Below are 55684 nucleotides of genomic sequence, written 5' to 3' on the forward strand. Positions count from 1 at the left end.
CGGACCACAACGGCAAGCAGGTGGATTTCCGCAACGTCATCCTGATCATGACGACAAACGCCGGCGCTGCCGACATGGTCAAGCCGGCTTACGGGTTCACGCGTACCAAGCGCGAGGGCGACGACCAGGAGGCGATCTCCAAGCTGTTCTCGCCGGAGTTCCGCAACCGTCTCGATGCCACGATCTCCTTCGGCCATCTGCCGAAGGAGGTGGTCTCCAAGGTGGTGGACAAGTTCGTGTTGCAGCTTGAGGCGCAGCTGGCCGACCGCAATGTCACGATCGAGTTGTCTGACGAGGCGCGCGAGTGGCTGGTCGAGCACGGCTATGACGAGACCATGGGCGCCCGGCCAATGGCCCGCCTCATCCAGACCATGATCAAGACCCCGCTGGCGGATGCTGTTCTTTTCGGGCAGCTGCGCGGTGGTGGCGCGGTGAGGGTCGTCGTTCAGACGGACGAGGCCGGACACAAGACGCTTGGGTTCGAGTTTCCCGCCGGCCCGGTGACGCCGAAGCCCGAACCTGATGTGGCCGAGGCCGTGAAAAAACACGTGAAACGTCGGCCGCCAGCGGCTAAGAAGCAGCCGTCATCGCGTCCGCGCCGCAGTAAGGGCGGGGCGGATGGTGATGACGACAGTGGGGGGCCGCTTGCGGTGCGCACGGTTCCCAAGGTGCCGTTGATCAGGAGTTGACGTGGTGTCGACGTATTTTCAGCGCCGTCGGGAGCGGCAGCGCAAGCGTCGGCGCTTCGAGGAGATCGTGGCCTGGATCGTCGTGCCCATCTTTGTCCTGGTGACATGGTGGGTCGGCGCTCAGCTCTATAAGACCTTCGAAGAGCCTGCCTCGCGGGTGATCCGCGAATTGACATCGCGCGGCGAACGCGTGCCTTAGGGCACGCCGGCCGACGACATCCATGGATGAATAGTTGGGCCGCTCCTGCTTTAGGGGTGGCCTCTTTCTTTTGCACCGTATCGGATGAGTGAAGCCATAGTCGGCTTGAATGGCTTCAGCTTGCGCGACGTCAGCCGGTCCAGCCGCTGAAGCCGATCGTCTTGCGGATCTTCTCGGCCTGCGACTTCAGCAGTTCGGGGTCGGCCATGGCGCCGGTGTGGCCGCGCAGGGGCACCCCCTCCCAGCGCGGGATGACATGCATGTGGATGTGGAAGACCGTCTGGCCCGAGGCGCTTTCGTTGAACTGCATCACCGCGACGCCATCGGCGTCGAAGGCGGCCTTCACGCCCTTCGCGAGCTTCTGGACGCTCGTCATCAGCGGGCCGAGCGCGGCTGGATCGACGTCGAGCATGTTGCGCGCGGCCGACTTCGGCACGACCAGCACGTGGCCGTCGCCCTGGGGCATGATGTCCATGAAGGCGAGCGTATGCTGGTCCTCGTAGACGCGCTCGCACGGCAGAACGCCGCGAATGATCTTGGCGAAGATATTGTTGGGATCATAAGCCGTCACGGTCGCAGTTCCTTACTTGACGCAAGTTCCTCACTTGACGCTTGCGCGATGGTCAGCCGATTCCGGCATGGTATCAAGCTTCCATATCACGTCAGGCAGGCGAGAGCAGGCGGGCATGGTCAGCAGGGCAGGGTCAGGAGGGCGCTGCCCGGGAGGCCCGATCGAAGGCTTGACGGGAAAACCCACGGTGGGGCGCTCAGTCCACGTCCTGGTGGCGGAAGGGTGTGAACTGGTCCAGCTCGCGCGCTTCCTCGGCTACGGCGGGTCGCTCCTGTTCGAGATAGGCGGCGACGGCCCGACGCAGAGCGCGATCGGCGATATCATGCGCTGAATAGGTGAGCACGGGACGGTAGCCGCGCGCCAGCTTGTGCTCGCCCTGGGCGCCGGCTTCCACGCGCCGGAGGCCGCGCGCGATGGCGAAATCGATGGCCTGATAGTAGCAAACCTCGAAATGCAGGAAGGGGTGATCCTCGATCGCGCCCCAGTTACGGCCGTAAAGGGCATCGTCGCCGATGAAATTGATGGCGCCCGCAATGAAGCGCCCGGCTCGCCTTGCCATCACAAGGAGGATGCGATCGGCCATCGCCTCGCCGATCAGGGAGAAGAAGCGGCGGTTGAGATAGGGCCTGCCCCATTTCCGCGAGCCCGTATCCTGGTAGAAGGCGAAAAACGCATCCCAATGGGCCTCGGTGATGTCGGAGCCCGTCAGCCAGTGGAGGGTGATGCCGTCGGCGCCGGCGTCGCGCCGCTCGCGGCGGATGGTCTTGCGCTTGCGCGACGAGAGGCCGTCGAGAAATTGCGCGAAGGTTCCGTAGCCATCGTTCGTCCAGTGGAACTGCCGGTCGATGCGCTGCAGGAAGCCGGCATCGCCGAGGGTCTGCCATTCGTCGTGCGGCAGGAACGTGGCGTGGATCGACGAGGCGCCGACGCGGTCGCGCATTGCGCGGAGACCCGTAATGAGCGCCGCGCTTGCCGCGGCGGGATCCTGCCCGTCCCGAATGAGGAGCCGACGGCCCGTCGCCGGGGTGAAGGGAACGCTCACCTGGATTTTCGGGTAATAGTCGCCTCCCGCGCGCTCATAGGCATCCGCCCAGGCATGATCGAACACGTATTCGCCCTGGCTATGGGACTTCGCATAGGCGGGGGTGGCCGCGACCATGAGGCCCGCGGCGTCGTGGACGAGGATATGGGCGGGCGCCCAGCCAGTGCGTGACGAAACGCAGCCCGATGTCTCGAGTGCGTTCAAAAAAGCGTGGCTTATGAATGGATTGAATCGCTCTTGTTGAGAGTTTGATTCAGGCGTGCCGGCGCCTGCCGCCGGATGTGAGCCTTCAATGACGGACGTCCCTGCCTGCCCGTCATCCCGGACGGCTTGAGGGGCGTCGGTGTGGCAATTCTTCGAGTCTTTCGCGTTGCTTATCGAGGGCGGTTGAGACGATGATTCAGGCCGGCGCGGGTTCGCGCAGGCGTCCCAGTCCGCGGCCGGGACGTTTGCAATTGCGTTGGTGACGCTGATGGTCGTCTTGCTGCCCGTCTCGGCGCGCGTTCTGGCGGTCATGGGGAGATCCTAGAGCGCTTTCCGCGTCCGGGGAATCACCTCCTCGTTACGGAACGAAGTCCTCGAATATCATCTGATCGGCGTGGGCCGAGGCCTGTTCGCGATCCCCGGGTGTCCGCACGGTCCAGGTCAGCACCGGCATGCCGAAATGGCGCGCCATGACGGTGGCCGTCGCCGGGAGGTCGCCGACACGCCAGGCGACGAAATCAGGCCGCGAGCGGTCGATATGGAGGAATTGCTCGAGCTCCCGCCGCTTTTCCGGACTCAAATGGCCCCAGTCCTTATCGTCGTAACGGCTCTCCGCCACGATCCCGCGCGGCACGCCTGGCGCGAGGTCCTTGAACGCCGCGATGAGATCGGGGTCGAAGGACATGACCGCGAGCGGCTCGGAGCGATTGTCGACCACTGCGGCCGTGCGGCGGATGAGCGCGAGATCGCCGTCGAAGCGGCTCTTCACCTCGATGACGAGCGGCACGCGGCCGGCGATCCTGTCGAGGAACGCCGACAGCGGTTCAATGCGGTTCTCCGTCGCCTTGAAGGGGACGGCCGCGAGCGCGGCGGCCGTAAGGGCGTCAAGGCGCCCTTGACCCTGCGTCAGCCTGTCGAGCACGAAGTCGTGGTAGACGACCGCTTCCCCATCGGCTGTCAGTTGCACATCGCATTCGATGGGGAAGCCGCCGACGATGGCCGCCTCGGCGGCATCGGCGGTATTTTCGATCACGTCGACCCGATTGTGCAGCCCGCGATGGGCAATAGGTCGCGTGCAAAGCCAATCGGGCGCGGTCATGATCAGGCAACCTCGAAGAGAGCTTCCACCTCGACGGCGGCGTCGAGCGGCAGCTGCGCGACACCGACGGTGCTGCGGGCGTGGCGGCCGAGGTCGCCGAAGACCTCAACCATCAGATCCGACGCGCCGTTCATTACGCCGGGTACGGAGCCATAGGTCGGTGTCGAATTGATGAAGCCGCCGAGCCGCACGACACGGGTGATCCGGTCGAGGCCACCGAGAGCTGCGTTCGCCTGGGCGAGAAGATTGATGGCGCAGAGACGGGCGGCCTGCTGGCCTGTCTCCAGCGAGATTTCGCCGCCGAGCTTGCCCTTGTGGGCGTCCGCGAGCTTGCCATCGGCACCGAGGCAGAGCTGCCCGGAGATCGTCAGCAACTGGCCGCTCAGCACGAAGGGCACGTAATTGGCAATCGGTGCTGCCGGGGTCGGAAGGACGATACCGAGTTCTGCCAGCCTGGAGGCGATGCGGCTCATGGAAGGGGTTCCTTGTCTTGCAAGCATGGACAATGCGGCCGCCCTCGCTGCCGAAGGCGGACTGAGAGCGTTGTCGCCCACTGCTGTCCGGATCGCAACGGCGGATATCATGGGGCTTGGTCATTGATCCCGCGAGATACTTGGCTGATGCTGTGCTAGGTGGACCGGTCAAGCGCCCTTGGATTCCGATGGAGGTCATCATGGTGAGAAAGCCCGTCGTCGTTACAGCGATGGCCCTCACGTCGCTCTGGACCTCGGGCGCCATGGCCGAGGTGGCGCCTGGCATTTCGCTCGCGCCGCACAGGGCCGTCTATGACCTGTCACTCGCCGACAGCAGCAATTCCATTCAGTCGGCGATGGGGCGCGTGGTCTACGAGATCACCGGCACCGCTTGTGACGGCTATGCGTCGCGCTCGCGGCAGGTCGTCGTTCTCGAGGGTGAGAGCAGCGCATCGACCACCGATATGCGCATGACGACCTTCGAGGACGCAAGCGGTGGCTCGTTCCGTTTCAAGGCGGAGACGCGCAATGCGAACGCGCCGCCGAAGCTGGTCGATGGCGAGGCGGTGCGACGTGACGGCGCGGTCGCCGTGAATTTCGTCAAGCCCGGCCGCGAGACGTTAAAGTTGGGCGACGCGATGTTCCCGGCGGCACATCTCAGGACGCTGATCACTGGCGCAAAGGCAGGCAAGCCTATCGTCGAGGCGCGTGTTTTCGACGGCTCGGAAGATGGGCGCAGCTTTTATGATACGCTGGCGGTGATCGGAAGGGCTGACGCGGTGAGCCCGGATCCTGGCAAGGCAACCACGGACAAGGACGAACTGACCAAGCGGGACGCCGGAGCGAGCGACGAAGAGGCAGCCGCGGAGCGCCAGCGCCGGTTCGACGGCCTGTTCGGCACCGCCGCGCATTGGCCGATCGCGATCAGCTATTTCAAGCAAGCGACGGCGCGGAGCGAGGCCTTGCCCGTCTATGTCCTGAGCTTCGACCTCTATGAGAACGGCATAGCCCGCTCCCTGACCCTCAAATACGACAACTTCACACTGAAGGGCGAGCTGAAGGAGCTGGAGCTGCTCAAGGCGGCCGTCTGCGAATAGGTCGCCGGCTCAAGCCTTGCGACCGTTGCCGAAGACGATGCCCTTGACCACGGCGCCAGCGCCGAACTTGGCGCGCAGATCATCCACTGCCCGCTCCATGCGGGCATCGCGTTTGGCGGTCTGATCGGCGAGGTCTCCCTGATCGGCTTCGACGGCGGGGTGAAGATCGGCCGTGCCGATCCCGATGAGCCGGAATTGCGTGCCATCGCATTCGGGCAGGAGCAGGTCTTTTCCCGTCTCGAACAGGCGACTGGCGAGCTGCGTGGCGGGGACGCCGCGTGAGCGGCTGCGCAGCTTGAAGTCTGCCGTCTTCAGTTTCAGCGTGACGGAGCCGGCCGCCAGCTCCGCGGCCTTCAGCCGCGCCGACAGCTTTTCACAGAGTCGCCAGAGGATGGGCAAGAGGTCGGCCGGTGCGCCGATGTCCTCGTTGAACGTCGTCTCGGCGGAGACGACCTTGGCCTCCCGGTTCGGGCTGACGGCTCGGTCATCGATGCCATGGGCGAGCCGCTGCAATCGCCCGGCCTCCTTGCCGAGGAGCGTCATCAATTTGTTCGGGGATGCCGCGCGCAGATCCCGGATCGTCCGGACGCCGGCGCGCTCGAGTTTTTCCATTGTCACCGCGCCGACGCCGAAAATGATCGAGACCGGCTTGTCGGCCAGAAAGCCATCGACCTCCTGTTTGCCGATGATCGCGAAGCCTCGGGGCTTGTCGAGGTCCGAGGCAATCTTCGCCATGAATTTGTTGGTCGAGAGGCCAATGGAGACGGTGATGCCGACTTCGCTTTCCACACGCCGCGCGAATCGCGCGAGGATGACCGCCGGGCTAGCGTGGTGCAAACGCTCGGTGCCGCCGAGATCGAGGAAGGCCTCATCGATTGAAAGAGGCTCCACCATCGGCGTCAGGTCCAGCATCATCTGCCTGATCTGACGGCCGACGCGCACATATTTGGCCATGTCCGGCTTGATGACGACGGCATCGGGGCACAGCTTCAGCGCCTTGAACATGGGCATGGCCGAGCGCACGCCGTAAGTTCGCGCCACGTAGCAGGCGGTTGAGACAACACCGCGCTTGCCGCCGCCGATGATTATCGGTTTTATTGCGAGCTCGGGGGAATCTCGTTTTTCAATCGCCGCATAGAACGCATCGCAATCGACATGGGCGATGTGGAGCGCGTCGCGTTCGGGATGGGTGAGGAGGCGGGGACTGCCGCATGCGGGACAGCGGGTGGGCTGGCGGGCCGTCTCGGTATCGGTCAGGCAATCGCGGCACAGGGAGCGCGATTGACCAGGCGTGTTCATAGGGGGACTCCAGGACCAGCAAGCTTTTGCCGTGCGATGGATATGGCCTCTGGATCGAGCCTGTGATTGGCCGCGAAGGTCAAAAGCAGGGCTTCGTCCGCAGCGAGATGGTCGAGCACGGCAGCCAGAAAGCCAGGCTGGCTGGCGCTTTCGCGTATCGTGTCCGGGCCAAGCCCGGTTGTGCCGAGGAAACGTTCCAGTCTTTCCTCGTCGGACGCAAGAAAACCAAGCGCCTGAAGAGCGATTTCCTCAGGGTCTGGAAGCGGTGAGGGGCGTTGCGGGGCCATAGCGTCGTCCAAAGGTGGCAGGGGATGAAATTGGATTTGCGTTTCGTCAACTGGTCAATGGTAATGATGCCGGCCTACGGCTTTGCGCGCGTGGACTCCCCACATGTGGGATTTACTCTAGATGATGGGAACAGCTGATGCGCAAGACGGTGCTGATCGTCGAGGATAATGAGCTCAATATGAAGCTCTTCAGCGACCTTCTGGAAGCGCATGGTTATGCAACGCTCAAGACCTCGAACGGGATCGAGGCGATGGAGCTTGCCCGGAGCGACCACCCTGATCTCATCATCATGGATATCCAGTTGCCCGAGGTTTCCGGGCTGGAAGTGACACGCTGGCTGAAGGCGGACGACGACCTGAAATCGATTCCCGTCATCGCGGTGACAGCCTTCGCCATGAAGGGTGACGAGGAGCGGATCAGGGAGGGAGGGTGCGAGGCGTATCTCTCGAAGCCCATTTCGATCTCACATTTTCTAGAGACGGTACGCACTTATCTCGAATCCGCATGAGTGGGGGACTCATTCCATGTCCGCGCGCGTTCTCGTCGTCGACGATACGCCCATCAATGTGAAATTGCTCGAGGCCCGGTTGTCGGCCGAGTATTTCGACGTGATCAGCGCCTCGAACGGGCGCGAGGCGCTGGAGATCTGTGAGCAGAATCGCTGCGACATCGTGCTGCTCGATGCGATGATGCCGGGCATGGATGGCTTCGAGGTCTGCCGCAAGCTCAAGTCGCAGCCGAGCACCGTTCACATACCCGTCGTGATGGTGACGGCGCTCGACCAGCCGAGCGATCGTCTGCGCGGTCTTGATGCGGGCGCTGACGACTTCCTGACCAAGCCGGTCGACGACATGGCACTGATCGCCCGGGTGCGCAGTCTCGTGCGGCTGAAGGCCGTGACCGATGAGCTGAGAACGCGCGTGATCGCCTCGCGCGAGTTCGGGCTTGAGGACGCGCTCGTTTCGGCGACCGCAGAGACGGGGCAGAACGCGCGCGTCTTCATTATCGAGGATCGCCCGGCGACGGCTGAGCGGCTGGCTGCCGCGCTGTCCATCTATCATCACGTCGATTGGGAGGCCGATCCCCAGCAGGCACTGGCGCGCGCCGCCACGGAAAGCTACGACGTCATCCTCGTCAATCTCGACATCGGCGGCTTCGACGGGCTGCGGCTATGCGGCCAGCTCCGCGCCTTCGAATCGACGCGGAACGCCGTTGTCCTCATGATGGCCCGGGCCGAGGACAAGGAGCGCATCCTGCGTGGGCTCGACATCGGCATGAACGACTATCTGCTGCGCCCGGTGGATCGCAACGAGCTGGTCGCGCGGGTGCGTACACAGATGCGGCGCAAGCGCTTCGCGGACCGGCTGCGCGACAGCGTCCAGGCATCGCTGGAACTCGCGGTCATCGATCCGCTCACAGGGCTGTATAACCGGCGCTTCCTCGATGCGCGACTGAGCGCCGCCTTTGAGGCGCCGACACTCGGCACGCGACCGCTCGTGCTGCTCGTGCTCGACATCGATCACTTCAAGGCCGTGAATGACCGTTTCGGACATGATGCCGGTGATGAGGTGCTGAAGGAATGTGCCAACCGCATCCGCGCCCAGACGCGTGGTATCGACGTGGTGGCGCGTTTCGGCGGCGAGGAAGTCGTGATCATGGTGCCCGATGCCACGCTGGAGGCCGCCGAGGCGATGGCAGAGCGCATTCGCGAGGCGATCGAACACAAGCCCTTTTCCGTGAACGGCGAGAACGAGACCGTCGACGTCACGGTATCGATTGGTGTCGCCGCGCGGCTGATGGACGATCAGGCGCCTGGCGACCTTCTGCGCCGCGCCGATCAGGCGCTTTACCAAGCCAAGCAGGCCGGGCGGAATCGCGTCGTCGCGGCTGCTGCCTAGGCTTTGCCCTTGCTCGACTGATCCTGTGATCGGACGATTCAGGGTAGCGGGTTCCGCTTCGTCAAGAGAGCATCACGGGGGGCTTAACCCTCATCTGGACTTATGCACCGCGAATGCGCGCAAAGCATTGCTTTCGCCAACGGCTTCGCTACTGTTCAGTCGTGGTGGGCCTTGATGGTGACTGCCCCGTTATTCCCCTACGGAATGCTCAGGTCCGCCGCATCTCCTGGGTCCCGTGGGGTTCGGCCGGTCTGGAAGCGGTGTTCTGTGGCCTCCTCGAACGCCGCCTCCGACCGGCCACCATTCCCTGTCTGGCCATCGAGATTGGTGCGAAGGCAACAAAAAAGGGCGCCGCTGGCGCCCTTTTTTGTGACCGCGTCCGCCGAGGCGACGCTATCGAAGCTCCATCAACCAGCGGGGGGTATCCACCCGCCGGGCATGGATCACTTGATCTTCGATTCCTTGTACTCGACGTGCTTGCGGGCAACCGGATCGTACTTCTTGATCGTCAGCTTGTCCGTCATCGTGCGAGCGTTCTTCTTCGTTACGTAGAAGTGGCCGGTATCGGCCGTCGACACGAGACGGATCTTGATGGTCGTGGCCTTGGCCATAGCGGAAACCTCTTGGCAATCTGTCGCGCTGGGCTGATAGCACGCGCAATAGGAGAGGGGCCGAGCAGGGCCCGGCTCCAACGTGACTTGGAGATGCTGCATTCGCGCGCGGAAGTCAAGCCTGCTGGGGATGCCGCGACACGCACAGGTGACAGGAAGGCGACATGGCGCGATAAGGCCTTACACCGAACAATCTTGTTGCCGGCATCGGAACCCCCTATAGCGATGACTTCAAGATGACAGCTTCACGCGCCGATCGCCCCCGCGAGTTTCCCCATCGCCATCTCCTCGGCATCGAGGGGCTGACACCCGCCGATATCATCGGTCTGCTCGACCGGGCGGAAGCCGCCGTCGAGGTCAGCCGGCAGGTCGAGAAGAAGCGCGCGACCCTGCGCGGACGCACGCAGATCAACCTGTTCTTCGAGCCCTCCACGCGGACGCAATCGTCCTTCGAGCTCGCCGGGAAGCGGCTCGGCGCCGATGTCATGAACATGTCGGTTGCCTCCTCCTCGGTGAAGAAGGGCGAAACGCTGATCGACACGGCGGCGACGCTGAATGCCATGCGCCCCGACATCATCGTCGTGCGCCATCAGGCGGCGGGCGCGGTGCATCTGCTCGCCCGGAAGGTCGACTGCTCGGTGGTGAATGCTGGCGACGGGGTCCACGAGCATCCAACCCAGGCGCTCCTCGACGCCCTCACAATCCGCCGCAACAAGGGGCGGATCGAGGGGCTGGTGATCGCCATATGCGGCGATATCCTGCATTCGCGGGTGGCGCGCTCCAACATCCTTCTCCTACAGGCCCTCGGGGCCCGCGTGCGCTGCATCGGTCCCTCGACGCTCCTGCCTGTCGGGCTCGATCGTTTCGGGGTCGAGATCTTCACCGATATGCGCAAGGGGCTCGATGGGGTGGACATCGTCATGATGCTGCGGCTCCAGCGCGAGCGCATGAATGGTTCCTTCGTGCCGTCCGTGAAGGAATATTTCCATTTCTACGGCCTTGACCGCGAGAAGCTGTCCCTGGCGAAGCCGGATGCGCTTGTCATGCATCCCGGGCCGATGAACCGCGGTGTCGAAATCGACTCCGAGGTGGCGGACGGCGCGCAATCCCTGATCCGCGAGCAGGTGGAAATGGGCGTCGCCGTTCGCATGGCGGTTCTCGAGGCTCTTGGCAGCCAGCTGCCGAATAGCTGAGTTTAGGAAACGGCGTCCAAACGCCTGCATGAGGTGTGTCATGGCTTCGGCCCATCCGCCCATCCTGTTCAATAATGCGCGTCTGGTCGACCCCGCGACGGGGCGTGACGGCCATGGCTCGCTGCTGATCGAGGATGGTGTCATCAAGGATATCGCCTGGGGTGCTGCCGCCGGCGTGCCGGAAGGTGCCGAGATCGTCGATTGCAAAGGCCATGTGCTGAGCCCCGGCCTTGTCGACATGCGCGCCTTCGTCGGCGAGCCCGGAGCCGAGCATCGCGAGACGCTGAAGACCGCGAGCGAGGCAGCGGCCGCCGGAGGCGTCACCACCATCGTCTGCATGCCCGACACCAATCCGGTCATTGACGATCCGGCCATCGTCGAATTCGTGCAACGACGGGCCCGCGAGACCGCGATCGTCAATATCTGCCCTGCGGCCGCGCTGACCAAGGGGCTTGCCGGCAAGGAGATGACGGAGTTCGGCCTATTGCGGCAAGCGGGCGCGGTCGCCTTCACCGACGGGGCGCGCTCGGTCACCAACGCCCAGATCATGCGCCGGGCCTTGACCTATGCGCGCGACCTCGATGCCCTGATCCTCCACCATACCGAGGATCCGGATCTCGTCGGCGACGGCGTGATGAACGCGGGCGAGCGGGCAAGCCGGCTGGGTCTGGCCGGTGTGCCGCGCGAGTCGGAGATCATCATGCTGGAGCGCGACCTGCGCTTGCTCCGCCTGACCGGTGGACGCTACCACGCCGCCATGATCACGACCGCCGATTCAGTCGAGGTGGTCGAGCGTGCAAAGGACGCCGGCCTCGGCGTGACCTGCGGCGTATCGATCAACCATCTGGCGCTGAACGAGTTCGACATCGGCGACTACCGCACGTTCTTCAAGCTCGCGCCGCCCTTGCGGCATGAGACCGATCGGATGGCGATGATCGAGGCCTTGGCGCGCGGCACGATCGACGTCGTGGTCTCCGACCATAATCCCCAAGACGTCGAGACCAAGCGGCTGCCCTTCGCCGATGCCGCCGACGGTGCCATTGGGATTGAGACGCTCCTATCGGTCGGGCTCAGGCTCGTTCACAACGAACAGATCAAGCTGCCGGCACTCCTGAAAGCCATGACGAGCCGCCCCGCCGAGCTGCTCGGCCTGCCGCAGGGCCGCCTCGCGCGTGGGGCGCCGGCGGATCTCATCCTGCTCGATCTCAATCTCGCCTATACGCTTGATGCGCGCGAACTCAGATCGCGCAGCAAGAACTCGCCCTTCGACGAAGCGCGTCTCGAGGGGCGGGTGCTGATGACATATGTTGCGGGGCGTTGCGTGCACCGCTACGCTGAATAACCTTTCGCAGGGGCGGGCAGCGGCCATGGGTCTGACTGAGCTTTGGCCGATCATTGTCGCAGCCGTTTTTGGCTATGTTCTTGGGTCCATTCCGTTCGGGGTCGTGATCACGCGTCTGGCGGGTCTCGGCGACATCCGCGCGGTGGGCTCGGGCAACATCGGCGCCACAAATGTTCTGCGCACCGGCAAGAAGGGGTTGGCCGCGGCCACCCTGCTCGGTGATGCCCTGAAAGCCACGCTCGCCATCGTGATCGCGGCGCAGTGGGGGGAGGGGCCGGCGCTGGCGGCTGCCTTCGGGGCCTTCATGGGCCATCTTTTCCCGGTCTGGCTATCCTTCAAGGGGGGCAAGGGTGTTGCCACCTTTCTCGGCTGCCTGATCGCGCTGAACATGTGGGTCGCGCTGTTCTTCGCGGTGGTGTGGCTGGCTGTCGCCTATTTCAGCAAGTTCTCGTCGCTCGCCGCCTTGATCGCGAGCGCCTTCGTCGCGCCGGCGTTGCTGATCGCCGACCAGCCGGCGGCCGCCACGCTTTTCGCCATTCTGACGATCTTCCTGTGGGCGAAACACCGCGGCAACATCGTGCGCCTGATGACGGGACAGGAGAGCCGGATCGGCAGCAAGAGCTAGCCGAGAGAAAACGTGGAAGCAGTCTGGAGCCTTGGGAGGCTGGGGAGCCGCTCTCGCTTCAGGATTTAACGGGTTATCGATAGGGGGAGCTATCGGATGGGGGGACTTAGCCTCAATGACGACCAGCGCCTGAGCTGGCTCAGGCTTACGCGGTCGGAAAGTATCGGTCCGCGCAGCTTTCGCGCGTTGATCAGCCGCTTCGGCAGCGCCGATGCGGCGCTCGCGGCGCTTCCGGACATCGCGCGACGTCGTGGTCGCCCCCTCCGTATCGTCACACCGGCAGAAGCCGAGCGGGAGATGACGACGGCCCGGCGGTTCGGCGTGCGCTTCGTTGCACTCGGCGAGGCGGACTATCCCGCACATCTGCGCGAGATTGACTCCGCGCCTCCGCTTGTCGCCTTGCGTGGCGATGCCGCCGTCCTTGGTCGCCCGATGGTCGCGATCGTCGGCTCACGCAATGCCTCGGCCGCCGGCCTGAAATTCACGGAGCGCCTGGCCGCAGGACTAGGTGCCGCGGGCTTTGTCGTCGTCTCGGGACTGGCGCGCGGCATCGACACGCGCGCCCATGCGGCGAGCCTTTCATCGGGGACGGTGGCGGTTCTGGCCGGAGGCCATGACAAGATCTACCCGGCGGAGAACGAGGCGCTGGCGGGCCGCATCCTCGCATCCGGCGCGGTGCTCTCCGAGATGCCGATGGGCTACGAACCCCGGGGACGGGATTTTCCGCGGCGCAACCGTATCGTGTCGGGGCTGTGCCTTGGCGTTGTCGTCGTCGAGGCGGCTCGCCGCTCCGGCTCGCTCATCACCGCGCGCTTCGCGGCGGAACAGGGGCGGGAGGTCTTCGCCGTGCCCGGTTCCCCGCTCGACCCGCGCGCGGAGGGTACCAACGACCTGATCCGCGACGGCGCCACCCTCTGCGCCGATCCAGACCACGTCATCGCTGCGCTCGCCCCGCTCATCGGCCGAGAAGCCCAGCCCGGCGGCGCCTGGAACGACCGGCCCGTTGATCGGAGCGGCGAGCCCCTCTGGGAGGAGCTGGAGGGGCTTGATATCGAGCCGCCTCCGGCGGTGCCGATCCAGCGGGATTACTTGGCTCAAGGGCTCGACCCCGATGGGGACGAGGCGGAAGGCATACACGAAGCCTCTCCCGATGGGGGGGCACTCGCGGAGGGCCATTCGCCCCATGGCCGACATCTTCTCGCGCTGCTTGGTCCGCAACCGGTCCCGCTCGATGATCTCAGCCGTGTATCGGGGCTCGCGGCACGCGAGATCCAGCGCGCGATCGTCGAACTCGAGCTCGGCGGCTTTGTGCTTCGCCACGCCAACAACAGCGTTTCACTGAAGTGACCGCGCGAAACAAAGCCTTAGAGCGCGTTTTGACCTGATTGCATCAGATCGGCGCTCTAAGCTCTTTTATTTCAAGCATAATCATCGATTCTCGTAACACTCCTGTCGGAGCATGCTCTAGCCTTGCGGGGTCAGCTCCACGGGCTGCCTGTCGCCCATCTTTTCCGCCATGACCGCGAAGTCGGTCACAGCGTAGATATGTTCGGTCTTGCGGCGGCCGCGCACGGTGATCTCATGCCGCGGACAGCCGTCGAGCGTCAGCCCCGAGCCGGCGAGCGCGGATTCGGAGACTACCGCGAAAGCCTTGAATTCCTTGGTCATCGCCTCAAGCCGACTCGCGGTGTTGACGGTGTCTCCCAGAGCCGTGAGGGCGCCGTTGTTGCGACCATTTATCGACAGCTCGGTCGCGGCGCCGACACGCCCGAGGACCGCCGGTCCGGTATGAATGCCGATCCCCATGCGCAGGGGCTGGCGCAGGGTCGCGGCGAACTCGCGATTGATCTCGTCGAGCGCGGCCTGCATGGCGCGGGCGGCGAGAAGGGCATTGCGGCTGCCGGCGCCCTGCGCCGGGGCTATGCCGAACAGCGCCATGATGCCATCGCCGAGAAACTTGTCGACGATGCCGTCGTGGGAGCGAATGGCTTCCGACATCAGCTCGAAATACCGGTTGAGGAGAAACACGGAATCGTAAGGATAGATGCGCTCCGTCAGCGCGGTGAAGTCGCGCAGATCCGTGAACATGACCGTGACACGGCGCTCGATGCCCCAGCGATAAGGATCGGCGCGGCTCCCCGGCGGATCGGGCTCGGCGATCGCGACCAGGCGACGCAACGTCAGGGAGTGGGTCGGCCTGATCTGGCACGCCAGGCGCACGCCCGTCGGCGCGTTGATGCGCTCCAGAGCCGCCGCCTCGCTCGCCAGCGGCGGCGGGAGATCGTCCAGCCCTTCGGTGATCAGGACCCGGCAGGTGCTGCAGCGTCCACGCCCGCCACAGGCGGCCGCGTGGGGAATGCCGTTGGCGCGGCTGATCTCCAGCAGCGTCGGCCCGGGATGCGCGCGGACCACCTTCAGGCCGGCGTATCTCACGGAGAAACCCGGTCGTATGCGCGCGATCACAAGCCGCGCCACGAGGACGAACAACACGCCGCCAGCGACAGTGAGAAGAACCGCGATGCCGGCGTTGGTCAGTTTCTCCAGATCCTGCGCTTGCTGCGGGGTTAGCGCGGTACCGGGGGCGATCACCTCCAGCCGGCGGGCACTTTCCGTGAAGCCGAGAATGCCGAGGGCGGGGACGAGCACGGCGAGCGCGAGAAGCCAGGGGACAAGCCGCGTGTAGAAGGCTTTTGTCGAGAGCCAGAAGTGCAAGCCGATGCAGCCATGCAGCCAGACGATAACGAGCAGCAGTGGCTGTTGTACGGCGAGACTGGGCCACATGCTCCGCAAAACATTCGCGTAGCGGTCGTCGAGGCCGTAAAGCAGGCTCATACCCCGGGTGGCGAGGATGTGCTGCAGCAGCCAGAATGGAATGGCGAGGCCAAGCGCGAGCTGAAGCGCCTCGCTGAAGGGCATGCGCCAAGTCGCGCGACGCACGAGTTTCCAGAGGCCCAGGCTGATATGCAGGACAAGTGAGCCATAGAGGAGCACGCTGCCAGGCAGCGAGCGCCAGAAGGCACGCCGCACGACCTCGAAAGCCTCCATCCATACGAGATCGACAACGCCGAGCGCGTTGTTCACGAAATGGGCGAAGGCGAAGATGAAGAGGACGATGCCGGATGCGAGACGCAGTCTGGCAATGGTCAGCTGGCTACGGGAGAACGGTTGGTGCAGCCACGCGGCTCCGGTGCCCCATACGCCTCTAAGGTCCATACAAATCCATCACCTGGCTCTCGCGCCTGACTCCCACGCAGAATCAAGCATAGCCTATTGATGGGGTCCATGGCGCCAAAAGTCCTTGTGTTTGGAGGAAGCCGTGCGCTTGGCGGCTTGCCGCTGTTCCGCGTGCACCCGGCCAATTTGCGCTGTGCTCAGCGCCGATGGCGAAAGCAAATGGGGCGTGCCTAAAGATGCCAAGGCCGCGCCAAGGGGCGTGTGCATCTTCAGGCCATGGCGACCTGGCAGCTCCGCCGACCAGGATCAATCGACACTCGAGAATTGCCGAGGAGATACCGTTGTCGTCACCGGGTTTGTCCCGAGGTCGGATTTATCTGATTTCGGCTAGAGCAATTGCGGCGAACTCCGGTTCACCGGAATTGCTCTAGGCCTTTGTCCTGAAGCATTTTCTTCACGCGAACCGGTTTCCACTTCGCTCGGAAATGCTCCAGTGATCCCGACCGGAAAGGCCCGCCAATCCACCGGGATGGCCGGGACAAGCCCGGCCATGACAGCTGAGAACACTGGATGTCGAACTGGTCCTAAAAAGGAGAGAGTGCCAAGCCTGATGGTTTCGTCACGGCGCCATGGTCTTATGCTCTGCATATGGCAGAGCGGGTGAGGGTGCTGCATATGCATCTGACAAAGGCTTAAGGTCGGTTCCCTCAGCGGTGGTGGTGTATCAAAGCCACGGAGTGCCGGTCGCGCGAAAATAAGAGCGCATCACGCAGCACTGACTTACAAGGCTGGATGATCCAAAAAATACCGCTCAATATTGTTTTCTGATCTGGCTATTGCGCGGATATTTCTTCAAGTCGATTTGCTTGCTATTTCTGTATCACTTGGTCGTGCGCTGTTAGCTGACCGGCCATCGGCGGGTGCTTGCGCCGGGCTGTCTTACGCGCTTCCTCACGGACCATTTCGAGAAAATAGGCAATCACGTCAAGCCGTGCGCTACGCGACATGGCTGCCATTTCGCCGGAAAGTTGCGCGATGTATTCAGCGACTTCGCTTGCGTTGGCAAATTTATCGGCGCTGTTCTCAAGAAGTCTGTATCGTGTATGGCTGCTTTTTGAAATGTCTTCATTGTTTCTGGCAAGCATAGTTGGATAATCCATCAATAGAAATGATATAAAATAGAATATTTAAAAGCTTAATCAAAATTGCATGGTAGTGATAAAAATACTTAGAAAAAGTAGTAGAGTTTCTAGCATGAGTACCTGCTTCCAGGCGAGCGGAAAATGCTAGTTCAGTGGGTCTGCGAGGCGGTTTTTTTTGGTCATCAGCCAAGCTCTGTGAGTTCGCGATTCTGGCGTGCGATTTCTGAAAGCCGGTCGAGCGCGCCCTGCAGAATGTAGCCCGCCGCGATCTTGTCGACGACCTCGGCCCGGCGGGCGCGTGAGGCATCGGCGGCGATCATCGCGCGATTGACGGCAACCGTGGTGAGGCGTTCGTCCCACAGGACGACGGGCAGGTCGAGATGCTTGTCGAGATTGCGGATGAAGGCGCGGGTCGCCTGAGCGCGTGGCCCCTCCGAGCCGTCCATGTTCAGGGGCAGGCCGATCACGAGGCCGGCGACGGCGTGGGACTGGCAAAGCGCGGTCAAACGCTCCGCATCCGCTGTGAACTTGACCCGGCGGATGGTCTCTAACGGCGTGGCGACGACCCGCTGCACGTCAGAGAGGGCGAGGCCGATGGTCTTGGTGCCGAGGTCCACGCCGATGAGGCGGGCGTTGCGCGGCAGGTCCACGAAATTTTCAATGGGTACGATCGTTGTCATGCTGCCATGTTAGCACGCTTGCCCTGATGGGCATGGGATGAGGGCGCTTTTATCCGCAAAGCGCTTCTTTCAGTCCCAGCGGGTTCGGTTCAAGAAACTCCTTGGGCTGATGAGCTTCATGGGCATACGAGCTTCTTGGGCATATGAGTTTCGTGGGAATGCGAGCGATACGGGGAGAGCGGATATGAGTGGTATTGTCGTTGCGGTCAGCCGCGCGGCGGGGCACGCTTTCAGCAAGGTCAACGAACAGGCGATCCGGCTTCTCGCGGGACAGGGTGTGGAGGGGGACGCCCACTGCGGCGCGACCGTGAAGCATCGGTCCCGCGTGAAGGTGGATCCCACCCAGCCCAATCTGCGCCAGGTCCATCTCATTCACAGCGAATTGTTCGACGAGCTGCGGCTCACCGGCTTCAGCGTCATCCCCGGCGCGATGGGGGAAAACATCACCACCCGTGACATCGATCTCCTGTCATTGCCGACGGGGGCGGTGCTGTCGATCGGCGATGAGGCTGCCGTTGAAATCACTGGGCTGCGCAATCCCTGCGGCCAGATCGACGATTTCCAGCCAGGCCTCCTGAAAGCGGTGCTCGGCCGAGACGCCAAGGGCGGTCTCGTCCGGAAGGCCGGCGTGATGGGCATCGTCCTGCGTGAGGGAATGGTGCGTCCGGACGATGTCATCTTGATCCATCTTCCGCCCGGTCCCCATCGCCCCTTGGAGCGGGTCTAGGGCGGGCCTGCCTGTCCCATCAGAAAGAGTGATGATCCGCCCGGCCGGTGCGGGCCGGCGGCTTCCCTCGTCAACCTGATCTGACCTATGGTCGGGACCTTTCGACCCCCTGGCGGCGCGCGGGCGCCCGCCGCTTCTGCGCAGAGGAGAGCACTATGAAGATTACCTGGTTCGGGCATTCCGCCTTCCGCCTCGACTTTGCCGACAAAGGGGTGCTGATCGATCCCTTCTTCACGGGGAACCCGGCATTTACCGCCGATGTGGCGAAGGCTTCCGAGGGTGTCAGCCACGTTCTCGTCACCCATGGGCATGCCGACCATGTCGGGGATACGCTGGCGATTGCCAAGGCCACGGGCGCGACCGTCGTCACCAACTTCGACCTTGGCATGTGGCTCGTGTCTCAGGGCCTCGAAAAGTTCGAACCGATGAACACGGGCGGTACGGTCGACGTGGGTGGCTTCCGTGTGAGCCTGGTGCGCGCCGACCATTCCGCCGGCCTTGGCGAGATGGGTGTGGAGCGCCCGCTCGGCAGCGCCAACGGGGTGATCGTCAAGGCGGATGGTGAGCCGACGGTTTATCACATGGGCGATACGGACATCTTCGGCGACATGGAGCTTATCGCCGAGGTCCACGAGCCCGAGATCGCGATGGTGCCGATCGGCGATCGCTTCACGATGAGCCCCCTGACCGCGGCGCTCGCCGTCCGTCGCTTCTTCAAGCTCAAGGCCGCGATCCCCTGCCATTACGGATCCTTCCCGATCATCGAGCAGAACGCTGACAAGTTTGTCGCTGCGATGCATGACCAGGACACGAAGGTGATCGTTCCCCACAAGAATGAAGCCTTCGTGGTTTGAGGCCGGCCGGCCGATGCCGGAGGGGGCTGCCGCAAGCCCCCTCAAAAATCCCGGCGCGGCAGGATCAAGCTGCATGGAAGTCGCTGTCCATAATAGATTGAGATCGAAGGCCTCGCGTGAGGCGCCTGTGGGTTGGCAAGGGCTCCATTAACCCTGTGGCCAGCCGGGAATCGCATCTGGCGGAATTTGGTGCGATAACGTCATTTACGATTTCTTTACCAAGGCGGTAAATGAGGCGTCCTCACCTTCATACCATTCCAGGCGGTTCGGGTCGCAGGAGCGCGGACAGCTCCGGCGGAGCGGATGCGCGCGCGATCGTAGTCGATGATGAAGAGCTGCGTGGGGGATGGGTCGCGGTCGAGATCGACCATCTGCCTTCCGCCCCTGTGGCCCGCTCCAAGATGCGTCTTGCCTGGCGGGTGCGGGGGCAAGCCGAGGGGCGCCTGGCCGCCCAGTTTCAATTGCCCGTGCCACAGGCCGCGGAGGCCGCTCCCCACGCACCTGAGCCGCCTTGCAGGTCCGCGACCGCGATCCCGCCCGATCGTATCGTGCGCGTCGGCCGTGAACTCGTGCCGGCACCCCGGGCAAGGGCCTGGGCCGACGCGGCGCGTCAACGTCAGCAGGAGCTGGATGCCGCAACGGCTGCCGATCAGCCGGAGACTGTCGCGCATGATGTGGAAGCTACCGGGCAGGCCGCCGCACCGGCGGCGAGCTTGCCTTCAGAGCTCGAGCGCGCCTGACGGCCGCGCCGCTCGCGGCTCTTCTGAAGGAATTGCGCCCGCCGCGCAGCCGGTTGCTGTCACGCGGGTTGCGGCGTGAAATGCCGGGGTGCTATAGCCGCATGATCTGAAACGAGATCCGGCTTGAGCTCATGTCCGTCGATGCCACCACCGTCCGCCGCATCGCGCATCTCGCGCGCATCGCTGTCACGGATGAGGATATCCCCCATCTCCAGGGCGAGTTGAATGCAATCCTCGCCTTCGTGGAGGAGCTCGACCAGGTCGATGTCACCGGCGTCGAGCCCATGACCTCCGTGACACCGATGGCCTTGGCGCAGCGCGAGGACGTCGTGAGCGACGGCGGCTATCCCGACCTCATCGTCGCCAACGCGCCGATGACGGAGGACCATTTCTTCATGGTGCCGAAAGTGGTGGAGTAGGCGAGCGTCAACCGGAACGCCGATGCCGGCTTTGCCAAACCACATCCTTCCAGTCGGCTCGTGAGATCCCGACATGATCTGCCCTATTTGAAACGAGAGCCCCAGTGACCGATCTGACGGACCTCACTCTCACCGAAGCGCGTGATGGCCTTGCGGCCAAGCGCTTTTCCGCGACGGAACTGACCAAGGCTCATATCGCGGCGGTCGAGGCGGCGCGGAGCTTGAATGCCTTTGTGCTGGAGACGCCGGAGCATGCGCTTGAGCAAGCGGCCGCCAGCGACGGGCGCATCGCGCGCGGCGAGGCGGGCCCGCTCGAGGGCATCCCGGTCGGCGTGAAGGATCTGTTCGCGACCAAGGGCGTGCGCACAACAGCCTGCTCGACAATTCTCGGCAATTTCGTGCCGCCCTATGAATCGACCGTGACGTCCCAGCTCTGGCGCGACGGCGCGGTCATGCTCGGCAAGCTCAACAACGACGAATTCGCCATGGGGTCTTCCAACGAGACCTCCAGCTTCGGGCCCGTGGTGAACCCCTGGCGGCGCGCGGGCTCGGACGCCAAGCTCGTTCCCGGCGGGTCCTCCGGCGGTTCGGCGGCGGCGGTCGCGGCGGGGCTATGCCTCGGCGCCACGGCGACCGATACCGGCGGCTCCATCCGCCAGCCGGCCGCCTTCACCGGCACCGTCGGCATCAAGCCGACTTATGGACGCTGCTCCCGCTGGGGCACGGTCGCTTTCGCCTCCTCGCTCGATCAGGCCGGGCCGATCGGCAAGTCCGTGCGCGACTGCGCGGCTCTCCTGAAGTCGATGTCGGGCCACGATCCGAAGGACTCGACCTCCGCGAACGTGCGCGTGCCGGACTTCGAGGCGGCGGTGGCGCGCGGGGTCAAGGGCCTGAAGATCGGCATTCCGAAGGAATATCGCGTCGAGGGCATGCCGGCCGAGATCGCCGATCTCTGGCAGGCCGGCCAGGACTGGCTGAAGAGCGAGGGCGCGACGATCGTCGATATCTCGCTGCCGCACACCAAATATGCGTTGCCCGCCTATTACATCGTGGCGCCGGCGGAGGCTTCCTCCAACCTCGCCCGCTATGACGGGGTGCGCTACGGCCTCAGGGTGCCCGGTCAGAACATCGTCGACATGTATGAGAAGACGCGTGCCGCCGGCTTCGGGTCGGAGGTGCGCCGCCGCATCATGATCGGCACCTATGTCCTGTCGGCCGGCTACTACGACGCCTATTATCTGCGCGCGCAGAAAATCCGCACGCTGATCAAGCGTGATTTCGAGACCGTGTTCCGCGAGGGCGTCGATGCCATCCTGACGCCGGCGACCCCGTCCGCGGCCTTCGGCCTCGGCGAGATGCAGACGGCCTCGCCGGTCGAGATGTATCTCAACGACGTCTTCACGGTGACCGTGAACATGGCCGGCCTGCCGGGCATCGCCGTGCCGGCCGGCGTCGACAGCCAGGGCCTCCCGCTCGGGCTCCAGCTCATCGGCCGGCCCTTCGACGAGGAGACCTTGTTCGCCACCGGACAGGCCATCGAGAACGCGGCCGGGCGGTTCACGCCGCCACAGGCCTGGTGGGCATGACTTCCCCGGTGGGTAGGACTTCCCCGGTGGGCATGACTTCGACCGTCGAAGCGCGGGCCGCGACGGCTCTCGCGCCGCTCAGGGCCGAGATCGACGCCGTCGACGTCGAGATCGCGGCGTTGCTCGCCAGGCGGATGGCGGTCGTCGAGCGTGTCATCGCGGTCAAGCGGGCGGCGGGGCTCCCCGCGCTGCTCAATGACCGGGTGGAAGAGGTGGCCGCGCATGTGCGCGGGCAGGCTCAGTCCAAGGGGGCGCCTCCAGACCTCGCCGAGACGGTATGGCGGGCTATGATGGATTGGATCATCGCCTACGAGGATCGCCGGCTCCGGGAGCCCTGAAGAGATGCCGATCCGCTTTCGTGCGGGCTTGACGGCACGGCAGCGGTACGCGAAGCCAAACACGCAGTATTTGATCAAGATGAGACTGACGCCATGAATGCGCACACGCGGCCTGCCGATCCGGCCAAGCTCATCAAAGGGGCGACCGGCGATTGGGAAATCATCATCGGCATGGAGATCCATGCCCAGGTGTCGTCCAATTCGAAGCTGTTCTCGGGTGCCTCGACGGAGTTCGGCGGCGAGCCCAATGACCATGTGTCGCTCGTCGATGCGGCGATGCCGGGCATGCTGCCGGTGATCAATGCCGAATGCGTGGCGCAGGCGGTGCGCAGCGGCCTCGGGCTCAAGGCCCAGATCAACCTCGTCTCGGTGTTCGACCGGAAGAACTATTTCTATCCGGACCTGCCGCAGGGCTACCAGATCAGCCAGTTCAAAAGCCCGATCGTCGGCGAAGGCGAGGTGATCGTCGACATGCTGGACGGCTCGCGCTTCACCGTGGGCATCGAGCGCCTGCATCTGGAGCAGGACGCCGGCAAGTCCTTGCACGACCAGCACCCCACCATGAGCTTCGTCGACCTCAACCGGTCGGGCGTCGCGCTTATGGAGATCGTCTCGCGCCCGGACCTCCGCTCCGCTGACGAGGCCAAGGCCTATGTGACCAAGCTGCGCACGATCCTGCGCTACCTCGGCACTTGCGACGGCGACATGGAGAAGGGCTCGCTGCGCGCGGACGTCAATGTCTCGGTGCGCCGTCCCGGCGAGCCGCTCGGCACGCGCTGTGAGATCAAGAACGTCAATTCCATCCGCTTCATCGGCCAGGCCATCGAGTACGAAGCCCGCCGGCAGGTCGACATCCTCGAGGATGGCGGCACGATCGACCAGGAAACGCGCCTGTTCGATGCCGGCAAGGGCGAGACGCGGTCCATGCGCTCGAAGGAAGAAGCGCATGACTACCGCTATTTTCCGGATCCCGACCTCCTGCCGCTCGAACTGGAGGAGGCGTTCGTCGAGGAATTGAAGCGCGGCCTGCCGGAACTGCCGGATGAGAAGAAGGCGCGCTTCGTCGAAAGCTTCGGCCTGTCGTCCTATGACGCGGCGGTGCTGGTAGCCGAGCGGGACACTGCCGATTTCTTCGAGGCCGTCGTCGCGAAGCCCGATGGCGGCAGCCGTGACGGCAAGGCGGCGGCGAACTGGGTGATCAACGAGCTTTTTGGCAGGCTCAACAAGGAAGGCGTGTCGGTCACCGCTTCGCCGGTGTCGGCAGCCCAGCTCGGCGCGATCGTCGATCTCATCGGCGAGGAGGTCATTTCCGGCAAGATCGCCAAGGATCTCTTCGAGATCGTCTGGAGCGAGGGCGGAGATCCGCGCCAGATCGTCGATGACCGCGGCATGAAACAGGTCACCGATACGGGCGCGATCGAACAGGCGATCGACGCCATCATCGCCGCCAATCCCGACAAGGTCGAGCAGGTCAAGGCGAAGCCCACCATGCTTGGCTGGTTTGTCGGCCAGGTGATGAAGTCGACCGGCGGCAAGGCCAATCCCCAGGCGGTCAACGGACTGCTGAAGTCCAAGCTTGGTATCGAGTGATTTGATACCTCGCCATTCGATACCTGGCCGCTCGATATCTGGCGATGTCGCATCGCGTGATGTGTCGGAACCGGGTGCCGCCTCCCTGCGTCCCGCGCGCGACAGCGACGCCCAGGATCTCTTCGGCCTGATCGCGCTCTGCTTCGCGGACTATCCGGGTTGCTATGTGGATCCGCACGAGGATCTGCCGGACCTGCGGGCGCCGGGCCGCTCCTACGCGGGGGAGGGATGCGGCTTCTGGGTCGTCGAGGACAGCCGCGGGCGCGTCGGGGCCTCGATCGCGCTGGATCATCCTGAACCCGGCATTGCTGAACTGCACCGCCTCTATGTCCGGCCGGATCTGCGCCAGCGCGGTCTCGCGGCACGCCTCGTCGCCCATGCCGAGGACCATGCGCGCCACCATGGGGCAAGGGAGGTTCTGGCCTGGTCCGATACCCGCTTCCTCGGCGCTCACCGGCTCTATCGCCGGCTCGGCTATAGCCAGGGCGCGGAGATCCGGGCGTTTGGCGACATCTCCCATTCGCGCGAATATCGCTTTGACAAGATGCTGTGACGCCGGTGGGCGCAGGCGCTTCAAGCCGGCCGGAAAACGCTCTATCCCCGTCGCGCGATCAGCGCCTTGACCTCGACGATTTCCTCGAACTGACCTGAGGGTGACAGAGCGGCGAGTTCGCGGCGCAGGTCCTCTTCAAAGGCGTCCTTGCTCGCGCCGAGCGCCTTCGGCGACGTCACCGACATGGAGAATGTCCGTCCGATGATGGCGTCGATGTCGAGCGTCTGTCTGAACAGGACGCTGTGGCGTTCGAGATGCCGGAATGGCGAAGCGAGCAGCACGGCTTCATGCGGCAGGCGCGCGGGACTGCGCCGCGCCTCTCGCTGCCGCGCTTCCTCGGGCGCGTAGCGCGTTGCGAGCGGGTCAAGCACAGCCTTGCGCCAAGCTTGACCGGGGTAGGGGATCTGGCCGTCGCTGAACAGGGCGACGGCGCCGCCGTCCGGGATCATGCGGTCGAGGCTCGCGAGTGTCGCTTCCCTATCCATCCAATGGAACGAGCGCCCCATGGTGACGAGCTGATAGCGGCCACCGAGGCGGTCGAGATCGAAGGACGATCCTTGCGTGAAAGTGACGGAAACGCCGGCTTTCTCGGCGGCATCCCGTGCCGCCTCGAGCATCGTGGGCTCCGGATCGATGGCGGTGACCTTGTGTCCGAGGCGCGCGAAGGCGATCGCGAGGAAGCCAGGCCCGGTGCCGAGATCGAGAACGGACGCGCCAGCAGCCAGCTGAAGATGGTTGGACACAAAACTGATGAGTTCGGCGGGATAATGCACGCGATAGCGTGCGTAGAATGGCACCGTCGTCCGAAAACGGTGAGGATTGAAGACCGGGTTGTTCATCGCCGCGCCTATCCGTTGAGGTTGCCGTCCGGGTCGCGGACGACGCTAACGTCGGCCCATGCCATGAGGGTGACAGCACGGCGGGAGCATCTCAAGGCAAATGAGGGAGAGATGGTGGCGCGGCGACGCGGAAGCCTCGACGCGCCGCGTTCCGTCACTCGGACACAAAGCGATCGCTTCGTGTTGCGCGGTGATTTTCCATCATGCCTCGGGTTCAAGGCCCGAGGCATGATGATTGACTGTCTCGCAATCAGTGTTGCTTCAGACACTCACTGGAGAACTGACGCCACGTCTTGCCACCTGTGGCGTTGGCCGTCTTGGCTTTTTGCCATTGGGCGCCGCAATCCTTCATCCGGGCGCGTGCCGCGAGCTGCGCCTCGGTTGGCGGCTTCTTTGCGGCAGGGGCGGCGGTCGTGGGCTTTGCGGCGGCTGTCGAGGCCGAGGGCGCCGCTGGCTTGGGCTTTGCGGGTGCCGTGCTCTGGGCGGCGGCTGGCGGGTTCTGCGGCTGCGACGTTTGGGCGCTGGCAGGAAGGGTGATGGCCGCGATAGCGGCAACTGCGGCAATGGAACTGACAATTGGCTTAAACATCGTTATTTCCTCGCAATAAGCGCGCTGAGGCGGCTGTTCAGGTTACCCCCAATGCACCGCCGGCAGGTTGCGCCCCGCTATCTGAACAGCAATTGAACGCAACGGGGCAACTCATGTTAATGCTTGTGGCGCGATTGTGCGCTATCCCACTTGGTATCGTTTCGCGATGGGCATAAGTTTTTCCATGGTGCTGTCGCGGGTGGGACAGCAGGCCGGATGGAGCTTCCATGAGCGACCCTAAACCGATCGAGGTCTTTTATTGGCCGACACCAAACGGCTGGAAGATTACGATCATGCTGGAGGAATGTGGGCTTCCCTATGTGGTCCACCCCGTTCACATCGGCAAAGGCGAGCAATTTCGGGAAGAATTTCTGGCGATCGCGCCTAACAACAAAATCCCCGCGATCGTGGATCCGGATGGGCCAGGTGGCGAGCCCATATCGATCTTCGAATCCGGCGCGATCCTGCGTTATCTCGGCGACAAGAGCGGCCAGTTCTATCCACGCGACGAACGCCAGCGTGTGGCCGTTGACGAGTGGTTGTTCTGGCAGGTCGCGGGCCTTGGACCCATGGCGGGGCAGGCCCACCATTTCCGTATCTATGCTCCCGAGAAGATCCCTTATGCGATCGACCGCTTCACGGCTGAGGTCGAACGGCTCTACACGGTCCTTGACCGTCGCCTGTCGCAGCATGCCTATCTTGCCGGCGAGGATTACACGATAGCCGACATCGCAAGTTTCGGCTGGGTCAAGCTGTGGGACCGTCAGGGCGTGGATATCGAGCGTTTCCCCGCGATCAAGCGCTGGCTGATGGCCATCAAAGCGCGTCCGGCCGTGCAACGGGCGCTGGCTATCGGCGCCGATGGCCGCAAGCGAGGCGATCACGAGGGCTGAACGGGCTCACCAACCGGCCTGTGTCCGCACGATGCCATGAAGACCGTCCTACGATGAAGACCGTCCTTCCGCGAGATCGTCTCGCGACGAAGATCGTCCTGCCAGCTTGTTTCGGCGGCTTTGCCTCGTTATAAGCCGCGCCATCGCTGCAACGCACAACCGATGATGAAACAATGGCCCTTGAGCGCACTTTCTCTATTCTGAAACCCGATGCGACCGCCCGCAACCTGACGGGCGCCGTCAACGCTGTCATCGAGGCCGCCGGCCTGCGGATCGTCGCCCAGCGCCGCATCCAGATGACCACGAAGCAGGCCGAGACCTTCTACGCGGTCCACAGCGAGCGTCCCTTCTTCGGTGAACTCGTCTCCTTCATGACCTCCGGCCCTGTGGTCGTTCAGGTGCTGGAAGGCGAGAACGCCATCGCCAAGTACCGCGAAGTCATGGGCGCCACCAATCCGGCCAACGCCGCCGAGGGCACCGTCCGCAAGCAGTTCGCGCTCTCCGTGGGCGAGAACACCGTGCATGGCTCCGACGCGCCCGAGACGGCCGCCGTCGAGATCGCGCAGTTCTTCTCCGGCAACGACATCGTCGGCTGATACTCAGGCTTTCTATCTCAGGCGCTTGCCTCAAGCCTTGTGGTCCGCGGCTTTACCGAGGCGCGGACCTTTGCCTTTTCAGCGGGGGTTATTCCAGCTGGTGGGCTTCTCAGATCCGGGGATAGCGGCGCAGGGGCTGTATCGCCGGGCAAATTCTCATCAACTTTTTTAAGTTACGCTTGCGGTCGTCGCCGGGAGCTCTGGCTTGCCGCTTCAAGGACGAGGGTGAGGATCATGATCCGTGTCTTGACCATTGCGGTGGTCTGCAGCGCGATGTCGTTGGCCGCGGTTGTCTCCGCGACAGCCGGTGGCAGGCCGCCCGCGGGCACCGCGGCGAGCTATGCCAACATGTCCGATGACGAAATTCGCACGTCGATCCTTGATGCCTGCGTCGTGACGCAGTGGCAGACCGCGACTTCGCAACGCGACAACTATGCCGACCGCTGCGGTTGCTACGCAAGGCGGGTCACGGCGGGCATGTCGCCGGACGAGTTCAACGCCTTCCGTCGTACCGGCTATTTCAGCGACGTGACGCGTCCCAAGGCCGAAGCCGCGCTGGCGGCTTGTAACGTCAGGCGCTGAGGGAGGACGGGGCGTCGGAGACGGCGCGCCTGGGGGCAGCGCATTCCGCTAAGCCGGGACCACAAGCACGGCGTCCGGCCGTGTCGTATCGCCGGTCAGCACCACGCGGCCATCGACAAGTTTTGCTCGTCCTGATGCCACCCGCGCCAGGGCTGCCGGATAGATCACATGTTCTTGAACAAGCACGCGCCCGGCCAGCGTCTGCGCGGTGTCGCCTTCGAGGATCGGCACGGCCGCCTGGGCGATGACGGGGCCGTCATCCAGTTCCGGCGTCACGAAATGGACGGTGCAGCCGTGCAGGCGGACGTTCGCGGCGAGTGCCCGCGCATGGGTATCGAGCCCACGGAACGCCGGCAGCAGGGACGGATGGATGTTGATGAGGCGTCCGGCCCAGCGGGTGACGAACCAGGGCGTCAGTACCCTGAGGAAGCCGGCGAGGCAGACGAGCTCCACCCCATGCTCGACCAGCACGGCATCGATCGCGCGCTCGAAGGCCTCGCGATTGCCGTTGAAGGGCTTGTGGTCGACCACCGCTGTCGCGATCCCGGCTTCACCCGCATAAGCGAGCCCCGCCGCGTCGGCGCGATTGGAAAGCACCAGAGCAATGTCCGCCGGAAAGTCGGGCGCGCGGGCGGCCTCGACCAGCGCCGTCATGTTGGAGCCGCGACCGGAGATGAAGACGGCTGTCCTGAGGCGGGAGGGCGTTGACGGCTCAGTCATTTTTGACGTCATGGTCTTTCGATCCTGGAGCCAGTCGGTCGGTCGCCGACTTGCTCCGCTTGTGGGAACCGCACTCGCGGTCAAGCACTCTAAACCTCTGTGGTGTCATTCCGGGCGGGGCCCCGGCCTTGCGCCCGGAATCGAGAACCGCTGTGGCTTTGAAGGCGAACGAGGCGCCGATCGCGCTTCTTGCGGACAGGGCATCGGTTCTGGATTCCGGGCTCTCCGCTGAAGCGAAGCGCCGGAATGACGGGGACGCTTCGACAGGACCAAGGCGACCGCTGTCCAAGCCCTAGCGCCCGTGCCGCAGGCTGCCAGTTGTCGTCACACGCGCCGCGTCCTCACTGGCCGGGATGATCTCGCCAAGCACGAAAGGCGCCTCACCCTGGCGGGAGAGGGAGGCGAGCGCCTCCTCCTTCGCCTCAGCCGGGACGACGACGATCATTCCGACGCCGCAGTTGAAAGTGCGCAGCATTTCCGCTTCCGCGATCCCGCCCTCCGCCGCCAGCCAGCCGAACACGGGGGGCACTCTGATCGCGTCAAGGTCGAGCCGCGCGGCGACACCATCCGGCAGCACACGCGGGATGTTATCGGGGAAGCCGCCGCCGGTGATATGGGCGAGCGCCCTGATCGCGTCCGTTTCCTTCAGCGCGGCGATCAGGCTCTTCACATAGATGCGGGTTGGCGTCAGCAGGGCTTCGCCCAGGCTTTTGCCCGGAGCGAAAGGCGCCTCGGCGTCGAAGCCAAGGCCGCTCAGCGAGACGACCTTGCGCACCAGCGAGAAACCATTGGAATGCACGCCCGAGGAGGCAAGCCCGATGATGACATCACCGGGCGTCACGTCACCGCGCGGCAGGAGCCGTCCCCGCTCGGCGGCGCCGACGGCGAACCCGGCGAGATCGTAGTCCGTGCCGGAATAGACGCCAGGCATTTCCGCCGTCTCGCCGCCGATCAGCGCGCAGCCGGCCTGCCGGCAGCCCTCGGCGATGCCCGCGACGATCGCCGTGCCGACAGCCGGCTCAAGACGGCCGGTGGCATAATAGTCGAGGAAGAAAAGCGGCTCGGCGCCCTGCACGACGAGGTCATTGACGCACATGGCGACCAGGTCGATGCCGACGGTGTCGTTGATGCCGGTCTCGATGGCGATTTTCACCTTGGTGCCGACGCCATCGTTGGCGGCGACCAGGATGGGATCCTTGAAGCCGGCCGCCTTCAGATCAAAGAGACCGCCGAAGCCGCCGATCTCGCCGTCCGCGCCAGGGCGGCGGGTGGAGCGCACCAGCGGCTTGATCGCCTCGACCATGGCGTTGCCGGCGTCGATGTCGACGCCTGCCTCGGCATAGGTCAATCCGTTCTTCGACCGGTTTTCGGGCGGCTGGGGCATGTCGGGCATCTCGCAACTCGGACGGAATTTCTCACGCGCCGGCGAGCAGCCGGCAGCATCCCTCGCGAGTACGACGCCAGCGCCCTCCACGCAAGGGGGCGCGGGAGCGATTGGTCGGGACGGTAACATGCCCGAACGCCGCGGAGACCCTCGCACTAGGCGGACTTGCACCTTAGATTACCAAATGAGGAGGGGCATGCCCTCCATAATCGTCCATCTCTGAGCGGATTTGACTGCATCTCTGATGACGTTGCCCAATATCATTACCATCGCGCGGCTGCTGCTTGTGCCAGTGGTCATCGCCATGATCGGCGCGGAGCGCTGGCAGTGGGCCTTCGCGCTGTTCGTCGTGGCCGGCGTGTCCGATGCCGTGGATGGGTTCATCGCGCGGCGCTTCGACATGAAGAGCGAGCTCGGTGCCTATATCGACGCGCTCGCGGACAAGGCGCTTCTCGTCTCAATCTATGTCGCCCTGGCGATCGGTGGGGTGTTGCCGGGCTGGCTCGCGATACTGGTCGTGTCGCGCGACGTAATGATCCTGATGGCGGTGATCGTATCCTGGCTCATGAGCCGGCCGGTCGAGATCAGGCCGCTCATCGTGAGCAAGCTGAATACGGGCATGCAAATCGCTCTGGCTGCTATTGTTCTCGGCTCGCTTGGCTTTGGATTAGACTGGGGACCGTTGATTGACATCGTGATGATCATCGTCGCCTGCTTGACGCTGGCGTCGGCGGGCGCCTATCTCGCGGTGTGGTCGCGGCATATGGCAAAGTAAGCTGCCGTCAACGGATATGGGTGCGTGATGAGCTTTCAGCGGCAGGTCGGCTTCTGGGTAACGGCGCTCGCTGTCGCCATTCTGGCGCTCATCCTGCTGCGGGGCATCCTGCTCCCCTTTGTCGCGGGTCTTGCGCTCGCCTATCTGCTCGATCCGCTCGCCCACCGTTTCGAACGGCTAGGCATCGGGCGGCTGCCGGCGACGATCGTGATACTCTGCCTTTTCGTGTTGTTCTTCATCCTCGGGTTGATGCTGGTCGTGCCGATCGCCGCCAACCAGCTCGCGGCTTTCGTCGCCAAGCTCCCGGCGACGGTAGGGCGTCTCCAGCAACTGGCCGTCGAGCACGGCGCGCCGATCATCGAGCGTTTCGGCGGGCCAGACGCGATCCGGGATGTGGAAAGCTCGCTCGGCAACATCATGAGCCAGGCGGCAAGCTGGTTCGGCACGTTCCTGCAGTCGCTTTGGTCCGGCGGTCAGGCTGTCGTCGGCATCTTCTCGCTGCTCGTCATCACGCCCGTCGTCGCCTTCTACCTTCTCGTCGACTGGGAGCATATGGTGAAGAAGGTCGACAGCTGGCTGCCCCGGCGCCATGTCGTCACGATCCGCCAACTGGCCAGGGAGATGGACCGGGCCATCGCCGGCTTTCTGCGTGGCCAGGCGCTCGTCTGCATCATTCTCGGCACATTCTATGCCGTCGGTCTTTCGCTTGTCGGCCTCAATTTCGGTGTCTTGATCGGCCTCGTCAGCGGCATCCTGACGTTCATTCCCTATGTCGGCTCGCTCACGGGGCTCGTCCTTTCCGGCGGGGTGGCGATCGTGCAGTTCTGGCCGGACTGGACGATGATCGCGGCAACCTTCGCGATCTTCTTCTTCGGCCAGTTCGTGGAGGGCAATATCCTGTCGCCGAAGCTCGTCGGTGATGCGGTCGGCGTGCATCCGGTGTGGCTGATGTTCGCGTTGCTGGCCTTCGGATCGCTGTTCGGCTTCCTCGGGCTTCTACTGGCGGTGCCCATCGCGGCGGCGATCGGCGTGCTGATGCGGTTCGCGCTGCGCCAGTATATGGACAGTCCGTTCTATGATTCGCGGCGGCTGGTTCTCTCGGCGGAACAGACGCGCGAGCTCCAGCAAGGACCGGTTCTGTCGGTGACAGCCCCCACCGATGGCCGGAAGAAGGCCATCAAACCTCCCAAGAGTTCAGACCCGGATGTTTGAGACACCGCGCCAACTGCCGCTGGATTTGCCTGTCGAGCCGCGGCAGGGCGTCGAAGACTTCCTGGTCGGCCCCGCGAATGCCGCGGCTTATGGCCTTGTCGAAGCATGGCCGCATTGGCCGGACCCGATCGTGCTGCTTGTCGGGCCGGAGGGCTCGGGCAAGAGCCATCTTGCGGCGATATGGCGTGAGCGTAGTGGGGCTACGCTCCTTTCGTCGAGCGGGCTCGACGAAAGGAGCCTTGAAGAGACGTTGCTTGTCGCCGACCCGCATGCTGTCCTCGTGGAGGATTGCGACCAGGGTCCGCTCGACGAGCACGCGCTGTTCCATCTCCTCAATGTCATGCGTACGCGCGGGCATGCCCTGCTCACCGCCCGCAGCCTGCCGGGCGCCTGGGGATTAGCTGTGCCCGACCTTCTCTCCCGCCTGCGCCTGGCCACGCTTGCTGAAATGGGCTCCCCCGACGATGCGTTGCTGCGCGCCGTGCTTGTGAAGCTGATCGTGGACAGGCAGCTCATCGTCGACGCGGGGGTGATCGAAACGCTGCTGACGCGGATGGAACGGTCTTTCGCCGCCGCGCAAAAGATCGTCGCCGCACTCGACCACGAGGCGCTCAGCCGGGGGCGCAGGATCACACGGGTGATGGCCAACGCGGTTCTGCAGGATATGACCTGATGCGAAAGTCTCCACCGCTTGGGAACCTGCCAGGCAATAAAAAGCGAAGGCGCGCACGGACAGTGCGTCCCGAAGCGGCGTCAGGGCAGACTGGGGCGAATGAGGCTTCCCGCCCCAAACCGCCGCCTCAGGGCGGAGAGGGGCGTCCACAAACCGAAAGGCCGGTCAAGGCGCGTTCGCGCAAAGGGGCGGCGCCCCTCAAGCCAGTCACGAGCCGTAAGTCCAGCGCGGCTCGCCCATCCGGTCGCCCGCAGCCAGACGTGTCGGATCCAGTTACCTTGGATTCAAATGTCTTGGAAACGTCGCGTAGTCTTGGGACAATCGCTTCCAAAATGCGCGTGGAGTCCGTGGAGGCGATGGTGAGCGTCGAGTCAGAATACAAGCCAGGTCAGGCCAACGCCGCTGGTGCCGGTGATACGGTCGACAAGTCGATCCTGGACAAGGCGATTCTGGAGACGCCAGCTGGCGAGGCTGTTGGCAGGAAAAGTGGAATGACGTCCGCAAGCGATCTCCGCTATTCGCCCGCCCGCTTCATCAATCGCGAACTGTCGTGGCTGCAGTTCAACCGCCGCGTGCTCGAAGAGGCCTCCAACCCCAGCCACCCGCTGCTCGAGCGGCTGCGCTTCCTGTCGATCTCGGCAAACAATCTCGACGAGTTTTTCATGGTTCGCGTGGCGGGCCTGCGCGGTCAGGTTCGCTCGGGCGTCCAGATGGCGTCGCAGGACGGCCTGACCCCGGCCGAGCAGCTCGCGCAGATCGGCAATGAGGTCTCGTCTCTCGCCAACGACCAGCAGCAGCGGTGGCGAGAGCTGCGTGACGATCTCCTGTTGAACGGGATTATCCTTGTCGACGGCGAGAACCTGACCAAGGCCGAGTGGGCCTGGCTCGGGGATTACTTCCTCGACCACGTTTTTCCGATCCTGACGCCCCTTGCCGTCGATCCGGCTCATCCGTTCCCGTTCATTCCGAATCTCGGCTTCTCGATCGCCTTGTCCTTGTTCAGGCAGAGCGACAATCGGGCCCTCAACGCGTTGATCCGCGTGCCGAACAAGGTCGAGCGCTTCGTCCGGCTGCCGGATTTCGCGGAGACGGGCGCCGCGCGCTTCGTCACGCTCGAGCAATTGATCGTCATGTTCACGTCGCGGCTTTTCCCGGGTTACACGGTGACGGGCGGTGGCGGCTTCCGGGTCATCCGCGACAGTGACATCGAGGTCGAGGAGGAGGCGGAAGATCTTGTCCGCCTGTTCGAGACGGCGCTGAAGCAGCGTCGGCGCGGCAGCGTCATCCGTCTGGAGATCGATTCGACGATGCCCGATTCGTTGCGGGCCTTCGTCGTGAAGGAGCTTAAGCTAGAACAGGACGCCGTCTTCTTGGTGGAGGGCATGCCGGCGCTGAACGAGTTGAGCCAGCTCGTCTCGCTCGATCGGCCCGATCTGAAGTTCAAGCCCTACAATCCGCGCTTTCCAGAGCGTATCCGCGAGCACGGCGGTGATTGCTTCGCGGCGATCCGCGAGAAGGACATCGTCGTCCATCACCCCTACGAGTCCTTCGACGTTGTGGTGCAGTTCCTGCATCAGGCCGCGCGTGATCCCGACGTCGTCGCCATCAAGCAGACGCTTTATCGGACGTCCTCCAACTCGCCGATCGTCAAGGCGCTCGCCGAGGCGGCCGAGGCGGGCAAGTCGGTGACGGCGCTCGTCGAACTCAAGGCGCGCTTCGATGAAGAGGCCAACATCCGCTGGGCGCGTGATCTCGAGCGGGCCGGCGTGCAGGTCGTGTTCGGCTTCATCGAGCTGAAGACCCACGCCAAGCTTTCTTCCGTGGTCCGGCGCGAGGGCAACCAGCTTGTGACCTACTGCCATGTCGGCACGGGCAACTATCACCCCGTGACGGCCCGCATCTACACGGACCTGTCGTTCTTCACCGCCGATCCCGTCATCGCGCGTGATGTGGGGCGCATCTTCAACTACATCACCGGCTATGCGGAGCCGGCCGGCCTTGAGCGCATGGCCGTGTCCCCGGTGACGCTGAAGCCACGCATCCTGCAGCACATCGCCGAGGAGATCGAGCACGCCAAAGCCGGGCGTCCGGCCGCGATATGGTGCAAGTGCAATTCGCTGGTCGACCCGGTGATCATCGATGCCCTCTACGAGGCGAGTTCCGCCGGCGTGCAGATCGATCTCGTGGTGCGCGGCATCTGCTGCCTGCGGCCGGGATTGAAGGGCCTGTCTGAGAACATCCGGGTGAAATCGATTGTGGGCCGCTTCCTCGAGCACAGCCGAATCTACGCTTTTGGCAACGGCCATGGGTTGCCGCATCCGCAGGCGCACTTGTATGTATCGTCTGCGGACCTGATGCCGCGCAACCTCGATCGGCGAGTCGAATGCCTATGCCCGATAACGAACGAGACGGTGCATCAACAGATTCTCGACCAGATCCTCTTGGCCAATCTGCTCGATAACGAGCAGAGCTGGACCATTCTGCCGGATGGGACCAGTCAGCGCGTGAAGCCAGCGGCGAATGAGCTGCAGTTCAACGCCCACCAGTATTTCATGACGAACCCGAGCTTATCCGGACGTGGAAAATCCCTCAAAGACTCCCGCCCACGGACTCTCGCCAAGAAATCCGGCCGAGGTGACCGCTGACCGAGCGATCGCGACCGGCTTGCGCAAGGCACTGCAGCCGGTCGCCATCGTCGACATCGGCTCCAACTCAGTCCGTCTCGTTGCCTATGACGGTCTGACCCCGGCGCCAACGCCCCTCTTCAACGAGAAGGTGCTGTGTGGCCTTGGTTACAATGTCGCGCTGACCGGCAAGCTCGATGAAAGCGCCATGACCAAGGCGCTGAGATCGCTCCGCCGCTTCCGGGTGATCTGCGAGCACATGCAGATTTCATCTGTCCACGTGCTGGCCACGGCGGCGGCGCGCGATGCGACCAACGGTCCCGCCTTTCTCGCGGCGGCCGAGGAAGCCATCGGGCGTTCGGTCGAGCTCCTGTCGGGGCGCGAGGAAGCGGAGCTCTCCGCCTATGGCGTCATCTCCAGTTTTCACAGGCCGGATGGTGTCGTCGGCGACCTTGGCGGCGGCAGCCTTGAGCTCATCAACGTCAAGGGCAGGGCACTGGCGGATGGCATGACCCTGCCGATCGGCGGCCTTAACCTGCGCGACGTGTCCGGCGGCTCCGTCCGCAAGGCCAAGAAAGTCGTGCGACAGGCGCTGCAGACCGCCGGGCCGCTGGATGGGCTGCGCGGCCGCTCCTTTTACGCCGTCGGCGGGACGTGGCGGGCGCTGGCGCGCCTCCACATGGGGCAGAAGGGCTATCCCCTGCATGTGCTGCACGGCTATACGCTGACAGCTGGCGAGGCGATCGAATTCGCCAAGATCATCGAGCGCACGGGCGTCGAGGCCCTGAGCGATATCGACGCGGTCTCCGATGCCCGCCAGCCGCTCCTTGCCTATGGCGCGCTTGTGCTTGAGGAAATCGTGCGGCGAGGCAAGCCGAAGGAGATCGTGATTTCGGCGGCCGGGGTGCGCGAGGGGGTGCTCCACACCCGCCTCGACGCCGATAGCCGCGTTGTCGATCCCCTCCTTTATGCCGCCCGTGAGATCAACTGCCTGCGTTCGCGGTCCCCGGCCCATGCGGAAGAGCTGATCATCTGGACCGACCGATTGATGAAGTCGCTCCACATCGACGAAACGCCGGACGAAAAGCGTCTGCGGCATGCGGCGTGCCTTCTGTCTGATATCAGCTGGCGCTCTCACCCGGACTATCGCGGGGACCAGAGCATGGATGCCATATCCCAGGCTGCTTTCGTCGGCATCGATCATCCCGGCCGCGCCTATATCGCGCTCGCCGTCGCGCTGCGCCATATCGGTCTGTCCGTCGATTTCGGTTTTCGTCTGCGCGAACTGATGACCGCGCGGCTCATGGACCGCGCCCGTATCCTGGCCGGCGCCATGCGGATCGCCTACATAGCCTCGGCCGCCATGCCGGGCACATTGCCGCGGATGCCGCTCACCTTCAGCCACCAGAAGCTGCAGTTGCATGTCCCGGCGGATCTGATGGATCTCGCCAATGAAAAGCTGCAAGGCCGCGTCAAGCAGCTCGCACGGCTGATCGGCTGCCAGCCCACGGTGGTGATCGGGAAATAGGAGAAGGGACCGCAACAGTCCGCCAGCCCGCGTCGACCCCTTCCCCGAGGGGAAGGGATCCTGACCGGCGTCAGCGCTCGAAGGTGACCACGCGGCCACGCTCGATGGAGAGCGCCAGCCGACCGTGTTTCAGAGCGATGGCCCGCTCGCCGAACAGTTCGTAGCGCCAGCCGCGCAGGCTGGGGACGTCGGCATGATCGTTGCTGGCGATCGCCTCCAGATCATCGACCGTGGCCAGGATCTTCGGCGCGACGCGCTCGTTCTCCGCCACGGCCTTCAGAAGCACCTTCAGCATTTCGAGCACGGCGCCATTGGTGGCCTTGCCGCGCGGCTTCTCCAGCGACGGTATCGTCTTGGGATCGCGCGCCAGACCACGCTCAATGGCGGCGAGAACATCCGTGCCGCCGCGCGAACGCTCGAAGCCGTTGGGGACGGAGCGCAGGTGGCCCAGCGCCTCCGCCGAGCGTGGCGCATGGGTCGCGATGTCGATCAGACTGTCGTCCTTCATGACACGCGAGCGCGGCACGTCCCGGGTCTGGGCTTCCTGCTCGCGCCAGGCCGCCACCTCCATCAGGACGGCGAGGTCCCGCGCCTTCTTCACCCGGCCGCGCAGCCGCATCCAGGCATTCTCCGGCTTCATTTCGTAGGTTGCCGGCGAGGTCAGCACCGCCATTTCCTCCTCGACCCAGCTTTCGCGGCCGGTCTTCGCCAGTTCGTCGGCGAGGGAGAGATAGAGCGTGCGCAGATGGGTGACGTCGGACAGGGCATAGGCGAGCTGTTGCTCGCTGAGCGGCCTGTGCGACCAGTCGGTGAAGCGCGAGGTCTTGTCGATGCGCGCCTTGGCGATGTCGTTGGCGAGCTGCTCGTAGGAGACCGAATCGCCATAGCCGCAGACCATGGCCGCGACCTGGGTGTCGAACAGAGGGCAGGGAATGACGCCGCCCTTCTGCCAGATGATTTCCACATCCTGGCGCGCGGAATGGAAGACCTTCACGGTCGTCTGATCCGCCATCAGCGCGAAGAAGGGGGAGAGGTCGAGCTCCGGCGCCAGAGGGTCGACCAGGATGGCTTCCTCGGGGCTCGCCAGCTGGATCAGGCATAGCTTCGAGTAAAAGGTCGTCTCCCGCAGGAACTCGGTGTCCACGGTGACGAAGGGGTGCTGGCGGAGCCTGTCGCAGGCGGCCTGCAGCTTTTCTGTTGAGTCGATCAGATCCATGAAACCGCGCTATAACCGAGACCGGCGCATTTGTCGCGCTCATCCTTGACAAGAAGCGCATCTCATGGGTTTTTCCGGCCTTTGAAATCGCGGGGCCGCAGGAGCCCCGCTCATCCCTGGGCGGTCTCGCTATGCATCGCTATCGTTCTCATACCTGCGGCGCGCTCCGCGGGGCCGACATTGGTGAAAAGGTCCGTTTGTCGGGCTGGTGCCACCGCATCCGCGACCACGGCGGCGTGCTCTTCATCGATCTGCGTGACCATTATGGGCTGACGCAGGCCGTCATCGATCCGGATTCGCCGGCCTTCAAGGCGGCGGAAGCCCTGCGCGCCGAATGGGTGGTGCGGATCGACGGCCTCGTCCGCGCCCGTCCCGCCGGGACCGAGAATGCCGAGCTGCCGACTGGCGAGGTCGAGGTCTATGTCAGCGAGATCGAGGTTCTCGGCCCGGCCGCCGAACTGCCGCTGCAGGTCTTCGGCGACCAGGTGTTCCCCGAGGAGACGCGTCTCAAGTATCGCTTCCTCGACCTGCGCCGCGAGAAGCTGCACAAGAACATCATGACGCGCGGCGCCATCATCGACTCGATGCGTCGTCGCATGAAGGACCAGGGCTTCTTCGAGTTCCAGACGCCCATCCTGACGGCCTCCTCGCCGGAGGGCGCGCGTGACTTCCTGGTGCCCTCGCGGCTTCATCCCGGCAAGTTCTACGCCCTGCCGCAGGCGCCGCAGCAGTACAAGCAGCTCATCATGATGTCGGGCTTCGATCGCTACTTCCAGATCGCGCCCTGCTTCCGCGACGAGGACCCGCGCGCCGATCGCCTGCCGGGCGAGTTCTACCAGCTCGACCTTGAGATGAGCTTCGTCACGCAGGACGACGTGTTCGCGGCGATGGAGCCGGTGATCCGTGGCGTCTTCGAGGACTTCGCCGAAGGCAAGCCGGTGACCCAGAACTGGCCGCGCATTCCTTATGCCGACGCGATGCGCAAGTATGGCTCGGACAAGCCGGACCTGCGCAACCCGCTCGTCATGCAGGGCGTGTCCGAGCACTTCCGCGGCTCGGGCTTCAAGGTCTTCGCGCGCATGCTCGAGGACGAGAAGAACCAAGTCTGGGCTATCCCCGGTCCCGGCGGCGGCAGCCGCGCGTTCTGTGACCGCATGAACGCCTGGGCGCAGGGCGAGGGCCAGCCCGGCCTCGGCTATATCATGTGGCGCGAAGGCGGGGAGGGCGCGGGCCCCATCGCCAACAACATCGGCCCGGAGCGCACGGCTGCCATCAAGGCCCAACTCGGCCTGAAGGATGGCGATGCAGCCTTCTTCGTGGCCGGCGACCCGGCGAAGTTCGTCAAGTTCGCCGGAGCCGCGCGTACGAAGGTGGGCGAGGACCTCAACCTCGTGGACCACGATCGCTTCGAGCTCGCCTGGATCGTCGACTTCCCGATGTATGAGTGGAACGAGGACGAGAAGAAGGTCGACTTCTCGCACAACCCGTTCTCCATGCCTCAGGGCGGCCTGGAGGCCCTTCAGGGGCAGGATCCCCTGACCATCAAGGCATTCCAGTACGACATCGCCTGCAATGGCTATGAGATCGCCTCGGGCGGCATCCGCAACCATCGCCCCGACGCGATGGTCAAGGCCTTCGAGATCGCCGGCTATGGCGAGGAGACCGTGGTCGAGCGTTTCGGCGGCATGTACCGTGCCTTCCAGTACGGCGCGCCGCCCCATGGCGGCATGGCGGCGGGCGTCGACCGCATCGTCATGCTGTTGTGCGGCGTCACCAACCTGCGCGAGATCTCGCTGTTCCCGATGAACCAGCAGGCGCTGGATCTCACCATGGGCGCGCCGTCCGACGTGATGGCGAAGCAACTGCGGGAGCTCCATATCCGGCTCAATCTGCCGGACCAGAAGTGAGGGATCGATCCCTCCCTGTCCGGGGAGGGTGGACCCGCGCCGCGCTTGGGGACGGGTGGGAGAGCGAGACGGCTCCCCATCCCCTCCGCTTGGTGGAGTTCACTCCCCCGAGGGGGAGGGATCGGCGGCGTTTGCGCGCAGCGGCCACGGGGACATCGCTGGCCCCTGTGTCGATGCCGGCCTGCCGGGACCGATAGATGCCAGCCGCCTCCGTCACCGCCGTCGTCGTCGCCTATGACAGCGCCCATGCTTTGCCGGATTGTCTCGGCGCCTTGGCGCGGGAGGGGGTGCCGGCAATCGTGATCGACAATGCGAGCACCGACGGCTCGGCTGAGGTGGCGGCGCGCCTTTGCGCTGAGGTCATCCGCAATCCCGTCAATGAAGGCTATGGCCGGGCGAACAATCGCGGCGTCGCCGCGGCGAAGATGCCCTTCGTGCTGATCATCAACCCGGACGTGATTCTCGACGAGGGAGCCGTCGCGGCGCTTCTCGACGCTGCGGAGCGCTATCCCGACGCCGGTCTTCTCGCGCCTGTCCTGGTCGAGCCGGACGGGCGTCATTTCTTCCAGCCGCGTTCGCTGCTGGCGCCTTATCTTCACAATCCCGCGGGAACGGAGCGGCTGCCCGAGGGCGATTGTTGCGCGCCCTTTCTCTCCGGGGCGATCTTTCTCATGCGACGCGACCTGTTCCTCGGGCTTGGCGGCTTCGATCCGCGCATCTTCCTGTTCTACGAAGATGACGACCTCTGCCGCCGGGTCGCGGACGCTGGCCATTCGCTCATCCATGTGGCGGGTGCGACGGCCCGCCACGGGCGTGGGCGTTCCAGCGCGCCGGCGCCGGGACGGATCTTTCGCGGCCGCTGGCATCAGGCATGGTCGCGCGCCTATGTCAGCCGTAAGTACGGCCTGCCGAACCCCGCTCCGGCGATGGCCTTCAGGAACGCGCTGAAATGGCTGGGAGCCGCGTTGATCTTCAATCGTGGCCGGATGGCGCGCTACGGCGGGTCGGCGGCTGGCGCCATCGCCGCCTTGCGCGGAATGGACGCGCTGGCTTATCAAGGAATTCCGAGCAAGGAGGAGTAGGCACGTCCTTGAGCTGACTTGGCGCGCATTCCCGGACGATCCGGTGAGCAGCCAGGGTGAGAGGGCGACCGATGATCCTTCGGGCGATACCAGCATCACCAGGTGATAGCAGCCGCAATGACCTCGACAACCGCAACGTCCTCCGCCCGGCCCGGGCTTCTGGCCGAGCTGCCGACCCTGGCGGACTGCATTGCGCGCCCTTACGACAATTTCTCCGTGCTGCGGCTCATCCTGGCGCTCGCCGTGGTGGTGTCCCATGCCTTCAGCGTCTCGACCGGCGGCCATGAGCCTTTTCACCTCTCCACGGGTTTCAGCCTGGGCGAATACGCGGTCAACGGCTTTTTCACGATCTCCGGCTTCCTCGTGACCATGAGCTTCGCGCGGCGCGGCTGGCGCGACTACATCGTCGCGCGCATGCTGAGGATCGCGCCGGCCTTCATCGTCGCGACGCTGGCCATGGCGGCCTTCGGCTCGCTCATCACCACCCTGAGCTTCGCCGATTATTGGCGGGATCCGCAGGTCAGCCGCTTCATCGTCGCGACGCTCACCACTTTCAAGAGCGCCGGAATTCTTCCGGGCGTCTTCGCGGACAATCCCCTGCGTTATCCGCTCGGAACGGTCTGGACGCTGAAATACGAGGTGCTGTGCTATCTCGGCGTGCTCGTCTTCGGCGTAACCGTCGGCCTGAGCCGCCGGGGCTTCGCGCTCGCTATCGTCGCCGGCCTCGGTGTCGCGATCGTTGTTCTGGACGCCCTCCATCCGGAAGCGGGGAAGGCTGTGCAGACATCCCTCAGGCTGCCGTTCCTGTTCGGCCTGGGCGCGGTATTCTATCTCTATCGGGACGAAATACGGATTACGTCATGGCTCGTCGTCCTGCTCGTGGGCGCGACGTGGCTCGCGCAGGACACGGCCTTCTACAAGGCGTTGAATTTCACGACGGGCGCCTACGGCATCATCTGGCTGGCGGTCGCGCCCGGCCTGTCATCGCGGGCGTTCGACCTGAAGACCGACCTGTCCTACGGCGTCTATCTGCTCGGCTGGCCGGTGCAGCAGACCCTGCAGGCCTTCTCGCCGCAGATGCCGATCGAGGCGATGCTGCCCATCGCGATGGGCCTGTCGCTCCTTGTCGCGCTGGTCTCCTGGCATCTCGTGGAAAAGCCGGCGCTTGGGCTGAAGGCCCGCATCCTCAACCACGCGCGACGACGGGACGCTCTCTCCGCCGCGCCGTGACGGCCGCGATGAGGGCGGCGATGTCGCCGCTCTGGAGAAGCGGAATGAGGGCCGCGACGTCGTCGCGTGGCAGTTCCCACCAGGCGCAAGCGACGAGCGCGGCGATCGTGGCGTCGTCGAACCGTTTGCGCATGACGCGTGCCGGCACGCCCGCGACCACGGCATAGGGCGGAACGTCGCGGCTGACGACGGCGCGGGCGGCGATGATGGCCCCCGGCCCGATCGCCACGCCGGGCAGGATGAGAGCGCCTGAGCCGATCCACACATCATGGCCGATCACCACGTCTCCCGTGGGGCCTTGATGATCGAGCCCGCCGGGGGCTTCCGGCCATTGCCCGGGAAAGGCGGAAAAGGGGTAGGTGCTCACGAAATCGGCGCGGTGATTGCCGCCGAGCATGATCTCCACCTGGTCGGCGATGGAGCAATAGGAGCCGATCGTCAGCCTGGCGCCCCAGTCGGCGAAGCGCACTTTCGGCCGGCCATAGGAATAAGGCCCGATGGACGCACCATGTTTGCGGACAAGCTTTTCAAGGTGAAGGCGGGTCTCGTTATGCGGATTTCGTTTCATCCCCAGACGCTGAAAAAGCCGCATCGCCCCTCTCATCCCGTTGCTTTGCTCCCAGCGCATTCCTGCGACGCCAAATCGACATTGACGCCATCGTACCTTAGCGCGCACAAGGCTTGTCGAACTGAAGCGGAAGGACGGGAGCGCGCGGCGATGGCTGATGAAATGTCGAATGATCTGAAAGCCGGAGCGCTTTACTACCATCGTTTTCCCCGGCCCGGAAAGCTCGAGATTCAGCCCACCAAGCCGCTCGGCAACCAGCGGGATCTGGCCCACGCCTATTCACCCGGTGTCGCGGCCGCCTGCGAGGCGATCGTCGCTGATCCCGCCGAAGCTTCGCAGCTCACCTCGCGCCAGAACCTCGTCGCGGTCATTTCCAACGGCACGGCGGTGCTCGGCCTCGGCAATATCGGGCCGCTGGCCTCGAAGCCGGTCATGGAGGGCAAGGCGGTCCTCTTCAAGAAATTCGCCGGAATCGATGTCTTCGATATCGAGGTGGCGGAAAACGACGCGGCGCGGCTCGTCGATGTGGTGGCGGCGCTGGAGCCGACCTTCGGTGGCATCAACCTCGAGGACATCAAGGCGCCGGAATGCTTCGAGGTCGAGGAGAACCTGAAGGCCCGCATGGGGATCCCGGTCTTCCACGACGACCAGCACGGCACGGCGATCATCGTCGGCGCCGCCGTGAGCAATGCGCTCGAGCTCGCGGGCAAGTCGCTCGCCGACGTCAAGATCGTGACCTCAGGCGCCGGCGCGGCCGCGCTTGCCTGCCTCAATCTTCTCGTCACGCTCGGCGCGCGGCGCGAGAACATCTGGGTCACCGATATCGAAGGCGTCGTCTATGAAGGGCGTGAAGCCCTGATGGATCGCTGGAAGAGCGTTTATGCCCAGAATACGGAGGCGCGAACGCTCGCGGAGGTCATTCCGGGTGCCGATGTGTTTCTCGGCCTTTCCGCCGGGGGCGTGCTCAAGGCGGACATGGTCAAGACCATGGCGGACAAACCCTTGATCCTGGCACTCGCCAATCCCTATCCCGAGATCATGCCCGATGCCGCGATTGCAGCGCGCCCGGATGCCATGATCTGCACCGGCCGGTCGGATTTCCCGAATCAGGTCAACAACGTCCTCTGCTTTCCCTACATCTTCCGCGGAGCGCTCGATGTGGAAGCCTCGACGATCAACGAGGCGATGAAGGCAGCGGCGGTCAAGGCCATCGCGGCGCTTGCCCGCGAGGCGCCGTCCGATGTCGTGGCGCGCGCTTACGGCGGTGATATCAGCGGCTTTGGGCCGACTTCGCTGATTCCCAACCCCTTCGATCCCAGGCTTATCCTGCGTATTGCCCCGGCCGTCGCCCGCGCCGCCATGGAATCAGGCGTGGCCCGCAAGCCGATTACCGACATGGCGGCTTATACCGAGTCTCTGTCGCGTTTCGTGTTCCGTTCCGGTTTCATCATGAAGCCGGTGTTTGCCTTGGCCCGCAAGGAACCGAAGCGCGTGATCTACGCGGAGGGCGAGGACGAACGCGTGTTGCGGGCGGCGCAGGCGGTGCTGGAGGACGGTATCGCCCAACCTGTCCTCATCGGCCGTCCGGCGGTCGTCGAGACGCGCCTGAAACGCTTCGGCCTGTCCATCCAGGCGGGGCGGGACTTCGAGCTCATCAACCCGGAAGACGACCCCCGGTATCGCGATTATGTGGCTACCTATCTCGACGTGGCCGGCCGCAAGGGCATCACGCCGGATATCGCGCGAACGCTGGTGCGCACCAGCACCACCGTCATCGCCGCGCTGGCGCTGGCCCGTGGCGAGGCGGACGCCATGCTGTGCGGGCTGGAGGGGCGCTTCTCCTCCCGTATCAAGCATATCGAGGATATTATCGGCCTTGCGCCCGGCGTGCGTGCCCTGTCGGCGATGAGCTTGATCATCACCTCGAAGGGGCACTACTTCCTCGCCGATACCCACGTCCGTGATGACCCGACTGCCGACGAGATCGCCGAGATGACGGTCATGTGCGCGGAGCACGTGCGCCGGTTCGGCATCGAGCCGCAGATCGCCCTGCTCGCCGATTCGGATTTCGGTTCGGCCGATACCGGCAGCGCGGTGAAGATGCGCGAGGCTTTGGCGCTCATCCGCGAGCGCGCGCCCGCGCTGGAGGTGGATGGCGAGATGCAGGCAGATTCGGCTCTTTCGCAAGTCATCCGCGAAAAGGTGCTGCCGACGTCCCGGCTGAAGGGCGCGGCGAATGTGCTGATCATGCCGAATCTCGATTCGGCGAACATCGCCTACCAGCTCACCAAGATCCTCGCGGATGCCCTGCCGGTCGGGCCTATCATTCTCGGGCCGGCAAAACCGGCCCATATCCTGACGCCGTCGGTCACGACACGCGGCATCGTCAACATGACGGCCGTCGCGGTCGTGGAAGCGCAGGCCGGCAGCGGCGAAAGCGCTGGCACCAAGGTTTGAACCGTGCGTTCAGCGCATTGATGGCTGGCTAAGCAAGGGCGGTGTGGCGCTGTTATTCGGCGTTCACCGCCCTTATCTTCGCAGTCTACGACGTGTGATGCCGGCGCATCGTCGGGTGGGTCTGCGGAGCCGGCGCGGCATGCTGCTGCTGCATCTGCTCCTCATTCAAAAGCCGCTGATAGGCTTTCACGTTTTCCTGAGCGTCACGAATGCCGGCGAGATTGTGATCCTGCTGCATTCGGGCGGTGTCTTGCTGTTGGAATATGAAGAGATCGGGGTCAGTGGCAAAAGCAGGTCCTGCACTGAGGGCTAAGCCAATGCCTGCATACAACGCAATAAGACGAGGCTTCATGGTTCCATGTCCTGATCACTCCAGCCCCGTTCCCTTTATACTGCGAGCCACTGCGCAAAGACTGCGACAAGTGCGCCTGAGCACTCTCTCGGTCTTCACAAGTTGAAGATCGGGAGAGCCTTCCGGACGGAAACGCGAAAAAGCCCGGATCGCGGAGCGATCCGGGCCGTCACACCCAGTACGGCCTAGGCCTGGAATGCGTTACTTCGCCTCGGCGCTCAGATCGATCTGCTCGAGGATCGCGGCGGGCTGGCCGCCGGTCGCGCCATAGTCGGCGAGGCCGAAGCCGGCGGGGTCCTTCGCCGCCGCCCTCACGGCGATCTGGCCCGGCTTGGCGATGAAGCGCGCGACGGCGGCGCCGAGCGCCTTGCTCTCCGCGCTGCCGCCGAGGAAGCTCGGCACGCCGACGGTGGCGATCATCCCGTATTCGGTCTTGAGCGCGTCCGGCGACTTGTTCTGCTTTGCCGCCTCTTCCGCCAGCAGCTTGTCCGCGAGGCCCGCATTGTCCACCGTGACGGCGAGGTTCTTCACGGTCAGCGCCATGCCGGCCGCATTGCGGACAGCCTCTTCCGAGGACAGCAGCTCAGGCGTGACATTGCCGACCACTCCGCTGATGGTCGCCCTGCCCATATCCTTGCCGCCAAAGGAAAATTCGTTGATCACGAGCTCCTTGCCGGACTCGTTGAGCTTGCCTTCAATAGCGAAGGACAGGGACAGGTCCTTGTAGCCCATGGCGGTCAGGCGCTTGGCGAAATCGTTGTCCGCGTCGGGGGGGATAGCTAAGGCGATGTCGTTGACGGCGAAGCGCATGCCGCCCTGGGTCGGATAGGCCGCGTTGGCCTGTTGCGGTGCCGGGTTGGTACCCAAACCCACCGTGAAATCGCCGACGTTGAATTTGAAGGGATCGGGGTCCGTTACCTCAACCGTGATAGCTCTGGCCGTCATTGCCCCGGACACGATACTCTCGAACATCGCCATGGCTTCGCCGATGATCTGGAACGAGCTCTTATCCTTGTTGGCATCGTCCATAGGCAGTTTTTGCAGGGTCTCCACAAGAGACAGCAACGGCTTCTTGCCGAGCCGCGCGACGAAGCCATCGCCAAAGATTTCCGCGATGTTGATCTTGGTGCCGTTGGCCTCCGTCATGGCCATATCCACCATCTTGAACGGACCATAGACCTGTACCGGAGGGTTGGCGCCAGTGCCCGCGCCCTCCGTATAGAGCCGCGTCAGGAAGGCGAAATCGATGTCCGCGACGCTGAAGGCGCCATAGGTGCCGGTCGTCGTGCCATCCTGCGTGGCGGCTTTCGCGGGTGCGTCGCTGCCGCTGTTGCCCTGCGGCGCTGCGCCGGGCGTTGGCTTGGGCGCTTCAGTGCGCACGGTGGTGCTGTAGCTGCCGCCGTCGGCGGTGAGTATCGCCGCGCGGCCATTGATGATATCGCGCGCGACCAGATTCACATAGTTGCCGGTCGATCGGGTCGTTACTTCGCCAAAGGTCAGGTTCTGTTCGAACTTCAGTTCGGGAATGGTGAGGCTGGATGCCGAGAGCTTCGTTAGCCGGTTGGCCAGCGTGTCCGACGCATTGGCGGCGAACAGGGCCTCTATACCGGCGCGATCGAGGTTCGAGCCCACAACTGTCATGCGCGGAATAATGTAGCGGAAAGGTCCGAAAGTGAGCGTGACATTCTCAAGCGTGACATCCTCGGCCGCCAGTGCGGGCGTGATCAGCGCGGGGCCGCCGGTGGCGCTGACGCGGCCGATGGTGATCGTCGCGTTTGCACCGGCCAGATACAGATCCCGCAGGACTATCCGTCCATCGATCGGATTGGCTTCGACCCTGCCGATGCTGGCGCCGGCCCGCGTGGCGGCGGCGGTGAGGCTCCGCTCGGTCGTGACTTTCGCGCCGAAGGCGCCGACGCCCGCCAGAGCGGCCAATGAGACTGCAGACAGCAAGACGGCTTTCGAGCGCGGCCGGGCCATGGTCGTTTTCCTCAAGATCCGTGGGAGGGGTGGTTCCTGCCCCAATCTACCGTAGTGCATGGAGCACCGCGCGGAAATAACCGTATGACGGTCGTCTTCGCCACGAATGGGCTCCACAGGGACTTCACATCCAGCTATTGGGCAGATGCGCTTTTATAGCGAGAATGACGTCCCGCAACCGCAGGATGCGGTCGCATGCGGATTTTCGATCTTGAACGACTGGCCGATCAGATCGTCAACGAAATCGATCACCGCGCCGTCCATGTATTGCAGTGACACGGAATCGACGAGAACCGTCGCGCCGTCGCGCTCGACGACGAGATCGTCGTCGCCGCGTTCGTGGTCCACATCAAAGACATACTGGAAGCCCGAACAGCCGCCACCATTGACGCTGATCCGCAGCATCGCCCCGGCTTGCTCTCCGGAAAGGACTTCCTGGATGCGCGTCACGGCCCGGTCCGTGAGGGAAATCGGCGTCATGCTCATGTCACCCATGCTGCTCATCGCGTCGTCACACTCTGACGCTTATATCTTAAGGCGTGGCAAGGGCCTTTGGCAAAAAGCGCTAGCCGACTAAACCGGCGTCGACACCGACACCCTTTACGCCAATAGCCCCTTGGCAAAAGCCTCTTGGCAAAGCGTCCGCCCCATAGATAAGTGCGGGGCGAAGGACGTTCAACGGTGGAGTGAGACGTGCGGCCCAATGGCGAGCGTTGGCGAGCGCCCTATGCCTGCGACCCCGGGGCGAGCCGTGGCAGGCTCCATCCGGAAGGAGATTCGCCGACGCGCAGCCCCTTCCAGCGCGATCGCGACCGTATCGTTCATTCCACGGCCTTCCGGCGGTTGAAGCACAAGACCCAGGTGTTCGTGTACCATGAGGGCGACCACTACCGGACGCGCCTGACCCACACCATCGAGGTCAGCCAGATCGCCCGCGCCCTTGCCCGCGCGCTCGGCCTCGATGAGGATCTGGCGGAGGCTCTCGCCCTCTCGCATGATCTTGGCCACACCCCGTTCGGCCATACGGGGGAGGATGCGCTGGACGCCGAGATGCTGGGGCAGGGCGGTTTCGATCACAACGCGCAGGCCCTGCGAATCGTTACAAGGCTGGAGCGTCGCTATGCGGCCTACGACGGGCTCAACCTGACCTGGGAGACGCTGGAGGGGCTGGTGAAGCACAACGGCCCGCTGGTGGATGCCGCGGGACGGGGGATCGGCGCCTATCGGGAGCACGGCGTGCCCGGCGCCATTCTCGACTATTGCGGCTTGCAGGATCTGGAGCTCGCGAGTTTCGCCAGCGCCGAAGCTCAATGCGCGGCGATCGCTGACGACATCGCCTATGACGCGCATGACATCGACGACGGATTGCGGGCCGAACTGTTTGACCTCACCGATCTCGCCGGCGTCCCGTTCCTGCGCGACATACTCACCGAGATCGATCGCGCCTATCCCGGGCTTGAACGTAGCCGGGTGATCCACGAGCTCGTGCGCCGCATCATCACGCGCTTCGTCGAGGACGTCATCGCCGAGAGCTGCCGTCGCCTCGCGTCACTCGCCCCGGCGGATGCCGACGCCATTCGCGCCGCCGACGATGCCGTGGTCGCCTTCTCAGCCGGCATGGCCGAAGCTGAGGCTGGCATCAAGGGCTTCCTCTATCCGCATATGTATCGCCACCCGACTGTGATGGCGGTGCGCCGCCAGGCGGATGGCGTCGTTCGCGACCTCTTCCGACGCTTCGTCGCGGAGCCTCAGCTGATGCCGGCGGAGTGGTGCGCGGACCTTCGCGGCGCCGACGACAGCCGCCTGATGAGGCGCGTGGCGGACTATATCGCCGGCATGACCGACCGCTACGCCCTGGAGGAACATCGGCGCTTGTTTGACGCAACACCTGATTTGCGCTAGTGGAACCGATCTGACGATGTGTCATGTCTCTCAGATTGGCACGTAAATTCAATTGGTTATAGCCAATCGTTCAATCAGTGTCTGCGCGATTGCCTGGCCTTGGCCGCGTTCGAGGCAGCCGTGGTCTGATTGATCTCCGGTTCTCGGCGGCAAAGCTTCCATGGACATCCCCATGAATATCTTCGACCTGTATCAGCGCCATTTGTCTGCCATCATCGAGGATCTGGTCGCTTCAGGGCGTCTGGCCGGGGGGCTCGACCTGTCGCGTGTCGTGGTCGAACCGCCGCGCGACGCCTCCATGGGGGATCTCGCCACGAATGCCGCGATGGTGCTCGCCAAGGACGCCAAGACCAATCCGCGCGCTCTCGCGGAACTCCTCAGCGAGGCGCTCAAGGCGGTGCCAGGGGTTGCCGGCGTCGCGGTGGCCGGGCCGGGCTTCATCAATCTCACGCTGGAGCCGGGTGTCTATCACGATGTGATGCGCGCCGTGCTGGCCGATGGTGCTGACTTTGGCCGTGGGACCACGGGCCCGGCGGCGCCGGTCAATGTCGAGTATGTGTCGGCTAATCCGACCGGGCCCATGCATGTGGGCCATGGCCGTGGGGCCGTTTTCGGCGATGCGCTGGCCAATGTGCTCGCATTCGCTGGCCGCCAGGTCACCCGTGAGTATTACATCAACGACGCCGGTGGGCAGATCGACGTCCTCGCCCGGTCCGCATACCTGCGCTATCGCGAGGCGCTTGGTCAGGATATCGGTGAAATTCCCGAGGGGCTCTACCCCGGTGACTATCTGAAGCCGGTAGGCGCGGAGCTCGCGGCGCGCTTTGGCGACGCGCTCCTGTCCAAGCCCGAGGCCGAATCGTTGCCTGTCGTGCGGGATATCGCCATCGAAGGCATGATGGCCATGATCCGCGATGACCTCGCGGCCCTCGGCATCCATCACGATGTTTTCTTCTCGGAACGCACTTTACATGGAGCCAACGGCGGGGCCATCAAGGCGGCCATCGATGAGCTGACGCAGCGCGGTTTTGTCTATCGCGGTCGCGTTCCGCCGCCCAAGGGGCAGCTGCCCGAGGATTGGGAGGATCGCGAGCAGCTTCTGTTTCGGGCGACGGATGTCGGCGACGACATCGATCGTCCGTTGATGAAATCCAATGGCAGCTACACCTATTTCGCGGCTGACGTTGCCTATCTCGAGAACAAGCACGCACGCGGCTTCCGCGAGCTGATCTATGTGCTTGGCGCCGACCATGGCGGCTATGTCAAGCGCCTGCAGGCCGTTGGCCGCGCCATCGGCGGAACGGAGACGGAGGTCATCGTGCTGCTCTGCCAGCTCGTCCGTCTCCTGCGCGATGGCGAGCCTGTGAAGATGTCGAAGCGCTCGGGCGATTTCGTCACGCTGCGCGAGGTGATCGATGAAGTCGGCCGCGACGCGGTGCGCTTCATGATGCTTTTCCGCAAGAATGATGCGACGCTTGATTTCGATCTCGCCAAGGTGGTCGAACAGTCTAAGGACAACCCGGTTTTCTATGTGCAGTACGCCCACGCGCGCTGCGCATCGGTCTTCCGGCAGGCCGCGGAAGCGCTCTCGGGCGTGTCCATGGCCGGCGAGGCCCTTGCATCCGCTGACTTTTCTCGATTGAATGATGATTCGGAAGTCGAGATTTTGCGTCGCTTGGCCCAGTATCCCCGAGTCGTGCAGGCGTCGGCTGCGTCACATGAGCCGCACCGGGTAGCGTTCTTCCTGTATGAACTGGCAAGTGCGTTTCATAGTTTATGGAATAGAGGCAAAGACTCGCCCCAATTACGATTTATTAATGCTGACGATCGAGATTTGACCACTGCAAGGCTGGGTCTAGTCCTAGCTGTCAGGTCCGTCCTTGCATCTGGTCTTGCAATTCTTGGGGTTGCGGCACCAGACGAGATGCGCTAACCGCGGCTTTTATTATGCGCGACATAATGTCGCTGAATCGCTGGCAAAGGTCGTAGGCGGCGTGCGAGTATTGGACAGGGGTAGCTCCTTCGGCTGCGCCGCGAGTTCGGACTGCGCCCATGATTGAGAGAAACAAGGCTCGCTTTGCTGAGGATCCCACGTTTGACGACCGTCCTGTGCGGCCGTCCGGGAACAATCAGCAACCCTTCGCCGGCGATGATCCGCTGGCCGAGCTGGCACGAATCGTCGGTCAGGACGATCCCTTCCGTGGATTGCTGGCTGAGGACAGGAATTTTCGCTCGCAGGGCGAGAACGGCACCGGTTCGCGGTTTTCACCGAAGCCGCTGAATGATGACTTCGCGTCCGGTTATAGCCATCCTGACGACCGGGCGCCGCTTCGTGGAAGCTTGCCAGGCTTCGGAGCGGATGACCGGATGGCGCCGCCGCGCGCCGATCACTACGACCCGGTCGAGCCGCCTCCATGGCTCACCCAGGCTCGCGGTGACCAGCAGGCCAAGTCTTTTCAGGCGGAACAGGATGACGAGCCGCGGCCCGGGCACTACGATCAATCCTATGCGCCTGAGATCGGCGCGGAGCCGCGCTTCGATCCGACGACGGGCACCTATGCCTATCCCGGCTACCAGGATAGCGGTGCTGACGATTTTCAGGACGGTGATGAGCGTCGGACCGAAAGTCGCGGCGACGACTATGACCAGTCCGCCTATGCCGACGAGACAATACCCGAGCGCCGTTCGCGCAAGGGTTTAATTGCCGTCGTGCTGATCCTTGGCATGGCGGCGGTTGGCGTCGCCTCGGCGCTTGTGTTCAGGGGCGGATCGAGCGTCTCCAGTGATGGCCCACCGGTGATTGCCGCTGACGACCAGCCGGTCAAGGTGCAGCCCGAGAATCCGGGTGGCGTGGTCGTACCGGACCAGAACAAGGCGATCTACGAGCGGGCGGGTGATCCCGTCGCCAAGGAGACGAAGGTCGTCAGCCGCCAGGAGCAGCCGCTCGATGTGAACCAGGCGCTGCGCCAGGAGCAGCCCTCGGCGACGGGCGCGACCGGTTCCACGGACATCCCCCCGAATGCGCTCTCCCCGTCGGGAGCGAGCGATATGGGCATGGGCGGCCCGACGGCTCCCCATCCCGCCACCGCCGTCCTGGGCGAACCGCGGCGCGTGAAGACGGTGTCCGTGCGTCCCGACGGGACGATCATGACGGACCCGCCGCAGGCGCCTCAGCAGCCGGCTCCCCGTGTGGCCGCGGCCGACCCGACGCCCGTCAACGCGACGCCGGCGACGCCACAGCAGCGTTCCAGCGAGCCGCCCGCTCAGGCAGAGGCCCAACCGGCCGTCGTGCCGCCGTCTCCGCCTCGTCCGCCGACACGGGCTCCGCTACGGATCACTCCGCCGGCGCAGCAGCAACGCGCGGCGACGCCCGCGCAGCCGGAGCAGGTCGCCGCGGTGAACACCCAGGCTCCGAGCCCGGGTGGCGCGGCGCCCGTCGCGACGAGCGGCGGCAGCTTCGCCGTGCAGCTGGGTGCCCCCGGCAGCGAGAAGGAGGCACGGGATCTCTTTGCCTCCCTGCAACGCCGTTACGGTGATCTCGGTGGCTACCGGCCGCAGATCCGCCGGGCCGAGGTCAATGATCGGACGATCTATCGTCTACGTGTCGGGCCGTTCTCCCGCGAGGACGCGACATCGCTGTGCACGCGTCTTCAGGCCTCCGGCGGGCAGTGCTTCGTCGCCCGTAATTGAGGTTTTCGGCCGCAGCGGTGAAGGATATCGCTGGTTGTGCTACCGTTGTTTGACCGTCCCCCGGGCGCGATGCCCGGGGGATTGTCATTTCAGAGGGCAGGGTGGTCGCCTATTTTTTTAACGGGGCTTTTTTAAACGGCGCCAGGACAGCGAAAGACGGATTGGCTCCAGAAGGACTCGCTGCTTCAGAAAGACCTGCTCCCGGGTTGTGCCTGCCGCCGGCAGGTCGCTACATTCACATTCAAGCCCCAATGGATTCGGTGTGCCATGACGCGCGCGATGATCGCCGGTTGTTCCGGCCTAAGCTTGACCGCAGAGGAAGCGCGCTTCTTTCGCGATGCGGATCCGTGGGGCTTCATCCTTTTCAGGCGCAACGTGGATACGCCGGATCAGGTGAGGGCCCTGACGGCGGCCCTGCGCGAGGCCGTCGGTCGCGCGGATGCGCCCATCCTCATCGATCAGGAGGGCGGGCGTGTGCAGCGGTTGAGGCCTCCCCACTGGCCCGATTATCCGCCCGGCCGGGCTTTTGGTGAGCTCTACGAGCGCGACGAGGCCTTTGGGCGTGAGATCGCGCGGCTCGGTGCCCGCCTGATCGCCCACGACTTGCTGTCGGTCGGCGTAACCGTGGATTGCATGCCTGTCCTCGACATTCCAATCCCGGGGGCTAGCTCGGTCATCGGTGATCGCGCCTATGGATCGCAGCCGCGCCTCGTCGCGGATCTCGGCCGGGCGGTCGCCGACGGCCTCATGGCGGGCGGCGTGCTGCCGGTGATCAAGCATGTGCCCGGCCATGGGCGAGCGGGCGTCGACAGCCATCACGAACTGCCAGTCGTTGACGTCGCCCTGGCGGAACTGGAGATGTGCGATTTCGTGCCCTTCCGCCTCCTGTCGGACCTGCCGCTCGCGATGACGGCGCATGTGGTCTACAAGGCCATCGACGAGCGTCATCCCGCGACGACCTCAGCGGTCATCATCAGCCGCGTTATTCGCCAGGCCATCGGTTTCGGCGGCCTTTTGATGAGCGATGACCTGTCCATGAATGCGCTCTCCGGCACCGCCGAGGAGCGCGCGCGGGCTTCGCTCAATGGGGGTTGCGACGTCGTTCTCCATTGCAACGGCGATCTTGACGAGATGCGTCGTGTCGCGGCGGAGGTGCCGTTGCTCGCCGGGGAGGCTGAGGCCCGTGCGGCCGCGGCGCTGAGGGCGACGGCCGCGGGGCCGGAGCCTTTCGATCCTGTGGAAGGCATGGCTTGCCTCAACCTAGCGCTTGCGACGGCCGCGCGAGGCGCTGAAGGTTAACGCTGGTACGAATCATCGCATCCGGAGCGAAATGCCGTGACTCGCGAACTTGTGTTCGAGGATGTCGCGCAACCTGAGCGCGACGATGACGATCCCGCCCTGATCGTCGATGTGGACGGATTTGAAGGTCCTCTTGACCTGCTGCTCGAACTCGCGCGGCGACAAAAGGTGGATCTCGCGCGGATTTCCATTCTGGCGCTCGCGGAGCAGTATCTCGGCTTCGTCGAGGAGGCGCGCCGTGTCCGCCTCGAGCTTGCCGCCGATTATCTCGTCATGGCGGCCTGGCTTGCCTATCTCAAATCCCGCCTCCTCCTGCCGGAGGTCCCGAAGGGGGAGGGCGATGAGCCGAGCGCGGCGGATCTGGCGACAGCACTCGCCTTGCGCCTGCGACGGCTGGAGGCCATGCGGGAGGCCGCGAAGAAGCTGGCGGAGCGGCCTCAGCTGGGGCGTGAGTTCTTTGCCCGTGGCCAGCCCGAGGCCATAGGCGACATCGCGCGTCCGCAATGGGAGGCGACACTCTACGATCTCCTGAGTGCCTATGCCCACCAGCGGATGAAGAACGTCAATGCGCGGGTGACGCTGCGCAAGCGCTTCGTCTGGTCCCTGGTCGACGCGCGCGAGACGCTGGAACGGCTCGTTGGCGTCGCCACGAATTGGACACAACTGGACGATTTTCTCGTCGACTACGCTGTCGATCCCGCCATGCGCACGACCGTGAGGGCTTCCGCCTTCTCGGCGACGCTTGAGATGGTGCGTGAAGGCCTGCTCGACCTGCAGCAGGATGGCGCCTTCACGCCGCTGTGGGTACGCAGGCGCGAAAAGCCCAGGCTCAAGACGGCTGATGGTGCTGACGGCATCGGACATGGTGTGCGGGGCGTCTCCCAATCGGATGAACCTGGGCACGAGGGGCGCGCTGCGCAGAGTGAGGTCCAAGAGGACGCGGCATGACGGCCAATATCAGGGCCATCGCGACTGACGACGAGGAGGCTTTCGTTTTCGCGCAGGCTGTGCGCGCGGCCGAGGCCGTGTTGTTCGCGTCGCGCGAGCCGGTCAGCGAGCGGGATCTCGCGAGCCGCCTGCCGCCGACCACCGACGTGCCGACGGTGCTCGACCGATTGCAGGCCCATTACGTCGGGCGCGGCGTCAATCTTGT

54 protein-coding genes (2 of these 54 running past the window's edge) are annotated in these 55684 nt (G+C 64.3%); 35 read left to right on the plus strand and 19 right to left on the minus strand.

Going from position 1 to position 55684, the window contains the following annotated elements; genetic code table 11:
• Positions 1-689, plus strand: partial view of an ATP-dependent Clp protease ATP-binding subunit ClpA gene (gene clpA, locus KIO74_RS03090; protein WP_213330404.1) — the end only. The gene continues 1801 nt to the left of window position 1, outside the view; 689 of the gene's 2490 nt are visible here — the last part of the coding sequence; its start codon lies off the left edge, out of view; its stop codon occupies positions 687-689.
• Positions 690-693: 4 nt separating this feature from the next.
• Positions 694-888 carry a hypothetical protein gene (locus tag KIO74_RS03095; protein WP_213330406.1) on the plus strand — a complete coding sequence of 65 codons (195 nt, stop codon included), beginning with the start codon at positions 694-696 and terminating at the stop codon, positions 886-888.
• 130 nt (positions 889-1018) lie between these two features.
• Here the strand turns inward: KIO74_RS03095 and KIO74_RS03100 are convergent, their stop codons facing one another.
• The 4 genes from KIO74_RS03100 to KIO74_RS03115 all read right to left on the minus strand — a co-directional run bounded on the left by KIO74_RS03100 (position 1019) and on the right by KIO74_RS03115 (position 4277).
• Complete coding sequence (locus KIO74_RS03100) at positions 1019-1459, minus strand: HIT family protein (RefSeq protein ID WP_213330408.1); 441 nt, start codon at positions 1457-1459, stop codon at positions 1019-1021.
• Between the two features lie 196 nt (positions 1460-1655).
• The gene (locus KIO74_RS03105; protein WP_213330410.1) at positions 1656-3017 is read right to left on the minus strand and encodes a GNAT family N-acetyltransferase; all 1362 of its coding nucleotides are present in this window, start codon (positions 3015-3017) and stop codon (positions 1656-1658) included.
• Between the two features lie 46 nt (positions 3018-3063).
• On the minus strand, positions 3064-3804 hold the full coding sequence (locus KIO74_RS03110; protein WP_213330412.1) for a glycerophosphodiester phosphodiesterase family protein: 741 nt from the start codon (positions 3802-3804) through the stop codon (positions 3064-3066).
• A gap of 2 nt (positions 3805-3806) precedes the next feature.
• Entirely contained in the window at positions 3807-4277 is a 471-nt protein-coding gene (locus tag KIO74_RS03115) for a RidA family protein (RefSeq protein WP_213330414.1), read from the minus strand.
• Positions 4278-4477: 200 nt separating this feature from the next.
• On the opposite strand from KIO74_RS03115, the gene KIO74_RS03120 reads away from it, so the two are divergent.
• Complete coding sequence (locus KIO74_RS03120; protein ID WP_213330416.1) at positions 4478-5374, plus strand: EipB family protein; 897 nt, start codon at positions 4478-4480, stop codon at positions 5372-5374.
• Positions 5375-5383: 9 nt separating this feature from the next.
• Here KIO74_RS03120 and KIO74_RS03125 read toward each other — a convergent pair whose 3' ends face one another.
• Both KIO74_RS03125 and KIO74_RS03130 read right to left on the minus strand, forming a co-directional pair.
• A complete protein-coding gene (locus KIO74_RS03125) occupies positions 5384-6673 on the minus strand; it encodes a DNA polymerase IV (RefSeq protein WP_213330418.1) in 1290 nt (429 codons plus the stop codon).
• Positions 6670-6960: a DUF3572 domain-containing protein gene (locus KIO74_RS03130; RefSeq protein ID WP_213330420.1), complete on the minus strand. Its 291-nt coding sequence runs from the start codon at positions 6958-6960 to the stop codon at positions 6670-6672. The genes KIO74_RS03125 and KIO74_RS03130 overlap by 4 nt, the downstream gene beginning before the upstream one ends.
• A 137-nt stretch (positions 6961-7097) precedes the next feature.
• Between KIO74_RS03130 and KIO74_RS03135 the strand changes: the two genes are divergently transcribed.
• Both KIO74_RS03135 and KIO74_RS03140 read left to right on the plus strand, forming a co-directional pair.
• Positions 7098-7469 (plus strand): response regulator, encoded by a 372-nt coding sequence (locus KIO74_RS03135; RefSeq protein WP_213330422.1) that lies wholly within the window; start codon positions 7098-7100, stop codon positions 7467-7469.
• 16 nt (positions 7470-7485) lie between these two features.
• Entirely contained in the window at positions 7486-8859 is a 1374-nt protein-coding gene (locus KIO74_RS03140; protein WP_213330424.1) for a PleD family two-component system response regulator, read from the plus strand.
• A gap of 443 nt (positions 8860-9302) precedes the next feature.
• Here the strand turns inward: KIO74_RS03140 and rpmG are convergent, their stop codons facing one another.
• A complete protein-coding gene (gene rpmG / locus KIO74_RS03145; RefSeq protein WP_110375453.1) occupies positions 9303-9470 on the minus strand; it encodes a 50S ribosomal protein L33 in 168 nt (55 codons plus the stop codon).
• 236 nt (positions 9471-9706) lie between these two features.
• Here rpmG and KIO74_RS03150 point away from each other — a divergent pair, with 236 nt between their 5' ends.
• The 4 genes from KIO74_RS03150 (at position 9707) to dprA (ending at position 13977) form a co-directional block, all read left to right on the plus strand.
• Positions 9707-10663, plus strand: a complete 957-nt coding sequence (locus tag KIO74_RS03150; protein WP_213330426.1) for an aspartate carbamoyltransferase catalytic subunit — start codon at positions 9707-9709, stop codon at positions 10661-10663.
• A 40-nt stretch (positions 10664-10703) separates the two neighbouring features.
• On the plus strand, positions 10704-12005 hold the full coding sequence (locus tag KIO74_RS03155; protein ID WP_213330428.1) for a dihydroorotase: 1302 nt from the start codon (positions 10704-10706) through the stop codon (positions 12003-12005).
• 25 nt (positions 12006-12030) lie between these two features.
• Entirely contained in the window at positions 12031-12630 is a 600-nt protein-coding gene (plsY, locus tag KIO74_RS03160; protein WP_213330430.1) for a glycerol-3-phosphate 1-O-acyltransferase PlsY, read from the plus strand.
• A 96-nt stretch (positions 12631-12726) separates the two neighbouring features.
• On the plus strand, positions 12727-13977 hold the full coding sequence (dprA, locus tag KIO74_RS03165) for a DNA-processing protein DprA (RefSeq protein ID WP_213330432.1): 1251 nt from the start codon (positions 12727-12729) through the stop codon (positions 13975-13977).
• A gap of 117 nt (positions 13978-14094) precedes the next feature.
• Here the strand turns inward: dprA and KIO74_RS03170 are convergent, their stop codons facing one another.
• From KIO74_RS03170 to ruvX, 3 genes are all read right to left on the minus strand, one after another.
• Positions 14095-15843: an adenylate/guanylate cyclase domain-containing protein gene (locus KIO74_RS03170; protein ID WP_213330434.1), complete on the minus strand. Its 1749-nt coding sequence runs from the start codon at positions 15841-15843 to the stop codon at positions 14095-14097.
• 830 nt (positions 15844-16673) lie between these two features.
• Entirely contained in the window at positions 16674-16949 is a 276-nt protein-coding gene (locus KIO74_RS03175; RefSeq protein ID WP_213330436.1) for a hypothetical protein, read from the minus strand.
• Between the two features lie 179 nt (positions 16950-17128).
• The gene (gene ruvX / locus KIO74_RS03180) at positions 17129-17626 is read right to left on the minus strand and encodes a Holliday junction resolvase RuvX (RefSeq protein WP_213330438.1); all 498 of its coding nucleotides are present in this window, start codon (positions 17624-17626) and stop codon (positions 17129-17131) included.
• Between the two features lie 184 nt (positions 17627-17810).
• Between ruvX and KIO74_RS03185 the strand changes: the two genes are divergently transcribed.
• The 8 genes from KIO74_RS03185 to KIO74_RS03220 all read left to right on the plus strand — a co-directional run bounded on the left by KIO74_RS03185 (position 17811) and on the right by KIO74_RS03220 (position 24433).
• Complete coding sequence (locus tag KIO74_RS03185; RefSeq protein WP_213330440.1) at positions 17811-18353, plus strand: MOSC domain-containing protein; 543 nt, start codon at positions 17811-17813, stop codon at positions 18351-18353.
• Positions 18354-18508: 155 nt separating this feature from the next.
• Complete coding sequence (locus KIO74_RS03190; RefSeq protein WP_213330442.1) at positions 18509-19207, plus strand: metal-dependent hydrolase; 699 nt, start codon at positions 18509-18511, stop codon at positions 19205-19207.
• Between the two features lie 230 nt (positions 19208-19437).
• A complete protein-coding gene (locus tag KIO74_RS03195) occupies positions 19438-19947 on the plus strand; it encodes a hypothetical protein (RefSeq protein WP_213330444.1) in 510 nt (169 codons plus the stop codon).
• Between the two features lie 131 nt (positions 19948-20078).
• Positions 20079-20366, plus strand: coding sequence for an Asp-tRNA(Asn)/Glu-tRNA(Gln) amidotransferase subunit GatC (gene gatC / locus KIO74_RS03200; protein ID WP_213330446.1), 288 nt, complete (start codon positions 20079-20081; stop codon positions 20364-20366).
• A gap of 104 nt (positions 20367-20470) precedes the next feature.
• Positions 20471-21952 (plus strand): Asp-tRNA(Asn)/Glu-tRNA(Gln) amidotransferase subunit GatA, encoded by a 1482-nt coding sequence (gatA, locus tag KIO74_RS03205; RefSeq protein WP_213330448.1) that lies wholly within the window; start codon positions 20471-20473, stop codon positions 21950-21952.
• A 32-nt stretch (positions 21953-21984) separates the two neighbouring features.
• Complete coding sequence (locus tag KIO74_RS03210; RefSeq protein WP_249731140.1) at positions 21985-22290, plus strand: chorismate mutase; 306 nt, start codon at positions 21985-21987, stop codon at positions 22288-22290.
• A 93-nt stretch (positions 22291-22383) separates the two neighbouring features.
• Positions 22384-23880: an Asp-tRNA(Asn)/Glu-tRNA(Gln) amidotransferase subunit GatB gene (gene gatB / locus KIO74_RS03215; RefSeq protein WP_213330452.1), complete on the plus strand. Its 1497-nt coding sequence runs from the start codon at positions 22384-22386 to the stop codon at positions 23878-23880.
• Between the two features lie 61 nt (positions 23881-23941).
• On the plus strand, positions 23942-24433 hold the full coding sequence (locus KIO74_RS03220; RefSeq protein ID WP_213330454.1) for a GNAT family N-acetyltransferase: 492 nt from the start codon (positions 23942-23944) through the stop codon (positions 24431-24433).
• Positions 24434-24474: 41 nt separating this feature from the next.
• Here KIO74_RS03220 and KIO74_RS03225 read toward each other — a convergent pair whose 3' ends face one another.
• Positions 24475-25272 (minus strand): class I SAM-dependent methyltransferase, encoded by a 798-nt coding sequence (locus tag KIO74_RS03225; RefSeq protein ID WP_213330456.1) that lies wholly within the window; start codon positions 25270-25272, stop codon positions 24475-24477.
• A 250-nt stretch (positions 25273-25522) separates the two neighbouring features.
• On the minus strand, positions 25523-25861 hold the full coding sequence (locus KIO74_RS03230; protein ID WP_213330458.1) for a hypothetical protein: 339 nt from the start codon (positions 25859-25861) through the stop codon (positions 25523-25525).
• Between the two features lie 227 nt (positions 25862-26088).
• Here KIO74_RS03230 and KIO74_RS03235 point away from each other — a divergent pair, with 227 nt between their 5' ends.
• From KIO74_RS03235 to KIO74_RS03245, 3 genes are all read left to right on the plus strand, one after another.
• Positions 26089-26754, plus strand: a complete 666-nt coding sequence (locus KIO74_RS03235) for a glutathione binding-like protein (RefSeq protein ID WP_213330460.1) — start codon at positions 26089-26091, stop codon at positions 26752-26754.
• A 173-nt stretch (positions 26755-26927) separates the two neighbouring features.
• A complete protein-coding gene (gene ndk / locus KIO74_RS03240; protein WP_213330462.1) occupies positions 26928-27350 on the plus strand; it encodes a nucleoside-diphosphate kinase in 423 nt (140 codons plus the stop codon).
• Positions 27351-27584: 234 nt separating this feature from the next.
• Entirely contained in the window at positions 27585-27932 is a 348-nt protein-coding gene (locus KIO74_RS03245; protein WP_213330469.1) for a hypothetical protein, read from the plus strand.
• Between the two features lie 48 nt (positions 27933-27980).
• Here the strand turns inward: KIO74_RS03245 and purN are convergent, their stop codons facing one another.
• Together purN and purM are read right to left on the minus strand one after the other, a co-directional pair.
• Positions 27981-28652, minus strand: coding sequence for a phosphoribosylglycinamide formyltransferase (gene purN / locus KIO74_RS03250; RefSeq protein WP_213330471.1), 672 nt, complete (start codon positions 28650-28652; stop codon positions 27981-27983).
• 292 nt (positions 28653-28944) lie between these two features.
• Positions 28945-30036 (minus strand): phosphoribosylformylglycinamidine cyclo-ligase, encoded by a 1092-nt coding sequence (gene purM / locus KIO74_RS03255; protein ID WP_213330473.1) that lies wholly within the window; start codon positions 30034-30036, stop codon positions 28945-28947.
• Positions 30037-30280: 244 nt separating this feature from the next.
• Between purM and KIO74_RS03260 the strand changes: the two genes are divergently transcribed.
• From KIO74_RS03260 to KIO74_RS03280, 5 genes are all read left to right on the plus strand, one after another.
• The gene (locus KIO74_RS03260) at positions 30281-30811 is read left to right on the plus strand and encodes a CDP-alcohol phosphatidyltransferase family protein (protein ID WP_213330475.1); all 531 of its coding nucleotides are present in this window, start codon (positions 30281-30283) and stop codon (positions 30809-30811) included.
• 27 nt (positions 30812-30838) lie between these two features.
• Positions 30839-32023: an AI-2E family transporter gene (locus KIO74_RS03265; RefSeq protein WP_213334002.1), complete on the plus strand. Its 1185-nt coding sequence runs from the start codon at positions 30839-30841 to the stop codon at positions 32021-32023.
• The gene (locus KIO74_RS03270) at positions 32016-32696 is read left to right on the plus strand and encodes a P-loop NTPase family protein (protein ID WP_213330477.1); all 681 of its coding nucleotides are present in this window, start codon (positions 32016-32018) and stop codon (positions 32694-32696) included. The genes KIO74_RS03265 and KIO74_RS03270 overlap by 8 nt, the downstream gene beginning before the upstream one ends.
• Before the next feature lie 491 nt (positions 32697-33187).
• A complete protein-coding gene (locus KIO74_RS03275) occupies positions 33188-35341 on the plus strand; it encodes an RNA degradosome polyphosphate kinase (protein WP_249731141.1) in 2154 nt (717 codons plus the stop codon).
• Positions 35331-36848, plus strand: a complete 1518-nt coding sequence (locus KIO74_RS03280) for a Ppx/GppA family phosphatase (RefSeq protein ID WP_291979999.1) — start codon at positions 35331-35333, stop codon at positions 36846-36848. The genes KIO74_RS03275 and KIO74_RS03280 overlap by 11 nt, the downstream gene beginning before the upstream one ends.
• A gap of 70 nt (positions 36849-36918) precedes the next feature.
• Here KIO74_RS03280 and rnd read toward each other — a convergent pair whose 3' ends face one another.
• Complete coding sequence (gene rnd, locus KIO74_RS03285; RefSeq protein WP_213330479.1) at positions 36919-38064, minus strand: ribonuclease D; 1146 nt, start codon at positions 38062-38064, stop codon at positions 36919-36921.
• A 131-nt stretch (positions 38065-38195) separates the two neighbouring features.
• On the opposite strand from rnd, the gene aspS reads away from it, so the two are divergent.
• From aspS to KIO74_RS03300, 3 genes are all read left to right on the plus strand, one after another.
• Positions 38196-39971, plus strand: coding sequence for an aspartate--tRNA ligase (gene aspS / locus KIO74_RS03290; RefSeq protein WP_213330481.1), 1776 nt, complete (start codon positions 38196-38198; stop codon positions 39969-39971).
• A 197-nt stretch (positions 39972-40168) separates the two neighbouring features.
• Positions 40169-41053, plus strand: a complete 885-nt coding sequence (locus KIO74_RS03295) for a glycosyltransferase family 2 protein (protein ID WP_213330484.1) — start codon at positions 40169-40171, stop codon at positions 41051-41053.
• A gap of 117 nt (positions 41054-41170) precedes the next feature.
• Entirely contained in the window at positions 41171-42283 is a 1113-nt protein-coding gene (locus tag KIO74_RS03300) for an acyltransferase family protein (protein WP_213330486.1), read from the plus strand.
• On the opposite strand, the gene KIO74_RS03305 is transcribed toward KIO74_RS03300, so the two are convergent.
• Positions 42240-42875 carry a CatB-related O-acetyltransferase gene (locus KIO74_RS03305; protein WP_249730840.1) on the minus strand — a complete coding sequence of 212 codons (636 nt, stop codon included), beginning with the start codon at positions 42873-42875 and terminating at the stop codon, positions 42240-42242. The two genes, KIO74_RS03300 and KIO74_RS03305, sit on opposite strands and share 44 nt — an antisense overlap.
• A 126-nt stretch (positions 42876-43001) precedes the next feature.
• On the opposite strand from KIO74_RS03305, the gene KIO74_RS03310 reads away from it, so the two are divergent.
• Positions 43002-45308 carry an NADP-dependent malic enzyme gene (locus KIO74_RS03310; RefSeq protein ID WP_283772109.1) on the plus strand — a complete coding sequence of 769 codons (2307 nt, stop codon included), beginning with the start codon at positions 43002-43004 and terminating at the stop codon, positions 45306-45308.
• A gap of 85 nt (positions 45309-45393) precedes the next feature.
• On the opposite strand, the gene KIO74_RS03315 is transcribed toward KIO74_RS03310, so the two are convergent.
• From KIO74_RS03315 to erpA, 3 genes are all read right to left on the minus strand, one after another.
• Positions 45394-45660, minus strand: a complete 267-nt coding sequence (locus KIO74_RS03315) for a hypothetical protein (RefSeq protein WP_213330490.1) — start codon at positions 45658-45660, stop codon at positions 45394-45396.
• A gap of 201 nt (positions 45661-45861) precedes the next feature.
• On the minus strand, positions 45862-47640 hold the full coding sequence (locus KIO74_RS03320; RefSeq protein ID WP_213330492.1) for an aq_1923 C-terminal domain: 1779 nt from the start codon (positions 47638-47640) through the stop codon (positions 45862-45864).
• A 153-nt stretch (positions 47641-47793) separates the two neighbouring features.
• On the minus strand, positions 47794-48120 hold the full coding sequence (gene erpA / locus KIO74_RS03325) for an iron-sulfur cluster insertion protein ErpA (RefSeq protein WP_213334010.1): 327 nt from the start codon (positions 48118-48120) through the stop codon (positions 47794-47796).
• 213 nt (positions 48121-48333) lie between these two features.
• Here erpA and KIO74_RS03330 point away from each other — a divergent pair, with 213 nt between their 5' ends.
• From KIO74_RS03330 to scpB, 6 genes are all read left to right on the plus strand, one after another.
• The gene (locus KIO74_RS03330; protein WP_213330494.1) at positions 48334-49542 is read left to right on the plus strand and encodes a deoxyguanosinetriphosphate triphosphohydrolase; all 1209 of its coding nucleotides are present in this window, start codon (positions 48334-48336) and stop codon (positions 49540-49542) included.
• Between the two features lie 172 nt (positions 49543-49714).
• Entirely contained in the window at positions 49715-51475 is a 1761-nt protein-coding gene (gene argS / locus KIO74_RS03335) for an arginine--tRNA ligase (RefSeq protein ID WP_213330496.1), read from the plus strand.
• A gap of 119 nt (positions 51476-51594) precedes the next feature.
• The gene (locus tag KIO74_RS03340; RefSeq protein ID WP_213330498.1) at positions 51595-53232 is read left to right on the plus strand and encodes an SPOR domain-containing protein; all 1638 of its coding nucleotides are present in this window, start codon (positions 51595-51597) and stop codon (positions 53230-53232) included.
• Between the two features lie 267 nt (positions 53233-53499).
• Positions 53500-54531, plus strand: a complete 1032-nt coding sequence (gene nagZ, locus KIO74_RS03345) for a beta-N-acetylhexosaminidase (RefSeq protein ID WP_213330500.1) — start codon at positions 53500-53502, stop codon at positions 54529-54531.
• A gap of 36 nt (positions 54532-54567) precedes the next feature.
• The gene (locus KIO74_RS03350) at positions 54568-55479 is read left to right on the plus strand and encodes a segregation and condensation protein A (RefSeq protein ID WP_213330502.1); all 912 of its coding nucleotides are present in this window, start codon (positions 54568-54570) and stop codon (positions 55477-55479) included.
• Positions 55476-55684, plus strand: the 5' end (the start) of a protein-coding gene (gene scpB / locus KIO74_RS03355) for an SMC-Scp complex subunit ScpB (RefSeq protein ID WP_213330504.1). 505 nt of this gene lie beyond the right edge of the window; 209 of the gene's 714 nt are visible here — the first part of the coding sequence; its start codon is at positions 55476-55478; its stop codon lies off the right edge, out of view. Before KIO74_RS03350 ends, scpB begins: the two co-directional genes overlap by 4 nt.

This window comes from Chelatococcus sp. HY11 (assembly GCF_018398335.1).
GTDB lineage: Bacteria > Pseudomonadota > Alphaproteobacteria > Rhizobiales > Beijerinckiaceae > Chelatococcus.

Excerpts from the sequence above, each read along its gene's own strand:
- KIO74_RS03105 (WP_213330410.1), bottom strand. The coding sequence starts at position 3,017 with ATGACCGCCAGAACGCGCGCCGAGACGGGCAGCAAGACGACCATCAGC.
- KIO74_RS03110 (WP_213330412.1), bottom strand. The coding sequence starts at position 3,804 with ATGACCGCGCCCGATTGGCTTTGCACGCGACCTATTGCCCATCGCGGG.
- KIO74_RS03115 (WP_213330414.1), bottom strand. The coding sequence starts at position 4,277 with ATGAGCCGCATCGCCTCCAGGCTGGCAGAACTCGGTATCGTCCTTCCG.
- KIO74_RS03120 (WP_213330416.1), top strand. The coding sequence starts at position 4,478 with ATGGTGAGAAAGCCCGTCGTCGTTACAGCGATGGCCCTCACGTCGCTC.
- KIO74_RS03125 (WP_213330418.1), bottom strand. The coding sequence starts at position 6,673 with ATGAACACGCCTGGTCAATCGCGCTCCCTGTGCCGCGATTGCCTGACC.
- KIO74_RS03130 (WP_213330420.1), bottom strand. The coding sequence starts at position 6,960 with ATGGCCCCGCAACGCCCCTCACCGCTTCCAGACCCTGAGGAAATCGCT.
- KIO74_RS03135 (WP_213330422.1), top strand. The coding sequence starts at position 7,098 with ATGCGCAAGACGGTGCTGATCGTCGAGGATAATGAGCTCAATATGAAG.
- KIO74_RS03140 (WP_213330424.1), top strand. The coding sequence starts at position 7,486 with ATGTCCGCGCGCGTTCTCGTCGTCGACGATACGCCCATCAATGTGAAA.
- rpmG (WP_110375453.1), bottom strand. The coding sequence starts at position 9,470 with ATGGCCAAGGCCACGACCATCAAGATCCGTCTCGTGTCGACGGCCGAT.
- KIO74_RS03150 (WP_213330426.1), top strand. The coding sequence starts at position 9,707 with ATGACAGCTTCACGCGCCGATCGCCCCCGCGAGTTTCCCCATCGCCAT.
- KIO74_RS03155 (WP_213330428.1), top strand. The coding sequence starts at position 10,704 with ATGGCTTCGGCCCATCCGCCCATCCTGTTCAATAATGCGCGTCTGGTC.
- plsY (WP_213330430.1), top strand. The coding sequence starts at position 12,031 with ATGGGTCTGACTGAGCTTTGGCCGATCATTGTCGCAGCCGTTTTTGGC.
- dprA (WP_213330432.1), top strand. The coding sequence starts at position 12,727 with ATGGGGGGACTTAGCCTCAATGACGACCAGCGCCTGAGCTGGCTCAGG.
- KIO74_RS03170 (WP_213330434.1), bottom strand. The coding sequence starts at position 15,843 with ATGGACCTTAGAGGCGTATGGGGCACCGGAGCCGCGTGGCTGCACCAA.
- KIO74_RS03175 (WP_213330436.1), bottom strand. The coding sequence starts at position 16,949 with ATGCTTGCCAGAAACAATGAAGACATTTCAAAAAGCAGCCATACACGA.
- ruvX (WP_213330438.1), bottom strand. The coding sequence starts at position 17,626 with ATGACAACGATCGTACCCATTGAAAATTTCGTGGACCTGCCGCGCAAC.
- KIO74_RS03185 (WP_213330440.1), top strand. The coding sequence starts at position 17,811 with ATGAGTGGTATTGTCGTTGCGGTCAGCCGCGCGGCGGGGCACGCTTTC.
- KIO74_RS03190 (WP_213330442.1), top strand. The coding sequence starts at position 18,509 with ATGAAGATTACCTGGTTCGGGCATTCCGCCTTCCGCCTCGACTTTGCC.
- KIO74_RS03195 (WP_213330444.1), top strand. The coding sequence starts at position 19,438 with ATGAGGCGTCCTCACCTTCATACCATTCCAGGCGGTTCGGGTCGCAGG.
- gatC (WP_213330446.1), top strand. The coding sequence starts at position 20,079 with ATGTCCGTCGATGCCACCACCGTCCGCCGCATCGCGCATCTCGCGCGC.
- KIO74_RS03210 (WP_249731140.1), top strand. The coding sequence starts at position 21,985 with ATGACTTCGACCGTCGAAGCGCGGGCCGCGACGGCTCTCGCGCCGCTC.
- gatB (WP_213330452.1), top strand. The coding sequence starts at position 22,384 with ATGAATGCGCACACGCGGCCTGCCGATCCGGCCAAGCTCATCAAAGGG.
- KIO74_RS03225 (WP_213330456.1), bottom strand. The coding sequence starts at position 25,272 with ATGAACAACCCGGTCTTCAATCCTCACCGTTTTCGGACGACGGTGCCA.
- KIO74_RS03230 (WP_213330458.1), bottom strand. The coding sequence starts at position 25,861 with ATGTTTAAGCCAATTGTCAGTTCCATTGCCGCAGTTGCCGCTATCGCG.
- KIO74_RS03235 (WP_213330460.1), top strand. The coding sequence starts at position 26,089 with ATGAGCGACCCTAAACCGATCGAGGTCTTTTATTGGCCGACACCAAAC.
- ndk (WP_213330462.1), top strand. The coding sequence starts at position 26,928 with ATGGCCCTTGAGCGCACTTTCTCTATTCTGAAACCCGATGCGACCGCC.
- KIO74_RS03245 (WP_213330469.1), top strand. The coding sequence starts at position 27,585 with ATGATCCGTGTCTTGACCATTGCGGTGGTCTGCAGCGCGATGTCGTTG.
- purN (WP_213330471.1), bottom strand. The coding sequence starts at position 28,652 with ATGACTGAGCCGTCAACGCCCTCCCGCCTCAGGACAGCCGTCTTCATC.
- purM (WP_213330473.1), bottom strand. The coding sequence starts at position 30,036 with ATGCCCCAGCCGCCCGAAAACCGGTCGAAGAACGGATTGACCTATGCC.
- KIO74_RS03260 (WP_213330475.1), top strand. The coding sequence starts at position 30,281 with ATGACGTTGCCCAATATCATTACCATCGCGCGGCTGCTGCTTGTGCCA.
- KIO74_RS03265 (WP_213334002.1), top strand. The coding sequence starts at position 30,839 with ATGAGCTTTCAGCGGCAGGTCGGCTTCTGGGTAACGGCGCTCGCTGTC.
- KIO74_RS03270 (WP_213330477.1), top strand. The coding sequence starts at position 32,016 with ATGTTTGAGACACCGCGCCAACTGCCGCTGGATTTGCCTGTCGAGCCG.
- KIO74_RS03275 (WP_249731141.1), top strand. The coding sequence starts at position 33,188 with ATGACGTCCGCAAGCGATCTCCGCTATTCGCCCGCCCGCTTCATCAAT.
- rnd (WP_213330479.1), bottom strand. The coding sequence starts at position 38,064 with ATGGATCTGATCGACTCAACAGAAAAGCTGCAGGCCGCCTGCGACAGG.
- aspS (WP_213330481.1), top strand. The coding sequence starts at position 38,196 with ATGCATCGCTATCGTTCTCATACCTGCGGCGCGCTCCGCGGGGCCGAC.
- KIO74_RS03295 (WP_213330484.1), top strand. The coding sequence starts at position 40,169 with ATGCCAGCCGCCTCCGTCACCGCCGTCGTCGTCGCCTATGACAGCGCC.
- KIO74_RS03300 (WP_213330486.1), top strand. The coding sequence starts at position 41,171 with ATGACCTCGACAACCGCAACGTCCTCCGCCCGGCCCGGGCTTCTGGCC.
- KIO74_RS03305 (WP_249730840.1), bottom strand. The coding sequence starts at position 42,875 with ATGCGGCTTTTTCAGCGTCTGGGGATGAAACGAAATCCGCATAACGAG.
- KIO74_RS03310 (WP_283772109.1), top strand. The coding sequence starts at position 43,002 with ATGGCTGATGAAATGTCGAATGATCTGAAAGCCGGAGCGCTTTACTAC.
- KIO74_RS03315 (WP_213330490.1), bottom strand. The coding sequence starts at position 45,660 with ATGAAGCCTCGTCTTATTGCGTTGTATGCAGGCATTGGCTTAGCCCTC.
- KIO74_RS03320 (WP_213330492.1), bottom strand. The coding sequence starts at position 47,640 with ATGGCCCGGCCGCGCTCGAAAGCCGTCTTGCTGTCTGCAGTCTCATTG.
- erpA (WP_213334010.1), bottom strand. The coding sequence starts at position 48,120 with ATGACGCCGATTTCCCTCACGGACCGGGCCGTGACGCGCATCCAGGAA.
- argS (WP_213330496.1), top strand. The coding sequence starts at position 49,715 with ATGAATATCTTCGACCTGTATCAGCGCCATTTGTCTGCCATCATCGAG.
- KIO74_RS03340 (WP_213330498.1), top strand. The coding sequence starts at position 51,595 with ATGATTGAGAGAAACAAGGCTCGCTTTGCTGAGGATCCCACGTTTGAC.
- nagZ (WP_213330500.1), top strand. The coding sequence starts at position 53,500 with ATGACGCGCGCGATGATCGCCGGTTGTTCCGGCCTAAGCTTGACCGCA.